The organism is Spirosoma jeollabukense (genome assembly GCF_054777855.1).
Window position 1 is genome coordinate 173,014 of sequence record NZ_BAAHAD010000012.1, and the last position, 43,949, is coordinate 216,962.

At 48.2% G+C, this 43,949-nt stretch carries 56 protein-coding genes; 11 read left to right on the forward strand and 45 right to left on the reverse strand.

What is annotated here, in order from left to right:
- Window positions 1-32 precede the first annotated feature (32 nt).
- The 7 genes from ACYVEA_RS29205 to ACYVEA_RS29235 all read right to left on the reverse strand — a co-directional run bounded on the left by ACYVEA_RS29205 (window position 33) and on the right by ACYVEA_RS29235 (window position 6,700).
- Window positions 33-371, reverse strand: coding sequence for a hypothetical protein (locus tag ACYVEA_RS29205; protein WP_297369644.1), 339 nt, complete (start codon window positions 369-371; stop codon window positions 33-35).
- A gap of 210 nt (window positions 372-581) precedes the next feature.
- Window positions 582-1,082 carry a hypothetical protein gene (locus tag ACYVEA_RS29210; RefSeq protein ID WP_461116926.1) on the reverse strand — a complete coding sequence of 167 codons (501 nt, stop codon included), beginning with the start codon at window positions 1,080-1,082 and terminating at the stop codon, window positions 582-584.
- A 193-nt stretch (window positions 1,083-1,275) separates the two neighbouring features.
- A complete protein-coding gene (locus ACYVEA_RS29215; RefSeq protein ID WP_461116927.1) occupies window positions 1,276-2,163 on the reverse strand; it encodes a hypothetical protein in 888 nt (295 codons plus the stop codon).
- A gap of 205 nt (window positions 2,164-2,368) precedes the next feature.
- The gene (locus tag ACYVEA_RS29220; protein ID WP_461116928.1) at window positions 2,369-3,403 is read right to left on the reverse strand and encodes an ArdC family protein; all 1,035 of its coding nucleotides are present in this window, start codon (window positions 3,401-3,403) and stop codon (window positions 2,369-2,371) included.
- A gap of 253 nt (window positions 3,404-3,656) precedes the next feature.
- Entirely contained in the window at window positions 3,657-4,943 is a 1,287-nt protein-coding gene (locus ACYVEA_RS29225; protein ID WP_461116929.1) for a hypothetical protein, read from the reverse strand.
- A gap of 9 nt (window positions 4,944-4,952) precedes the next feature.
- Window positions 4,953-5,741, reverse strand: a complete 789-nt coding sequence (locus tag ACYVEA_RS29230; RefSeq protein WP_461073603.1) for a ParA family protein — start codon at window positions 5,739-5,741, stop codon at window positions 4,953-4,955.
- A gap of 134 nt (window positions 5,742-5,875) precedes the next feature.
- Window positions 5,876-6,700 carry a recombination directionality factor gene (locus ACYVEA_RS29235; RefSeq protein ID WP_461116930.1) on the reverse strand — a complete coding sequence of 275 codons (825 nt, stop codon included), beginning with the start codon at window positions 6,698-6,700 and terminating at the stop codon, window positions 5,876-5,878.
- Window positions 6,701-7,044: 344 nt separating this feature from the next.
- Between ACYVEA_RS29235 and ACYVEA_RS29240 the strand changes: the two genes are divergently transcribed.
- A complete protein-coding gene (locus ACYVEA_RS29240) occupies window positions 7,045-8,031 on the forward strand; it encodes a hypothetical protein (RefSeq protein WP_461116931.1) in 987 nt (328 codons plus the stop codon).
- A 494-nt stretch (window positions 8,032-8,525) separates the two neighbouring features.
- On the opposite strand, the gene ACYVEA_RS29245 is transcribed toward ACYVEA_RS29240, so the two are convergent.
- From ACYVEA_RS29245 to ACYVEA_RS29325, 17 genes are all read right to left on the reverse strand, one after another.
- Entirely contained in the window at window positions 8,526-8,867 is a 342-nt protein-coding gene (locus ACYVEA_RS29245; RefSeq protein WP_461116932.1) for a hypothetical protein, read from the reverse strand.
- A gap of 227 nt (window positions 8,868-9,094) precedes the next feature.
- Entirely contained in the window at window positions 9,095-9,328 is a 234-nt protein-coding gene (locus ACYVEA_RS29250) for a hypothetical protein (RefSeq protein WP_461116933.1), read from the reverse strand.
- 75 nt (window positions 9,329-9,403) lie between these two features.
- Window positions 9,404-9,706, reverse strand: a complete 303-nt coding sequence (locus ACYVEA_RS29255) for a hypothetical protein (RefSeq protein WP_100990294.1) — start codon at window positions 9,704-9,706, stop codon at window positions 9,404-9,406.
- A gap of 154 nt (window positions 9,707-9,860) precedes the next feature.
- Window positions 9,861-10,682 (reverse strand): hypothetical protein, encoded by an 822-nt coding sequence (locus ACYVEA_RS29260; protein WP_461116934.1) that lies wholly within the window; start codon window positions 10,680-10,682, stop codon window positions 9,861-9,863.
- A 320-nt stretch (window positions 10,683-11,002) separates the two neighbouring features.
- Window positions 11,003-11,329, reverse strand: coding sequence for a hypothetical protein (locus tag ACYVEA_RS29265; protein ID WP_461116935.1), 327 nt, complete (start codon window positions 11,327-11,329; stop codon window positions 11,003-11,005).
- Window positions 11,326-11,469, reverse strand: a complete 144-nt coding sequence (locus ACYVEA_RS29270; protein WP_461116936.1) for a hypothetical protein — start codon at window positions 11,467-11,469, stop codon at window positions 11,326-11,328. Before ACYVEA_RS29270 ends, ACYVEA_RS29265 begins: the two co-directional genes overlap by 4 nt.
- Window positions 11,470-11,664: 195 nt before the next feature.
- On the reverse strand, window positions 11,665-12,537 hold the full coding sequence (locus ACYVEA_RS29275) for a PRTRC system ThiF family protein (RefSeq protein ID WP_461116937.1): 873 nt from the start codon (window positions 12,535-12,537) through the stop codon (window positions 11,665-11,667).
- Entirely contained in the window at window positions 12,524-13,258 is a 735-nt protein-coding gene (locus ACYVEA_RS29280) for a PRTRC system protein B (RefSeq protein WP_461116938.1), read from the reverse strand. The genes ACYVEA_RS29275 and ACYVEA_RS29280 overlap by 14 nt, the downstream gene beginning before the upstream one ends.
- Window positions 13,179-14,357 carry a hypothetical protein gene (locus ACYVEA_RS29285; RefSeq protein WP_461116939.1) on the reverse strand — a complete coding sequence of 393 codons (1,179 nt, stop codon included), beginning with the start codon at window positions 14,355-14,357 and terminating at the stop codon, window positions 13,179-13,181. The genes ACYVEA_RS29280 and ACYVEA_RS29285 overlap by 80 nt, the downstream gene beginning before the upstream one ends.
- 62 nt (window positions 14,358-14,419) lie before the next feature.
- Entirely contained in the window at window positions 14,420-14,641 is a 222-nt protein-coding gene (locus ACYVEA_RS29290) for a PRTRC system protein C (protein ID WP_100990059.1), read from the reverse strand.
- Between the two features lie 9 nt (window positions 14,642-14,650).
- A complete protein-coding gene (locus ACYVEA_RS29295) occupies window positions 14,651-15,172 on the reverse strand; it encodes a prtrc system protein e (protein WP_461073621.1) in 522 nt (173 codons plus the stop codon).
- 331 nt (window positions 15,173-15,503) lie between these two features.
- Window positions 15,504-15,902 carry a hypothetical protein gene (locus ACYVEA_RS29300; protein ID WP_461116940.1) on the reverse strand — a complete coding sequence of 133 codons (399 nt, stop codon included), beginning with the start codon at window positions 15,900-15,902 and terminating at the stop codon, window positions 15,504-15,506.
- 186 nt (window positions 15,903-16,088) lie between these two features.
- Complete coding sequence (locus tag ACYVEA_RS29305; RefSeq protein ID WP_461116941.1) at window positions 16,089-16,628, reverse strand: hypothetical protein; 540 nt, start codon at window positions 16,626-16,628, stop codon at window positions 16,089-16,091.
- Window positions 16,629-16,636: 8 nt separating this feature from the next.
- Window positions 16,637-16,891 (reverse strand): hypothetical protein, encoded by a 255-nt coding sequence (locus ACYVEA_RS29310; RefSeq protein ID WP_461116942.1) that lies wholly within the window; start codon window positions 16,889-16,891, stop codon window positions 16,637-16,639.
- A gap of 195 nt (window positions 16,892-17,086) precedes the next feature.
- Window positions 17,087-18,322: a phosphoadenosine phosphosulfate reductase domain-containing protein gene (locus ACYVEA_RS29315; RefSeq protein WP_461116943.1), complete on the reverse strand. Its 1,236-nt coding sequence runs from the start codon at window positions 18,320-18,322 to the stop codon at window positions 17,087-17,089.
- Window positions 18,319-18,705, reverse strand: coding sequence for a LytTR family transcriptional regulator DNA-binding domain-containing protein (locus tag ACYVEA_RS29320; RefSeq protein ID WP_461116944.1), 387 nt, complete (start codon window positions 18,703-18,705; stop codon window positions 18,319-18,321). The genes ACYVEA_RS29315 and ACYVEA_RS29320 overlap by 4 nt, the downstream gene beginning before the upstream one ends.
- A 108-nt stretch (window positions 18,706-18,813) precedes the next feature.
- Window positions 18,814-19,002 (reverse strand): hypothetical protein, encoded by a 189-nt coding sequence (locus ACYVEA_RS29325; RefSeq protein WP_461116945.1) that lies wholly within the window; start codon window positions 19,000-19,002, stop codon window positions 18,814-18,816.
- Window positions 19,003-19,216: 214 nt separating this feature from the next.
- On the opposite strand from ACYVEA_RS29325, the gene ACYVEA_RS29330 reads away from it, so the two are divergent.
- Window positions 19,217-19,681 carry a hypothetical protein gene (locus ACYVEA_RS29330; RefSeq protein WP_461116946.1) on the forward strand — a complete coding sequence of 155 codons (465 nt, stop codon included), beginning with the start codon at window positions 19,217-19,219 and terminating at the stop codon, window positions 19,679-19,681.
- 23 nt (window positions 19,682-19,704) lie between these two features.
- Here the strand turns inward: ACYVEA_RS29330 and ACYVEA_RS29335 are convergent, their stop codons facing one another.
- From ACYVEA_RS29335 to dinB, 5 genes are all read right to left on the reverse strand, one after another.
- Window positions 19,705-20,145: a DUF4326 domain-containing protein gene (locus tag ACYVEA_RS29335; RefSeq protein ID WP_461116947.1), complete on the reverse strand. Its 441-nt coding sequence runs from the start codon at window positions 20,143-20,145 to the stop codon at window positions 19,705-19,707.
- Window positions 20,146-20,205: 60 nt separating this feature from the next.
- The gene (locus ACYVEA_RS29340) at window positions 20,206-20,832 is read right to left on the reverse strand and encodes a PD-(D/E)XK nuclease-like domain-containing protein (protein WP_461116948.1); all 627 of its coding nucleotides are present in this window, start codon (window positions 20,830-20,832) and stop codon (window positions 20,206-20,208) included.
- Window positions 20,833-21,053: 221 nt separating this feature from the next.
- On the reverse strand, window positions 21,054-21,800 hold the full coding sequence (locus tag ACYVEA_RS29345; RefSeq protein WP_461116949.1) for a hypothetical protein: 747 nt from the start codon (window positions 21,798-21,800) through the stop codon (window positions 21,054-21,056).
- 7 nt (window positions 21,801-21,807) lie between these two features.
- Entirely contained in the window at window positions 21,808-22,479 is a 672-nt protein-coding gene (locus ACYVEA_RS29350) for a hypothetical protein (protein ID WP_461116950.1), read from the reverse strand.
- 136 nt (window positions 22,480-22,615) lie between these two features.
- Complete coding sequence (gene dinB, locus ACYVEA_RS29355; protein WP_461116951.1) at window positions 22,616-23,701, reverse strand: DNA polymerase IV; 1,086 nt, start codon at window positions 23,699-23,701, stop codon at window positions 22,616-22,618.
- Window positions 23,702-23,838: 137 nt separating this feature from the next.
- On the opposite strand from dinB, the gene ACYVEA_RS29360 reads away from it, so the two are divergent.
- The gene (locus ACYVEA_RS29360) at window positions 23,839-23,988 is read left to right on the forward strand and encodes a hypothetical protein (protein ID WP_461116952.1); all 150 of its coding nucleotides are present in this window, start codon (window positions 23,839-23,841) and stop codon (window positions 23,986-23,988) included.
- Between the two features lie 75 nt (window positions 23,989-24,063).
- Here the strand turns inward: ACYVEA_RS29360 and ACYVEA_RS29365 are convergent, their stop codons facing one another.
- Window positions 24,064-24,324, reverse strand: coding sequence for a hypothetical protein (locus tag ACYVEA_RS29365; protein WP_461116953.1), 261 nt, complete (start codon window positions 24,322-24,324; stop codon window positions 24,064-24,066).
- 109 nt (window positions 24,325-24,433) lie between these two features.
- On the opposite strand from ACYVEA_RS29365, the gene ACYVEA_RS29370 reads away from it, so the two are divergent.
- Both ACYVEA_RS29370 and ACYVEA_RS29375 read left to right on the forward strand, forming a co-directional pair.
- Complete coding sequence (locus ACYVEA_RS29370) at window positions 24,434-24,913, forward strand: LexA family protein (protein WP_461073651.1); 480 nt, start codon at window positions 24,434-24,436, stop codon at window positions 24,911-24,913.
- 11 nt (window positions 24,914-24,924) lie between these two features.
- Window positions 24,925-26,193 (forward strand): Y-family DNA polymerase, encoded by a 1,269-nt coding sequence (locus ACYVEA_RS29375; protein ID WP_461073652.1) that lies wholly within the window; start codon window positions 24,925-24,927, stop codon window positions 26,191-26,193.
- Window positions 26,194-26,276: 83 nt separating this feature from the next.
- Here the strand turns inward: ACYVEA_RS29375 and ACYVEA_RS29380 are convergent, their stop codons facing one another.
- Entirely contained in the window at window positions 26,277-26,756 is a 480-nt protein-coding gene (locus ACYVEA_RS29380; RefSeq protein ID WP_461116954.1) for a hypothetical protein, read from the reverse strand.
- A gap of 141 nt (window positions 26,757-26,897) precedes the next feature.
- Here ACYVEA_RS29380 and ACYVEA_RS29385 point away from each other — a divergent pair, with 141 nt between their 5' ends.
- Entirely contained in the window at window positions 26,898-27,095 is a 198-nt protein-coding gene (locus tag ACYVEA_RS29385; protein ID WP_461073654.1) for a hypothetical protein, read from the forward strand.
- A 166-nt stretch (window positions 27,096-27,261) separates the two neighbouring features.
- On the opposite strand, the gene ACYVEA_RS29390 is transcribed toward ACYVEA_RS29385, so the two are convergent.
- The 12 genes from ACYVEA_RS29390 to ACYVEA_RS29445 form a co-directional block, all read right to left on the reverse strand.
- Window positions 27,262-27,975 carry a DUF5131 family protein gene (locus ACYVEA_RS29390; RefSeq protein WP_461116955.1) on the reverse strand — a complete coding sequence of 238 codons (714 nt, stop codon included), beginning with the start codon at window positions 27,973-27,975 and terminating at the stop codon, window positions 27,262-27,264.
- Window positions 27,976-28,039: 64 nt separating this feature from the next.
- Complete coding sequence (locus ACYVEA_RS29395; RefSeq protein WP_461116956.1) at window positions 28,040-29,122, reverse strand: three-Cys-motif partner protein TcmP; 1,083 nt, start codon at window positions 29,120-29,122, stop codon at window positions 28,040-28,042.
- Between the two features lie 547 nt (window positions 29,123-29,669).
- The gene (locus ACYVEA_RS29400) at window positions 29,670-30,356 is read right to left on the reverse strand and encodes a hypothetical protein (RefSeq protein ID WP_461116957.1); all 687 of its coding nucleotides are present in this window, start codon (window positions 30,354-30,356) and stop codon (window positions 29,670-29,672) included.
- Window positions 30,357-30,520: 164 nt separating this feature from the next.
- Window positions 30,521-30,889, reverse strand: coding sequence for a hypothetical protein (locus ACYVEA_RS29405; protein WP_461073658.1), 369 nt, complete (start codon window positions 30,887-30,889; stop codon window positions 30,521-30,523).
- A 535-nt stretch (window positions 30,890-31,424) separates the two neighbouring features.
- A complete protein-coding gene (locus tag ACYVEA_RS29410) occupies window positions 31,425-32,540 on the reverse strand; it encodes an ABC transporter permease (protein ID WP_461073659.1) in 1,116 nt (371 codons plus the stop codon).
- Window positions 32,541-32,597: 57 nt separating this feature from the next.
- Window positions 32,598-33,707: an ABC transporter permease gene (locus ACYVEA_RS29415; protein ID WP_461073660.1), complete on the reverse strand. Its 1,110-nt coding sequence runs from the start codon at window positions 33,705-33,707 to the stop codon at window positions 32,598-32,600.
- Between the two features lie 29 nt (window positions 33,708-33,736).
- A complete protein-coding gene (locus ACYVEA_RS29420) occupies window positions 33,737-34,471 on the reverse strand; it encodes an ABC transporter ATP-binding protein (protein ID WP_461073661.1) in 735 nt (244 codons plus the stop codon).
- On the reverse strand, window positions 34,464-35,372 hold the full coding sequence (locus tag ACYVEA_RS29425; RefSeq protein ID WP_461116958.1) for an ABC transporter ATP-binding protein: 909 nt from the start codon (window positions 35,370-35,372) through the stop codon (window positions 34,464-34,466). Before ACYVEA_RS29425 ends, ACYVEA_RS29420 begins: the two co-directional genes overlap by 8 nt.
- An 11-nt stretch (window positions 35,373-35,383) precedes the next feature.
- A complete protein-coding gene (locus ACYVEA_RS29430) occupies window positions 35,384-36,325 on the reverse strand; it encodes an HlyD family secretion protein (RefSeq protein ID WP_461073663.1) in 942 nt (313 codons plus the stop codon).
- A 3-nt stretch (window positions 36,326-36,328) separates the two neighbouring features.
- Window positions 36,329-37,606: a TolC family protein gene (locus ACYVEA_RS29435; RefSeq protein WP_461116959.1), complete on the reverse strand. Its 1,278-nt coding sequence runs from the start codon at window positions 37,604-37,606 to the stop codon at window positions 36,329-36,331.
- Window positions 37,607-37,657: 51 nt separating this feature from the next.
- The gene (locus ACYVEA_RS29440; protein ID WP_461073665.1) at window positions 37,658-38,269 is read right to left on the reverse strand and encodes a TetR/AcrR family transcriptional regulator; all 612 of its coding nucleotides are present in this window, start codon (window positions 38,267-38,269) and stop codon (window positions 37,658-37,660) included.
- A 530-nt stretch (window positions 38,270-38,799) separates the two neighbouring features.
- Window positions 38,800-39,150 carry a winged helix-turn-helix transcriptional regulator gene (locus ACYVEA_RS29445; protein ID WP_461073666.1) on the reverse strand — a complete coding sequence of 117 codons (351 nt, stop codon included), beginning with the start codon at window positions 39,148-39,150 and terminating at the stop codon, window positions 38,800-38,802.
- A 125-nt stretch (window positions 39,151-39,275) separates the two neighbouring features.
- Between ACYVEA_RS29445 and ACYVEA_RS29450 the strand changes: the two genes are divergently transcribed.
- Complete coding sequence (locus ACYVEA_RS29450) at window positions 39,276-40,046, forward strand: type 1 glutamine amidotransferase domain-containing protein (protein ID WP_461073667.1); 771 nt, start codon at window positions 39,276-39,278, stop codon at window positions 40,044-40,046.
- Here ACYVEA_RS29450 and ACYVEA_RS29455 read toward each other — a convergent pair.
- A complete protein-coding gene (locus ACYVEA_RS29455) occupies window positions 40,024-40,227 on the reverse strand; it encodes a hypothetical protein (RefSeq protein ID WP_461073668.1) in 204 nt (67 codons plus the stop codon). The genes ACYVEA_RS29450 and ACYVEA_RS29455 overlap by 23 nt on opposite strands.
- Here ACYVEA_RS29455 and ACYVEA_RS29460 point away from each other — a divergent pair.
- From ACYVEA_RS29460 to ACYVEA_RS29470, 3 genes are all read left to right on the forward strand, one after another.
- Window positions 40,226-40,840 (forward strand): NADPH-dependent F420 reductase, encoded by a 615-nt coding sequence (locus ACYVEA_RS29460; protein WP_461073669.1) that lies wholly within the window; start codon window positions 40,226-40,228, stop codon window positions 40,838-40,840. The two genes, ACYVEA_RS29455 and ACYVEA_RS29460, sit on opposite strands and share 2 nt — an antisense overlap.
- Window positions 40,841-40,908: 68 nt before the next feature.
- The gene (locus tag ACYVEA_RS29465) at window positions 40,909-41,682 is read left to right on the forward strand and encodes a DUF481 domain-containing protein (RefSeq protein ID WP_461073670.1); all 774 of its coding nucleotides are present in this window, start codon (window positions 40,909-40,911) and stop codon (window positions 41,680-41,682) included.
- Window positions 41,683-41,761: 79 nt separating this feature from the next.
- Complete coding sequence (locus tag ACYVEA_RS29470; RefSeq protein ID WP_461073671.1) at window positions 41,762-42,376, forward strand: TMEM175 family protein; 615 nt, start codon at window positions 41,762-41,764, stop codon at window positions 42,374-42,376.
- A gap of 150 nt (window positions 42,377-42,526) precedes the next feature.
- Here ACYVEA_RS29470 and ACYVEA_RS29475 read toward each other — a convergent pair whose 3' ends face one another.
- Complete coding sequence (locus ACYVEA_RS29475) at window positions 42,527-42,721, reverse strand: ester cyclase (RefSeq protein ID WP_461073751.1); 195 nt, start codon at window positions 42,719-42,721, stop codon at window positions 42,527-42,529.
- Window positions 42,722-43,292: 571 nt separating this feature from the next.
- On the opposite strand from ACYVEA_RS29475, the gene ACYVEA_RS29480 reads away from it, so the two are divergent.
- Window positions 43,293-43,757, forward strand: coding sequence for a MarR family transcriptional regulator (locus tag ACYVEA_RS29480; RefSeq protein ID WP_461073672.1), 465 nt, complete (start codon window positions 43,293-43,295; stop codon window positions 43,755-43,757).
- Window positions 43,758-43,949: the final 192 nt, after the last annotated feature.

Genomic DNA, 43,949 nt, shown 5'->3' on the forward strand with positions numbered 1-43,949 from the left:
TTGCCCTGATCTACCCCTTTACAACCATTCCTCTACAACCGAAGGTAAAACCCGGTTTCCCGTTCAATTACCCCTATTACATCCTCCCCATAAACCCGGTCCATCCGAACAGTTCTTGCCGAATCGCTATGTGATTTAATAAAGTCAAGCGTATAGAGATCCAATCCGGGTCGGTAAAACATATTTATGGCTACACACTTAGCCCCTGACCCCATTGACCAGGCTAATAGATACTGCTGATTACTGAATCGGATGTGGGTTGCCCCCATCATAATAAATCCCATTTTTGTAATCAGTGAATGCATCTCCATAATTTCAGGACTTGCTACTCTCAGATTTGCCGTTACATCAGTGGCTTGCGCAGTATGCATCGTTTTAAGCTCGTTTGCCGAATTAATCTTATATAAAAATACACCTTTGCGGCCACGTCTTTCCAGGTAATAACGAATTGATGAACGGCTGACGGCTGACTTTTCCCCTGTTATACTGAGCCAGCTTACGGCTCTGATTAAGTGAAGTGTTTAATCTGCCCATTGGGCGCATGTTGGCCCAATAGGGCGGTTTTAGTCTTCTGGCATTCGTTACGAAACCAGGTAAAAAATAGCCGTCATGGGGTTAATTATTAACCAGACATTTCCATTACAGGTACCCGGCCAGTACTGATGGACCCATCCCTTATAAAAGCCCTCCTGTTGCTTCAGGGTAATGGTATAGTCGTATTCTTTGGTTGGCCAATCAATCGAGTGTTCAGCCTGAAGCTTGATAGCCCGTTTTAAGGTATCCAGATGAAAACTCCGCAGTTCAGGGGGCAATATGGATTCCAGTTCTAAAGTCTTAAAGTTTAATTCTGTCAGCAGATTTGGTTGACTAGCCAGTACGTCATAAACACCCCCAAACTGATGGCTTTTTTGCTCGAAACCCGCTTTAAGCATGGGTAAATTTGCTTCCTTATAGCCACGGTATAAGTTTACCCATAAATGAGGATGCCGTTGCTCAACGAAAGCCTGACGGTATAATAGAAATTGAAGAAAGTTATGATGCGCCTGGGTTGCGTTCGCAACGGGGGGGTGACCTGAATTCATAGTCGAGGGTGATTTATTGACGCACAAAAAGTAGTTAACTATCTGATTTACTGATAGTAATATAACTATTTTTTGCCGATTTGCCAATAGGGCTGGTTGGTGTCTCGCCTCTTTTTCTCCCCCGTTATTTATGTACACAAACAAAAAAGAGGGCAATGGCCCCCTTTTAGTGTTTATCCATATGATTACATTGTTAGGTATGACTGGGTTCAGCCTGCGTGGTGGAAGTCGCTGACAAGTCCTCAGCAGATGATTCAACCGAATGGGGATGGGTGTAGGAATCATTGAGCAGGTCGTCCCTGCCATCGGGTTCGGTGCCTACTGGGTTGGGGTTGCGAGTTACCTCAGTCGATTCCAAAGTTGATTCCTGCTCATAAAATACGCTGGTGAGCTTGGTTGTTTTTTTCGATTGGGGCCGTATAACTAGCCAGTAGTACCCGCCAGCTCCAGCAAAAACTAACAGAATAAGTGAAGGTAACCAGGAGGAGCTGCTGGTAGGAGCGGGTTGTTCTTTTATAGAAGCAACCTTTGGCGTCTTGTCCGTGCTTTGCTGGATTTTCGAGCGTTGGTTGGCCAGCGCGGATTCAATCGTTAAGCTATCTTCTATGGCTTTGCGGGGAAAGATCTCATCCGTCAGAATATAAAGCTTACTGGCGTACAGACGAGCCTCCTGGGGCCTACCGTTTATCTGGAGAAGGCCGAAGCGAACAAAACGAACCTGGGTATAAAAGTCCATTTTTGACACTACTTCGCTGAGTGAGGCGATGGGAAGATCCATGAGTCCCCGCATGGTTATCGAATCTTGTCGGGTGAGCTGAATCTGATCCGAAAACCGTAATACAGACGGTGAACTGATCATGGTCCGCCGGGCCGAGTCCGATAAATCAAAAGAGGCCGATGAGGCACCGATGGGCATCCGTAACTTGAGCTTTTGGGCATCCAGTTCACGCTGAACCAGATCGGGCGTCGTTGCTTGGACAGCGGGGGTGAGGCTTGGAATCGAGGGTGCGGCCGGGTGTGCTGGCTGCCAGGCCATCAGTGGGCTAGCCAACCCAATAAACAGGAATAAGTTTCTGGTCATGAGTTAAACGCAAGCTTTTAGTTGTTTTTTTTCGGTCATTACGCTTCACACAAAGTTAAACGAATATAGCAGACGGCCTAAGGAGCTCTTGGGTAGCGGTTTGGGATTTAGCAAACTATTTTTTTTTCGGTCACTCATTTTTTTAATCATATTACCAATGAAAAGGTGAAGTAAAAACCAGCCCGCTGACCGGCGGGCAGTCTCTTTACTCGTCGTCATCGGGCAACGAGTGTTGATTAAGAATGTAGTCGGCTGCGGCCTGCGCTTTAGAAGCGGCCTTCACGATGATCGTTCGATCACTGGACAACAGCTTGCTGTAATAGTCAATGTAAGCCGCAGCATTTTCCAGCAAATCGTCGCGCTGACTAAAATCAACGCCCAAAGCATTCAATAAAAATGACGTACCCAACTCAGCAATCAGTTCTTCAAATGCGTAAGCCAATGGATTCGGCTCGCGGTTTGCCACATAAGCGGCAATAGACTCCCGGTTTAACCGCTTGGGGTGACCCGAAGCGTGAACAAGCTCATGGAACATCGTTTTGTAATAATTTTCGGGTGTCCTGAACTCGCTGATGGTTGGTATGATAATGGAATCTTTGCGGGGTAGATAACAAGGAGTACCGGGGCACGTATGTGAAATCTGAATACCGTCCTGGCTCATCCGGTCGACAATCTCCTGCAATTCATTGATTTGCAGTTGTCGGTTGGTTTCAACCAGCGCGTCCAAATCTGGCAGTTTGACATCAATCCCGTCTGTCTGGTCAATATTCCAGACGTAGTAAAATCGAAATAACGGCGCTACGCTTCTTCCCGCTGCTAATAAGGCTGCTTTCTTGTCTTCGCTAGGGAATTTCCAGAACGTAACAATATGCCCTTTTTCGCCCTTTCTGACTCGTCCGCCCAGTTGGTTAATTTGCTTTAGGGTTAAGTAATAGGGTTTCTCGTACGGAAGCAGAGCCAGCAGCAACATATTGATGGATGTATAAGGCCGTTTCGAGCAGTAATTTTGCGGAAAACCATACCCATTCTTCTTGTACTGAGCTTTCCAAGGGATGACTCCTTTTTCTAATTGAGTAATTATTGTTTGGGTAATTTTATCATACAAAAAAGCCATTCCAGGCCGGGCCATCTTACCGCCCATTGTATCGTCCGTGGCGGTGGGTGAAGTAGGTGGGACATAATTTTGAGTACGTTTTCCTACGTTGGATTTTTTGGCAGTTTTTTTTGATAGCGTTGTCATGAAATAAGGGGTTTTTTGCTGTTTGTTTGTAGCCTAAATTTACCCCCTAAAGCCCTATAATAGTCTGATAATGAACGGCTGATGGACATTCTGTGTGTTACCTTTTTCCCTGTTATAAAAAATGAATTGGGTGAGGTTTTTCTTAGTCTTGCCCGTATAATTTTCGTGTTGCTCACTTGGTAGCGCACGGGTGGATATAAAAAAAGCAGACACCGTAAGATGTCTGCCAGGATAATCGGTATGTTCCGACTTATTACCTTTTCGCCCCGATCAAGTCCCAGAATTCCTGAATCGTCAGGGTGTCGGAATACTGCTCATCAATCGCCCGATCATCCCCCCGAAGCGTTTGCCAGCTTTCGGATAGACCTTCACGAATAAGAAAAGAACCCCGTAGGGTAATCATAATTTCACCAGGTAAGGCCTGAACGATTTTTTCACTCAACGCTTCACTAAGAGCCTGGCGCGAACCCACTGGTGCGACATCCATCACCGCATCGCCCGTTTTCTCCTCGCCCACCTCAACTGATTCTTCCTCTCCTAAATCGCTGCCCGTTGCCGTTTTGGTTTCCTCTGCTATCCAAGTTGGATTGTTCATCGCCTGACGCGTATGCTCCAGGGCCGCATCGGAAAAATCGTCGTTGGCATCAGGATTATTTCCAACCGCATTTTTAGCGGGTGCCCGGTCCTTAGGGGCCTTTTTGTTAAGTGGAACCCCTCCTTTCTCGGCCGTTTTTTTAATGCGGCTGGCCGTAATCGGCTTGCCGTCTTGCTGGCTCTCGGCTACGGTCTTCTTCCAAATAGTAGTTCGTTGATCTTCCGGCAGCTGAGCCAGCGCAGCCGCGTGAGATTCGGTATTGGGCAAGGGAATGGACGTGTTTTTCCCGTTTGATAGTTCACCTTCTCCTTGTTCACCCGTTTCTTTACCCTCTTCGGGTGCTGACCACACGTAGCTTGTGGGGCCCGAAGCTTGCCCAGCCGTTTCCGCGTCTGCTGGTTCGGCTAAATTTGTACCATCACCGGACTCTTCCGTATAGTCGACGTCCTCGGGTTGTTTCGCCGTTGAGGGTGAGGGCTTTGACCGACGTACTTTCCCGGTAGGAACGGCTTGGTAGCCTTCCGTCGACGAAGCATCCGTTGCTTCAACCGGATCGGATTTAATTTCTTCCGCAATCTGATTAACAACTTTAGCCGCTTCAATAAGTTGATAGCCTCGATTTCGGTTAAGACTGAACCGTTCCAGCATGTACTGTTCGATGGTCAGGTGAGTAGCCCGGTACAGTTTATTTTCCTGAATTTCAATCAATGCCCGGCCGACATCCAGAAAGGTATTCATGCCCCGGTCAATCGTTGCCTCCAATCGGGCCAGTTGAGCGGCTTCGGCCGTTGTTAATGGGGTGAGGGTTTTAACGGAGCTGGAACCAAACCGGCGCGTTGGCAGGGGTACATCATTGACCATCACCTCCGGTTCCGGTTCAGGCGTTAACGCGCTGCTTAGAATGCCACCTACCTGTTGCGAAAAATCTTTTGTTTTCTTAGCCATAATTGACACTTAGTTGGCGGTAGTAAGAATGGCTAGCAGCTCATCCACTAACTGATTAAAATCTTCAGCTCCGTTACTGCCCGGATCATACTCAAATATGGATTTATGCTCGGCTGCGCTTTCCATCAGGCCAATGCTCTGCCGGATGGCGGCGGTAAAGACGGGCAATTTACTTTCCACTAAAGCTTTCTTGATTTCAGAACCAAACTTTGTACGTTCCCCAAACCGATTTTTAAGAATGCCTGCCAGTTCAAGCGACCGGTTAAAATCTTTCTTCATGCGGGTCGCCTGCTTGATAATCTGGGCCAGTCCCTGGAAGGCAAAATTTTCACCCTGCAGCGGAACAATGTAGTAGTGGGCAGCACATAAGGCATTCCGGGTAAGTATACCCAGGTTAGGCGGGCAATCAATCACGACGAAATCATAAAATGCGTCCGGTGCTTTTTCGACCTCTTCTTCGATCAAATTCCGTAGGGCGAAAAATTCCGCGTCGTTACTTAAAATGGCATCGGAACGCTGCAGATCCAGGCTAGCGGGCAGAAAGCCAAAGGGATGCCCATTTGTCTTAGTCATCTCGATTACGTCTTCCCACTGCGCATCCCCCGTCAGTAAATCACCGACATGCTTGGATTTAGCCGGCAAGCCTACGGCCATGGTCAGGTTATGCTGAGGGTCCAAATCTACCATCAGCACGGAGTGACCGCGCCGGTTGATACCGGCCGCCAGGTTAAAGGTTATCGTTGTTTTGCCCGTGCCGCCTTTGTTGTTGAATACGGCCAGAATAATTGGTTTTGACATGGTATTAAGTAACGGGGAAGAAATGCGTCAACAAAAAAACTAAGGAATATCTACATTCAGCGAAAATGGACCAACTTGTTTCAACCGGCCGCTTCTACCGGCCGGTACAACCGGGCGTAGTAGATCAAAAAATTTTATACGTGTCCAGCCGGTAAAGACACGACAGTTGGTTCATATACCTGGTCAGGCGGGCCTATCTCAAGTGGATTAAGTAAACTGGCTTGTGGTAAAGTTACCGGTTCCTTGGGGCGGTTCTGGGCAAATTGCCGGGCATGATCAAGGGAGAAGTCGGGCAGTAAGTTCAGGTAGGTGAACTGTTTGGCTTTATCGCTTGATTTACCACGTTTAATGCTGAGGACAAAGGGTACCATACACAAACTTCCCAGTAATTGCTTCCAGGTGTCTACCATTCTAGTAACCTGGGGAATGGTGGATTGTGCGCCATGCGTCATGATCTGCCAATACCCAACCAGGGGAAAGTCCCGAATCATAAAACGCAAAGATAAGGTTGGCTTCCAAACGATGTGCTTGGCCTTATCGGGCGCAAGTCCTTTTTGTAGGTGTTCTTCGGTCCGTAAGGCAATATCCGGAACCTGTTGCAACGTAACCAGTTTGGTATAGCCTGGACTTCCGTCTTTAGGTCGGAAATAAAACGTTTGGCCGTCCGAATAGGCGTATAAATCACCCTTCCGATCCCGGATTTCCAGCCGTACATTACAGCTGGCTTCCTCTGCATCGTTGTAAAAACAAATTGGCAACTGGCGTGGCTCCGGTCCGTACAGTTGCGTGAATAAATCCTGAGCCCGGCCACGGGGCACAAAGTAATCCGTGGCGGTTGGGTATACCTTCCCCCCTTCCGTGTGCGCGAGTTTTCCCAGGCCAATTCGCCCTATTTCAGGAATAGCTTCCTGCGGAATGCCGCCAGTAGCCACGGGTTGCATTGACGTTATAATCCGCATAGTTCAATGAAGGTAAACAGTATAAACCATTTCAATATGGCTTAAATATAAAGCAATATATGTTTTTTTTTCGGTCATTGCAACATAAAATTAAGAAATTTCTCTTCAATTTTTGATTTAATGTGCTGAGTATCATTATGTAAGCTTCGTTGCTATCTACGATCATAATGATCCATTAAGAGCATAATTGTCCGCCACCGAGGTCAATTAACCGATGTATGTTGGGGACTTGCTACGAAAATTTCACACGTCTAACGTTCGTTCAGCATAGGATGAAATTGCCTTCGGATTTGTTCTTTAGGTAGCGGGTCGGAAACGCCGACCCAACACGAAAGATAACGTACATGAGTAGATTGTATACACCAGCCGAAACACTCCGCCGGCTACGGAACCGAATAGGCCATCCATGCACGGATGACTACGAAATACGTCGGGTATTTTATGAGTTGTTTTCAGATCCAAAACTTAAATTTGCCTACACCCCCTACATTTTTCAACATCCCCTACTCCATCGGGCCACTAAACATATCAACGAAAATTGGTTTAGTGACTCTGACGGCAGCCCACTCATCGACCGAATGCACTGTCCGGCTCCTCCCTCCGACCGGGATTATACGTTTCCTCGGAGCCGCTGCAACCTGGATAACGAGTCGATGTTTTATGGGGCTTCGGAAATGGGTGTACCCATTTTTGAGGTTCAGGCAAAAAAAGGCCATTACGTTGTGATTTCGAGCTGGGCTCATAAGTTGGCTACCCTGGCGGCCAATAATCGACCCTCTCAACCGATTGAGGTAGAAACAATCATACTGGGGGCTGAACATATTAGACGCTCACTTGATGTGAATTCGGACGAGGACAAGGACTTGTATGACCTGCTGATTAACCACGAGCCTTATTTTTCTCCATCTACCGATCAGGAAGTTCGCGACGTGGATGCTTATATCGGGCAGGTGTTTGCCGAAAAAGGTAGCAATGAAGTTTATCGATTTACCAGTACGCTGTCAAACATCCTCTTCAATGACTTTCGAGTCAATAAAGTCGCGCCCATAAACGGGTTAATCTATCCCAGTGTCGAAAGTCAGGTAAGTGGTCATAATATCGTATTGAACGCCGACTTTGCCCATAACACGTTTAAGTTATGGGGAGCAGATATGTACTATGTACAGGAACATGACGTACATCAATCATTATTTGTTCTTCGTAAGATAAAGTCGATTAAGTATGATCCTGCTGGTAAGCATGAATGGGTGGGGGTAAGTCCTGCTGATGCAAAAAAACTGTACCGGTTGTCGCCCGCGACAAAACGGGTCTACGCTGAGCCAATGAGTTAGTTATCATTTTAGTGGTACTAAGTCATAAGTAGTTACCTCGCTTACCAGGCTATCGGGCTGTTCGTGCTGACAGCAGCCACAAACCAGGCAGAAGGAAGCTAGCTTTGAATGAACAAACCGCTCTGGACAAGTGCAGTTCCAGAAGTGAGAATTGGTCAGTAACGGTGATTCAGGGGCTACCGGACGTAATTTCCCGGAGATGATTGGGGGTCGAAAAACAGTGGAGGTAAGCCTAATTCCTTCTTTTTTGATAGTCGGAAGATACGTTCTGACTAGGATGAAAATCGATCAATGAAGGCTATAAAGGAGTAATTTATATCAGTTCCTTCCCCCGTTATACCCCGGCTTTTTAGCCGGATTAAGTGGATAAGTGCTGTAAAACGATACTAGGTGAAGTAGTAGGTTTGGCGCTGGTCATTGGGCTAAAGGCTTTGCCTGATGTGGCCGGTGATGAGCGCTAAACTTACTTTACTTGAAACGAGGCTGGGTAGCCTTTAACGTCCTTCGTAGCGGTCATGGAGCTTCAGAAATCCCTTGAAATGCGCAGCAAAATCGGGTTGATCGCTGTAAACCCAGTCCCCACTAGCCATAAGGTGTTTTTTCTCATGACCAACTGGCCGTAGATGGGGGGCGTATTCATCGCCTAACGCACTTGGTTCAAGGTAAACGGCGGGGCATCGCTCCGAGACAAATGCATTCCCGGTGATGCCTTCACCGACAATGACGACGCTATCGACGTGACCCAGCAAATGGCGCTCATTGGGTCCATAATGACGATAGATTTGAGCACGGATGCCGTTTTGTTTTTGAAGAGCGGGGGTAAGAACAGGCTGCATAGCGGAGTTGTGGCTGATTTTCTATACCCTAAAGATCGTCAGAACAGGTCATTGCCTGGGGGTTAAGGGAAACTCGTTATTACCTGCGCAATGTTCCCTTTCCCCTGTTATAATGGGCGTAGCCTTCTCCCCGACTATCACCACGGATGATTAGTCATGCCCTTTATCCTTTGAGTAGGTGAAGTGAAGCAAGCATGACCGGCTTCAAACGGTCATCAACTGAATACCTATCCTAAAAACCCTTTACTGTTACTCCACAGATAAACCCATTCAAAGACGTCATTTTCTTGCGGATCATTCACCTCAATAGTAAACTTATCCAGTACCAGTTCTCCCAGGCCCGTTAAGTTTACGTCCTTATCCTGGTTAGGATTGTAATTGCCCGATAAGGTTTGGTCAATTTGATACAGTTCATTCAGGAACTGGTAAACGGCTTGCTGGGTCAGGGACTTCGTTTCCATAACAGGGCGTAAGGGTTTAGTACTGAATCGGCACTGGTTTATAACTTTCTTTTAGGCACTACCCGTCAGTAGGTATTACCTGAATAAGTGAGCAGGTAAGTTTTTAGGTGGTACCAGCTTTTTTCTATTCTTACGCCAGCGGGTGAAAAAAGCCGTATTATTTTTAAAAAACCAGAGCTGAATTTGAATAAACTCACGGGCAAACTTCCTCGACACCTTATTATCCGATAGTAACTTTTTGTAAATCGGCTCATTCGCCTTAACCCGCTCGGCATTGGTGTTAATCCGGTGATGAATTAATAGACGGTACTTTTCTCGCACTTGAAGGGGCTGTTTATAACTACCAAAGTTTAAGCCTTCAAACGGTATTTTGCTCATAATAATCAGGTGTTTACCTTCCTAAAAATACGATTCATCGTGGGGGCAGCTGATTACAATAGGGGGTAGCTGCGGCTGATAGTCAAGTTTTATTCCCCTGTTTTAGTATTGCCTGAATTCGTGAAGTGAGGTAGCCAAGTCTCTATCGGGTTAGTCAATACTTAGAGACAACACAATGACCATGAGAAAATCGGTATTCTCGCAACTGTTCGATACTCCAGTGACCATACTTCTCCAGTGCCTTCTTGAGGTACTGTGGTAGAGCGAGTTTCCCTTTTACGCCATGGTTGACTTTGGACTGAGCGAATTTAGCCAGCTTAGCTGCTTCGCGCTCTACCCACTGTTGCCAGCGATCCGGGTGGGTTCTGTACAAATAAACGATCTCGACTTCGTTCTGAAAGGGACAGAACATACAATTACTTGGGTAGGGTACCGGATATCCGTACCCGGCAATGATGCGTTGGCAGGCGGCCCGGTCGTGGCCCAGTTCCAGGAGCGGATAGCGATGCTCAACGCACAGTTTCCGCCATTTGGGGATATAGGCGGGACCGGTGTCGCCCTCTTGAAACAGAACGTATTCATCCGGTTTGGCTGGCGTTTTGGGGCCTGGATGAGCGACCCGGCTTTCCTCCCCGGCGGCAAAACCGATCCAGCTGACCAGCTTACCGAAGTAATGGCGGTACTGGTAAAAAACGGAAGGGTCATTGCCACGGTATCCGTAATGATCTCGTAGCCACTGCGCCAGAAAGCGATAGCTGACTTTAATCTTCAGATTATCGGTGCAGGATTTAGCAAAGGTGACGCCCATAATGTTGTTATTGCGCTCCATCTGATCCGTAAGGCTCTGCCAGGTGGCCCCGTGAAAGCCCATGTCCGGCGTCACGAACGTAAAATCAATCCCGACCGTTGGACACCATTGTTTTAGCCACGAAACGTATTCTTCTGTTTCCTGATATTCATTGCCGGTGTCAGTCATTAAAGCACAGAAATTAGATTTACCCAAAAACGTTTTCCGAAAACCTATATCATGCTGGCATAACATTAGTAACGCTACGGAGTCCTGACCACCCCCGACAAAGAGGATACGAGTCGGTAAATCAGTGTTAAATAGTACAGACATCATTACGTGTTTAGGGTTATATATGACTAGCGTAAACGGTTTGCCGGGCTTGTTAACACTCAGTAAGTGCCTTACTGAAAGCGACTGTTAGCGCGGCTGTCATACGGATAGGCATCAGCACTGGCTTGGAGAAGGTGCAACATTCGACTGGTCATCATACAAGCGAACGGATAGGCTTATACGTCAAGAAAAACTGACATCTGTTGCGCCGTTTGATCCGTGTCCGTCGCCGTCCTGAGGACCATGAATACGTAGGGATCGGGTTTATCAAATGCCAGGGTGCCCTTCACGGGCATAAGCTCTAACTCAACAAGGCCCGAAATTGATACCCGCCAGCCCTGCCTAGCACCTTGCTCCTGGTCACTGACTTTACCCTTATCTCCACCCTGCCGTAAATACTGACCCAGTGGGTTACTCCCCACTTTCATCGGGCTACAACGCGGAAATTGACAGTTGATGTAGTTGATTCGATTGGTGAGCGGACCGCCGCTGCGGCCGTTCAATGAACACGTTCGGCTCGTCGGTCAACCGCAGCGGCGGTCCGCTGATTACAATAGGCTGGCATGACATCCAAAATCGCCTTTTGGAGTTTATTGGCGGGACTGCCCGCGTGGGAGGTACGAATATAAAATTGAGTATCCATAACCGTAGGAGAGTTACCGTGGCGGAGGCGTATGTTGGCTTACTTAAAAATACGGCTTTTATAGGACTCAATTCCTCATAAGGCTGCTTTAATAGGCTATCAATCAGCCTACGGATAAGCCTTTTCCCCTGTTATAGTCATTGAACGTACTGCTTGAGAAGGTGAAGTAAAGTAAACAGAGTAAAGCCATCCCGGTTAGGCGATGGGCAAAGGAGCGGTGCGGCCCGTTTCCAGATTAAGGAAACAGCCCCGGTGGGGTGTCATCGCTTTGCGGAACAGGGTCCAAAGTAGAGAACAGCCATGATTGGCTAGTGTTGAATTAATAAATAACTCCTGCTTTTGCAACGCTTCGGCCAGTGAACAGCTGGGCGTATTATCGGACTGGTCAGCTTCGAAAAGTAACTGGTCAAATTCGTCCGTAATAAAGGGAAGCTGGCCAACAGCCATATATTCCTGCGTAGGGGGTTGTTCAATTTCGCCAACAGTCGATAAAATGACCTGACCGATTTGTTGACTGTTCCCGTAATCAAGCCAGTAATAGGGTCTGTCGCGGTCGAACGCGCCCCGGTCAGGCGCGACCCGGTCCTGTTTGGCCTGTACGCTTAGTCCCTGTAATATCAGCGCAATTTCCCGCCGTGCCGATACAGTATCTACGCACGTAATGAACAGATTGGCCGATGCGTACTGGCGCGAAGTTCCCCGAAGGCGGCTGATACAGTAGGGGGTTGGAACCGCTTTCCAGTTGGTGCCAAAAAAACCGTTGACCCGGTTAATTAAGGCAACTGCTTTGTTAAGTTTCAATTCAGAATGGGCAAATAACTGTCTACCCAGGTTCGCATGGCTGACGGTATCACCGTCCCATAACCGAACATGCAAACCGGGGTGGCCTAATTCGGTAAAGGCGTGGTTCATTCTGGCCAGCAAGGTCAACACCTGCGAGCCGGTCCCCCCGGCCCCGATTAAATTAACCGTCAGCGGATTGGTCGGATTCAGCAGGTATGAAGCGGTAAAATGAACACTTGGTCGCGCCTGATCGGGCGAATCCACGCGGGGTCTAGTTGTTTCCATCTGTATAACCTGTAAGTTGTTTTAACGTGAAGGGGCTGGTAACGAGTACCTCAAGGGGAAAAGCTGTATTCTGATCAATCAATCGTTGCCATAGTTGAATGATGTTACCCTGAACAGGCTGATGTTCATCGAACAGGTGGGAGAAGTACGAATTGAAAAAGCTTTCTTCCCATGCCGCCATAAATTCGTTAAGCGTGGACGACTGACGAATACCGACGCTGACAGTTCCCATGCAGACCCCTCCCTGCTTGTTGGTATTGAAAAACGGAGCATAATATAGGGGGGTATCTATGGTCGGTTTCTCGGCACTCAGCAGGGCAAACAGAAATAAATAATTCTTGGAAGCCAACCATACCAACGCGGGTAGAGGGGCTATCCCGTTCGGTATAGTTAACGACTCGATGAAATATAAGTTACGCTGTTGCGGGGGGGTGTACCACATTACCCGGCCCTGATCGGCATCCAGATAAAGTACGTTTTCGGGCAACAGCCCGTTGAGTCGTAAAAAACCTTTTTTCTTTTCTTTTTCCACCGTCAGGATTTTGGCTAACTGCCTTGACTCTTGTTCGGTTAAGGGATGGAAATTAATGGGATGACCAGAAACCGGGTCAACGTCGAAGGCTTGCACATGCCCATGATGACTATTGCTCGCCTGTCGATAGACCAGCAGTCCCTGCGTCGGCAGATACGACTTCCCATACTTTGCGGTTATGTTGTTCATCAGCAAGGTTTTTTAGTAGGTCGGCTAGCTCATCAAGGCCGGTATAGAATACCTCCTCAAAGGCTAAACAAAGCGGTGGTTTGGCGCAAGGCCGTTCAAACAAATGATACGCCAGTGGTTCTTCAACGTACCCGCCCCCGTTAAAATCGCAGTCCAACGATTCCAGTATGTTCTCATGGACCCAATCCCCACATTGCCATAAAAAACCAATTCGCTGGTCGGGGTCAATTGAATAATCATCGTCGGAATTGGCCAATCCCCGCTCATAGCTTCGGTAGTAGGCGCGGTCAGGGTACTGACGATATAAATTCAAAAATGAGCCGCTAATCCGGTGTAAGGCTTCTTCCCATTCATCGGTAGGTCGGAAGGATTGATGCCGCGTTTCAAACGCATCCAGATGCCGCTGGTTCCAACCTATGTACCGTTGTAGGATTGATCCGCCCAGTCGGGTATTGGTTAACAGCGTCTCAAATTCAGCCAGCTGGTTTTCCTCATCGTCCTCCCGCATGGATTCTGCCATCATATCACATTGATAATAGACAAAGCTACTCTGGTCGGAAAAGAAGGCCACACCTGCCACCGTATGCAGATACGATACCAACGAACATAACAGGGCCGAAGCCGACAACCTGCTTTTTTCCTTGAGCGTCTGGTAAAGGGGTTCCAGCGGTATATAATACGAGCTAAAGCCCGTTTCATAGACCTTGTAAACGGCAAGGGTTGATCGGAGGGTATCATCGTCCTCGATGATGGCCAGCGATGCATTGGAGTCTGCCGCTTGCAGGGCAGCTTCGGCCTGTGAAAAGGCAAGGAAAACATTATGCGGATAAACGCTGGTATTTTCCATTGCCGTTACGTCAAAACCAAACCCATAGGCTTGAGACAAAAACAACAGGGATTGAAAGAACTCAGCTTCGATAATCGCCTGATCGTGAAGTTCGGCCAGTTCCTCAACAACTGGCTCGAAACGGTATCTTAAAAAACCATTGGTAGCTGACTCAGCGGTAAAGAGCGTCGTTTCTGAACGACGCTGTGAGCCGCGTCGGGGAGTGAGTTGAGGGTGAGCAGAAACGCGGCTATTGCCGAGGAGCGTTGCCATTGATTGGAATAGGGATAGTCCGTTGAAATAACTCTGGCGGGTTTGCCCATGATCGCTACTGATTAACCTTTCGTACCCATAACGCTATCAAAACGGTACTCGATGCGGTCGTTTCTGACTTGCCCCTCACTTACTTTTGCGGTCGTTAACAGGGGATAACTGTTGGCATAAAAATTCAGTACGGCTTGAGGGCTTAAGGACCGTTCAGGGTCAGCCAGTTCAACAGGCTGGCCTTTGTCCTGAATAATAAATACCCGTTTATAGGTTGTGGCGATCAGGTTCATACGAGTTGTTTATGCATTAATTGATTCAAATAGGGTAGGGGCACTGAACTTCTGAACTAATTCTTCCCGCTTTTTGGTGAGGGCTTCCTGCTGGTTGGGGAATAGGGTCGGGTCGGGCAGTTTGGCACACGCTTCGCGGTATTTTCCGGCTTCTTCCAATTCAGCCACTTTGACCATAATGCCATCATAGTTTTTTTTCTGTTCCTCAGCTTCTTTTCGCTGTTTGGTGTCAGCCGCTTTTGCCATTGCCGACTGCTCACTGGCCAGCGCAACACTTTTGAGATGGTCCTCCATACTGACCAGCAATTGAGAAGTCTGCTGATACGGCTCTGTAATCTTTCTGAAAAAAGCTTCATCAATGGCTTCTGGAAGTCCATTGAACAACAGGGGTTTTATTAGCTGTTGGGCTTTGTCTCCGCATTGCTCGTTGGTCAGCAGAACGCTAACAATGAGTTTTTCACCTACGGTTTGACAGACGATTTTAAAATCGCCCTGTAAGCCAAGCTGGTGGACTTTTTGAAAAAACTCCATACGCTGTTCAGGAAATAAATTGTGTTGTTTACTGGTCTAAAGATAGCCATTCAACCGGGTATGGGGTGGGGTAACGAGTGTTGCTTATAGGGATGGGGAAAGCCCTTTTCCCTGTTATGTGTAGCTAGTTGCAGGTTAGCCTGCCTGGGTCCAGGAATCGACCCCATCGCTGTCAACACAGATGAGTAGGTGAAGTAAAGTAGCGATAGCCGACTCGCCCGCTGTGTGCGCTGCGATCGGTATACGACCACCGAAGGGAAGGCGCTTCGGTGGTTATGGCTGAAAAACCCGTATGCGCCGGATCGATCAGAAAATTGTCGTCCCGTAGGATCTATTCCAGCCCTGAACCGCCGTTCCGGGAACCTCCGTTCTGGAAACCTCCGTTCCGGGTCAGGTCGTAAATAGAAACCGAGTAAAACGAATGTGACAGGCTACCCATTAAGCCAAACGAAACACGCACACCATCCACCGTTCCGGTAGAGTCAGAATAAAATATTGTAAACTCATTGAGCTTCACCGGCTGGCCTTCTACCCGTTGGTAGTGAATCAACCGGCACAGGGCGTTATTCATATCGTTGGTTAGGCTACGCCCACCCTGATCCAAGTCAATTAGAAAAAGCGTCTTGGCTTTAAGGTCGATTTGAAACTGCACGTCTGATTGCGGGTAGCCTAATATCTGGTATTTGGGGAGCGTGTGTTTGGGTAGCTGACCGTTATGACCATTTTCCATATCAGTAGACGTTTGCTGGTTTACGACTCAAAAATAGCGTTCGATACGGAAATAGACTGGCTTAGGACCCAAACCGTAGTGCAACATAAGCGCGCCTTCTCCCCTGTTATGGCCTGGTCTTAGGCGTAATAAAAAAGGTGAAGTGACTCTTTTATCAGCGAACGCAAACCTATATACGTATTGCTGTCAGGTAACTAATCTGGCGTACTCAACCGCTAAATCGTCCATTAGCTGAGGAAGTCGTTTACCCAAATCCGGGTAATCAGGCCGTTGAAATACATCGTTGAAAAATTCTTCACACCCCTCCAGGGCTACCCCGGTCAGGCCCTTATTAATTAACCGTTGTTTAGCCTGCGCAAACAACGTTTCCATCCGCTGGCTATACAAACCATACAGGATGGAATGAAACAGGTTTTTTGCGTCCGTCAGGGCGGCATGCTCGCGCCGGTAATGCTGGCGGGTGGCTGGGCTGGCCATTGCATAATGGGTTCCATTTTGCTTGAACCATTCTTCTGTCTGCTTTCGGGGCTCCAGCAGTATATGGACGTACTCATCATACAGACATGGCCACAGTTCCAGCACCTCACTGAGCGTCCGCTTCTGCCAGTCCTCATCACTGCCAATGCGTTCGATCAGACTGCCCACATCCGGCAACGGCGTAACGCGCAGCGGTTGTAGAGCGACGTCTACCGGAGAGCTAAAGAGGTTCAGTTGCCTACTTGCCATGTGGGCGTCTATTTTAAGCTATAAAATTTCACCCGCTTATCGGCGTGTTGCTCGATGAGCCGCTGCTCAGTGGCTTTTCGATCGCGTTTATCGCACCAAAGCTGCACGTACGAAGTTCGGTCTACCTCGATGGGTATGCGGTACTCTAAACGCCCCCCGGCCAGTTTGATCCGGCGAATGTGGAGAATTGGGGGCCGCTTGCTTTTGCGGACGGGCGGCACCTGAATCTGGCGAAGGCGGGGAGCAGTTGAGGCGTGTTCCATGTACTAAAGATACGCCCCTCAGCCCTGGGTATGGTCGCTAATCGATAAGGCTTGCAAAGCTGTGTTGCCTTTCACCCCCCGTTATCTTGGATGAGAAGGTGAAGTGATACAGGCAGGGTGAATAGGTTCGTTGATGACGCCTGTGGCGCGTTTCACCCTTTCCGGTTCCAAAGACGTCCCAGTCTCAGGCTATTTTCAAGGACATCGTTCAGGTTTTTGGGCTGTGTCTTGTTTTTGTCGTCTGTTCCGGGTCCGTCTAGCCATACCCAAGTCAACAGCCACTGGTTTTTTTGTTTCGCGAAGCGATTTCTGAAGTAATAATTCTGCGTAGCGCAGTTGAATGGATTCCGCAGTTGTGTAGGGCATGTCGGCCCATCCATACAGCTGCGCGATGTGCCGTCGCACCATCGCCAGTACCTTTGCATCGTCCAATCCGATCATCTCGGTTGGCCAGCCTTTGGTAAAGCGGATTCGCTTCGGCAGCCTTTGTTGTAAGGCGGTCCTCTCCTGCGCTCGATACCTGGCTTGTTGGTGGCCCATTTGCTGTTCAGCCGATAGCAACTCTGGGGCCAGGCTTGCCAGCCAGGTAGCACCCTGAAAGGAGAAGCCCGATGCATTCTCCAGATCGATCAGCTGACGGTAGGCTGCATGATTATGCTGGGCCTTAAGCGCCCCGCGTAAGTCGGCCTGACTAGACATAATGCAAAAGGTACACGAAACCCGGCTGCAACCGTAGTGTCGATAGGCTTGGTGAATGGGCAAGCCCCCAGTCTTGTGCGCGTCCCAAACCTGAGCCAGCGTCCAGTCAACCAAGGGATTCCAGGTAATACCGCTTGTATTCTTTTTCTTACGCAACAGGGCAGACTGGGGCTGCTGGACGGGCGTACGCTGGCGGTCCTTGCTTTCGGCCCGGCGAACGCCGGTTACCGAAATGATTACCTGATTAGGAAACAGTTCGGTTAGTCGCTGGCAGATAATGGCTGTTTTTAACTCGCTCGTGCAGAACCGCATGGATGGGGTCGACCAGGGCAGGATTAGCGACACGCAGGAGAGGTTTTTGTACCGTTCCACATTAGACTGCCAGCGTTGTTGCCAACGCTCGATCATGCCTCCCTGCCGGCGTTGTACGGTAATTAACGGAATGCCTAATTGATGGGCCACCTGTTGACAAATACGGGCAGAGTCCTCCCATTCAATCTGTCCCAGGTCTGCATGAACCAGGACGCGCGGCCCCCGGTGACCGATCCGGTTCAGGTAAGCCATGACTGCCCAGGCACAGGCCGATGAATCTTTTCCGCCACTAATGCCAATGGCAACCGGGGCCTGCTGCGCGAGTAGGCGATTGACTTCGTCATCAATGGCAAGGCCAAAACCCTCGTCCGTTGACAGGACGGACATTTCAGGTGAAGCAAAAAGAGAAAGCTGGCTCATATAAGAATTTGGTTTGCCTTCTTTGCTATCCGGCCTGACCTACTGGATATCTGGGATTGATTCCGTTGCAGCATACTTTGTAACACGGGTAACAGCGTGTATACCCGGCTTTGGGCAATGGGTAGACGCACGCCACCCACTAACTCAACGTCAAACAAAGGCCGTTTCTGAGAGCGGGTTTGCTGGTGCACACTGAGCAGGTAGTCCGGATTGATAACGTATTGCTTATGAATCCGCAAAAAGCTGGGATAGTACTGGGCCACTAGGGCAAGCGGGCCCCGTCGAAGATCCCGGTATCCCGATAAAAGATGGGTCCATGTGTAATTCTGCTCGCCTGACAAATAGCATACCTGCCGAGCCAATGAGAAGGGTCGATGATTCATGACCGGGAAGAATTAATGAACAGGTTAAGAGCCACCGCACCAAAGAGCGCTTAGGAACAATACGTCTCTTAGTAAGCTTGTCTGACAGCTCTCTCTAAAGTCCGCCAATCAACTTGGCTTTTTGAATTCAAGAATCAGTTCTTCATCCTGCCAGAGTTCGGTACTATTCATGTACGCTTCTCTTGACCATTCGGCGAAATGTCTGGCGTCTGACTGGAATTTGAACGTAGCAAATGGTTCGGTTTGACCCTTAATGCGAACTTCACATCTAAAGGGATTTTCTTTTTGCTTGGCCATAGCATCCGGGGACAGTTCCCTGTTTCTTCTTTCCTAAAGATACGACCCTTCAGGGCGAGCAATGACCAGAATGTATGTGCTGTACGTGTCTTCCGGGCCGCCCTTTCCCCTGTTATACCGGCGTTCACGCCGTCTTTTTTACAAGTCAACTTTTCTTCATTAGTTTAATCAGGCAATCGCCTTTGTCGATCTATCCTGATCAGATTTTACGCTCATGACTCTTTTCTTCTGCTGCCTTGGTCTCATTGCACTGGTGTCAATCCTTACGGTGCTGGCCTTAATTTTACTAAGTAGGTTACGCCGTGAACAGCAGCGTCGGGCGCAGTTGCACCAGCAGGTATGCCGTCAACAATATCGGCTTCAGGTTGATCAGGATGTGATCCGGCAGTTGTATCTCCAGAGTGGGGTTTCACATGAGCAGGTGCAGCGGTGGATCGATGGCCTAACCGAAAGCGAGTTTTACGCCACCTTCTTGTGGGAAGATTTGGTTGAGGAGTCAGGTGAAGTTATTGCCTTGTATGGCCAGGGCAATCTCCCCTTACGTCGGCTGGATCGCAGCCGGATGGCCAGTCAGCAAGGTATCGACTTGTTAAGTCATTCCTTTACTCGTCGGCAAGGCATTTACTACCAGATGCGCCGGCATATCCTGCCCACTGACAAAGGCCCTTGGTTTAGCTAGTTCATCCATCAATCGACACGGCATCATTCCAACTCAAGTCCAAGGGGAGGTAAACTTTCATCATTCGAATAAAGCAGAAGTGTATCAGCATGACAGGGGATAGGCTTCCCTTCTTTCGATAAAAGGGCGCAAAAGCAGGCTAAATTTTTTCCTTTCAGTAATCCTAGGTTACCACGCATCCAAACAAACCGCTGGCGAATGGCTTCGCTAACAAAAGACTCATCGCTCGGTATACCATTGGGATCAGCCAGTAGTTGAGCGAACCGGTCAACGACCAGCTGCTGGGCTAGTTGGTGAATTTGTTCCGCGTCAATGATTCCTGCTTTAGCGCCTTGCCGCTCGGCTAGCTTATAAACGTCAGTTAGTCGGAACGGATTACCAAACCGGCCGGGCCGGCAGACACTGATTGTGTTTGGTGGTAACCGGTATCCTTTCGTTCGTTTACGCTGTACACGGATGGGCATTTACGGTTGTCTGTTTAGGCGTTTTTTGAATTGAAATTTTGCTGGCTTCAGCCACTATTTTTACTCGATTTGCCACGATGTTGGCTGATAAGGCTGCTGTTTCCAAGACCGTAGTAATGACTGGTATTTACGGCGACCATAATTAATAAATGAATCGTCGATTACGTGTTCCAGCTTAAACAATTGATGGGGCTTTTGTTTTTGAACTCCCAAGATCAGGTACCTGGTTACGGCTTGTCCGACCTGTTGGCAACCGTCCAGATAGAAAGCGGCCTGGCGGTCGTAATCGTACGTTTGACAAGCGGTTAAAAAATCGGTGTAGGTTGTGGCTGATGTCGTTTTAACGTCAACGATCAGGCTTTCTACCGGAGCGCGTAAGTCAATGCGTGCTTTGCAGAGAAGTTTTGTCCGTTCATCCTCCCAAAAGTGCGCCTGCTCACAGATACCCTTTTTGAGCAGTTCAGAAAAATCAGTGTCGTTTCGCATCACCTCTAGCATCCGTTTTATAGCCGTAGCCCCCTTACCAGCGGGTTCGACCTCAGGAGTCAGTAATAAGTGATCATGGAAAAGAGTCCCGAATGCCAGTGCCTGGCTAAAGATTGGGATCGGCTTACGTCCGAACAGAAGTTTGTTTTTAAACTCGGTCAAGTCCGAGTTAGCAATTCGGGGAATGGCTCGGTAATTCATAATCGGCTGTCGTTGTAAATACCCACCAGATAAGCTTTTTACAACAACAAGATACACTACGTTGATGAGACAGTAGACTTAACAGAGAAGTAATTAAACCCTTGTTTAACAGTTTTTTACCCCGTTATTAATAGCGATTGGGCCTATGCCGAATTAGTGAAGTTAGTCCCTAAAATACCTGTACCCGACATACCACTACACTTAAACCTGTGCGAAAAAAATCATTTCAATTCGCGTTCTTTTGTCAGTTCTAGTGTCACGAGTTGGGGACAGAGTCGAGTGGATAAACTGAACAGGCTCATCTCGAAATGATAAATTTCGCATTCCGGAAAAGATTTTTTCAACGTGTGGAGCAGATTAAGATAAGTCCCGTACGTTTCGTCTTTCGTTAATTCAAGCCAACCCCGATCCTCGACTAATTTCTGTCTTGGAAAGACATTCACGAAGTTTTCTCTTTTCGGCCACTGACGAAAGTGTTGGTTCTGGCTAGGTATATACGGGAAAAATACGGGTTGCTCGGGCTTCATCTGCAGTTGAACCGCATTTAAACAGGCAGCTACCCGCGCATCATAAATTGCATACTGCGTACAGTCTTTCAGCGTCAGTATTTTTGAATAGCTGGCTATGCCCTGCAAAGGCATCTGCTTAACATCAAGTTGAATCAGTTGCCAATGCGCGTCAAAGGTTGCTGGCCGGTTCGAACGCACGCCGCCCCAGTCGGCGACGATCCACCGCGCTAATGCTTTTTTGTCGACTTCATTACTGGTGTTCCAGGTCTGGGTTAAATACTTCTTTAGCGCAATGCATTCGCTGGCACTACCTGACTGCATTTCCCATTCATGCCAGGGAAAATCAGGTAAGGCTTCCTTCGTTTTTAAACGAACAGGCCAGTTATAATGGCTCTCAAGTTTAACAAGATGGTCCGCAAAAAAGCGAATAAAGGAATCGACGTGAACCGATGGACTCATTAATAAGTCAGAAAGTGGCGGCTAATTCAAGTTCGTTGTTTCGTATAAATATGGGCTCTAGAAAGGAATAAACGGCCCCGGCGATTTCATATTTCTTCTGTACTCTCTGGATGTGGTTCCAGCTGAAAGTAATATCTGTTATGGCCCTGACGGGTTCTTTATACAGATCATTAGCTGGCAGAAAGCTACCTTTGGTGTAGGTCTGCCCATGATGGGTTAGAAAATCGGTATTCTTTTTATACTTGCCTTGGTTAACGTAGTTCTTTTCGTTGGTGACACATAAAAAGCAACCTATATCAATACCTCCGTTAGTTACCAGCCAGGTTAATCTCTTCAGATCATTAACAATTTTGGCCCTTACCTGAGTTTGACCAGACTTGCTTTTCTTTTCATTGGGATACTTAAATTCAATCCCTACCCGGATTGATTGATCTCCGTGACGATATAGAATGAACAAGTCTAAAAATTGGCCATCTGAGAAATCATGAAACAGATTTGTCTCAAAGTCAATTAGTTCGATACGGTCCTGGCAGGTCTTCTGCAACAGCCAGGCAAAATTAAAAACGACTGACTTTTCCGAGGATATCAGCTTCTCGCCCGTATTCATCCACTGATCAATGGTTAGCCAGATCTGGCTGATTATATCTTCAACTTCCTGTAGTAGTGATGTTTGTTTCATTTTAACGACTCGTTTACCGACCTACCGTATTGCTCTGTGAATCGACGATCGTAACCTTTGCCGCAACGATCCCTTCTCCCTTACTTGGCTTTTTTGTTCTGGTAAATTCCTGTTGCATCTGTAACGAAATGTAGTGCTACAAATCTAACTTTAATTGACCGCTGGGTAAGGCCTGATTCGTTTGAAAGCTGGACAGACTGATGCCTACCAGTCGTACCCCTTTTGTTAGGTCCTGGATTCCCGATAGCAAGTCCATACTCAATTGTTGAAGCTGGGCTAAATTAGTGACGGCCGTGAGCACTGTCCGACTTCGGGTAATCTGTTGAAAATCCGCGTACTTAACTTTTAACGTGACCGTTCTGCCTAACATACCCGTGCGTTCACAATAAGCCCACACTCGTATGAGCAGCGGGCTTAACTGATCCGCTATAGCTGCATAATCGGTCAAATCCTGCTCAAACGTTGTTTCAGCGCCCATTGACTTCCGTTCCCGGTTGGGCGTAACCGGCCGCTGATCAACAGCGCGGGCTATTGAGTAAAAGTAAGCCCCTGCTTTGCCAAAATGCTCGTTTAAGAATCCTTCACTCTGCGCCCGTAGATCCATCCCGGTAAAGATGCCCAGTTGATTCATTTTGTCGGCCATTACGCGGCCGATACCATGAAACTGACCCACCCGTAGTTTTTCGACGAACGCCAGGCCCTGATGTGGTTTGATGACAAATAGTCCATCCGGTTTCCGATAGTCCGAGGCTAATTTAGCTAAGAACTTATTATAGGAAACCCCCGCTGATGCCGTTAACTGGGTTTGCGCTCTAATCTGCTCCTTGATGGTTTGCGCCAATTGTGTCGCCGTGCACCCATCGGGTAGGCTAGCCGTTACATCCAGGTAAGCTTCATCGAGCGAGAGCGGTTCAATCAAATCGGTATACTGAGCAAACACGTTCCGAATCTGAGCCGATACCGCTTTATACACCTCAAATCGAGGCTTAACAAATAGTAGGTCAGGGCATTTCCGGATCGCGATCGACGAGGCCATTGCCGAACGTACGCCATAGGTTCGGGCCTCATAGCTGGCTGCCGCGACAACACCCCGCTGACGGGAGCCGCCAACGGCCACAGGCTTTCCGCGTAAGTCAGGATTGTCGCGCTGCTCAACGGATGCGTAAAAGGCGTCCATATCGACGTGGATAATTTTTCGAAATTGGGCCTGTTCCTGCGCCATGAATGAATACCAGGTGTCGTTTACTTAGAAAATCTATCGTTTACTGATCTGCTGGTAATGTCCAAAATTTTGGACATTACCAGCAGATCATGGCCCTATGAATGAACGTATTTAACCCATGGTTCATGATTGTAGAGATGACTCTCGTAGGCGAACAGGTTCGCGTAATGGCCTGGTCTGAGCCGTTACTACCTGTTCAGCCGGCCGATACCAACGCCCGGTCATCCGGTACAAAGCGGCCTCGAATTCCCGTAGTTGCCGATCCAGTTCGGGCTGATCAGGGTTGAGCAATTTCTTTTTGGTCATTGAACACTTTATCGACAAACGGCCGTAACCAGCCCCCCGCCCGGCGGATACGGTGATTATGAATTAGTTGCTATCGGGTAGACATCCAAATTGATTTGCTCAAGATAGGGCTCTAAAGCAATGCTGCTTTGGAATGACCGGCAGGCTGTGATCTGATTGAGATCCTGACTATAGCGGATCTCAACGTAGAAAGTTTCCAGAGCATAGAGGCATAAATACGATATGCCGACTCGTCTGGTCACTAAAAAAGTGCCGTTTTGGAAGGCACTTGCCAGCTGCTTTTCATGGGAAAGCAGGTTGAACGGATAGAGGGTCATAACCAAGTTTTGAGTTCTAATTTACGTAAAAACTTGAAAATATTAGGATTTATAATATACTAATAATATAATAGCCCCTGAAATTATATTTTACTTGTATTAGACGCCTATGAAAACAAGGGTCCGAACCCGTTTTACAATTAGAAAGGCTGGTATAAAAAGTCGGTTGAGGATACCGTTGTTTCTCTCACGCGTCCACTGTGGGTTTCCCTCGCCGGCGACCGATTATTTGGAAAATGTCCTGGACCTGAATGAGTTGTGTATCGTTCATCCCGACGATACTTATTTTGTCCGAGTGGAAGGAAACAGTATGGTCAATCCGCGTGCCCGACTCAATTCCAGGATTGATGACGGGGATATTCTGGTGGTTGATTGTTTGATGGAGCCTGTCGATGGCCAGGTGATTGTGGCGTTTGTCAATGACGGATACGTTGTCAGGCGCATGAAGCGGGTCGGGGAGATGTTGCTCCTGAAAGCAGATAACCCAAGCTACGACCCAATTTATATGCACCCGGGGGACCCAGGGGAGGACTCCTTTGTGTTTGGAGCCGTTACCTGGGTGTTTTTTAAACCATCAATACTGCCCTAACCTTTTCGAGTATGTACGCTCATTTTGATGCCTTATCGTTTTACGCCAGTTGTCACATTTCGTTCCAGCACGCGCTCCGCAAACAGCCCGTTATTGTTTTATCCAACAACGATGGTAACGTAGTGGCGCAAAATGGGATTGCCAAACAATTAGGGATTACCCGGGGAACTCCTTTTTTCAAGATTAAGGAGTTGGTTCGTCAGCAGGGTATCCACGTTTTCTCAAGTACGTACCCGTTGTACGGGGATATGTCGAGACGAATTTTTGCCATCGTTGGCCGCTTCATCGAACGCGTGGAAGTATATTCCATTGATGAGGGCTTCTTCGATCTGGCGGGTTATGAGACGATTTATCCCGACTTACGGGAGCTTGCGCAGACGATCCGGTCCACGACGCACCGCAGTAGCCGCATACCCATAAATATCGGCATTGCGCCCACTAAAACACTTTGCAAGGTAGCCACGTGGTTTGCCAAAAAAAAGCCTGAACATAAGGGGATATGCGTGCTGGATACCCCCGCCAAGATCAGTGAGGCATTGGATGAGTTTGGCATAGGAGACTTATGGGGCATTGGGGATCGCTACGAACGGTTGCTTTTAGAGAATGGTATCCAGACTGCAGCTCAGCTGCGTAATTTACCGGATGACTGGATCAGGCAGTTTCTGACGGTTACCGGGCTTCGACTGGTGTATGAACTGCGGGGCCAGCCTTGTAAAGCACTGGAGATTGAACCCGCTCGAAAGAAATCTATTTGCACGGCACCCAGCTTTGGTACGCCGGTGAGCGGCCTGGAGCCGCTTCGTGAGGCGGTTACTACTTATCTCTCCAGAGCGGCCCTTAAACTGCGAAAACAGGCATCGGCTGCTGGATACATTACCGTATTTCTACACACGAATTATTTCCGTACCAATGACCGGCAGTACTCCAACAGTCGCACAGTCAAGTTACCTCATCACAGCTGCAGCGATGCTGAACTGATCCGATACGGGCTGGCCGCTTTGGAGTCCATTTACCGGGAGGGGTACAATTTTCAAAAAGTGGGTATTATGCTGACGGATCTGGTGGATTGGGACCATCGGCAGTTTAGCGTCTTTGACGTTGAACCTGATGAGCGCTGGAAGCGGGTGTATTCAGCCGTTGACCGCATCAACCATCGGCATGGCCGTGGGCGGGTCAGGCTGGCCAGCCAGGGTTTTACGGAATCAGCCTGGCTTATGAAGCAAAATTTTCGGTCACCCTGCTACACTACCCGGTGGAAGGATATTCTCGTTGTCAAATAAGGTAGGAGGACTACTATTTGGCTATTGCTTAATGATCGTATTCTTCTTTTCAATTGAAAAGAGAATGCTTTGCTGAATTTTAGTTATTGACGCTGTAAATCTTTAAATGCGCTCCAGATATAGAACAACTTAGGAATTGGTTCGTGTAACCGTAATTGATACCCACTCATCCCATCTTCAAGCAAGAATGGTTCGATGGTAAAGGTATACTTAACGGTTTTGTACATAATTCCTTCTTCCAATAAGAGCTTACCCAGTTCAATTGTGTATCCCTTTGCCGCCTGTATCACCGTAAACGAGTCAGCTATCGAACTTCCTGCGGGAACCAGGTAAAGCATATCAATTTTTTGTCCCTCTTCAACGTCGACCCCAACTTTCATTCGCACGCTCAGCAGGTTGACATTTAACGTTAATTGCTCGACGGATTTTTTGGGTAATACCAGTTTGCCGGTTCGCGATATATACCCGGCAATACCAGCTGGCCCGTTTCCAGGTGAATTACCTTGGGCTAGTTTAAAGTCTTTAGGCGTGTGAACGGTGTGGGCGTACGTGGTCGGTATCATGAGGCTCTACTGGATGGCCTTAGGCCAATGGAAGCCTGAAATAAAATCATTCTGTCTACATACGGTTAGGGAACGATAATTATTTTTTTTTCGGCCATAGTATTGTAATATTGTACGCAACGATACTTTACTAGATGAGCTATGACAGTAGAGCAAATCCAACAGGCTATTGCCGCTTTATCCGCGGAGGAATATAACCAGTTATCTACCTGGTTAACCGAACATGACTTCAGTCGATGGGATGATCAGATTGTAACCGATATTAATGCGGGTCGGCTTGACGGGCTGATTGATGAAGTTAAACAGGAACAACAGTCAGGCTTAACGTCTCCTTTGTAAACTTGTTTCAACAATGTTAAGCAACTCAGCTGCGGGCAGGGTTTGGCGTTGCCATCATCGTTTATGCAAGACAGCGGCCTTTATTAACGAGACAGCCCTTGTCGTTAAAACAAGGGCTGTTAAAAATCTTTGGTATAGTTATTTGTTCAGTACTGATGCGATGCCGTTAAGCCATTACTGGCATTTCATCGTATGTACGTCCGTTTAAGAGTCGTCCAGATTCCTTTTTATTTCGTCCACCCCACTGTTTAAAAAAGAAGGCGACGCCTTGCTGTTCGCACTGCAAACGGATTTCTTCAACCCAGCTTTCGTGCATTGGTCTTGGATTTCGACCGGATTCCCCACCGACGATTACCCAGTCAATTCCAGTTAGATTTAAGTTTGGCAGTGGTCCAAGCAATGGTTCTAAGGATAAAAACTTTGTTTTAGCTCCTGATTGCCGTAAATGATCAATACGATCTATTACGCGGCTATCTTCGACTGATACCCCCATCCAAATATTTTCGGACCAAGTTAGTTCTGCAGAATAAGCCTCTAATAGTTCAGCACGTTTAGTTAAAACCTGGAACGTATGCTGAGGACAGCGATTCATGGTATCGAAAACTTTTTGTATAAATGGCAGAGGTACGTTTTTATGAAACAGGTCGCTCATCGAATTGACAAAAACAACCTTTGGCTTTTTCCATTCAAACGGCTTTATGAGTTCTGAGTCATGCGTTCGTATAATTTTAAAGCCTTCCGAATACTTTTCCAGTCGCATGGCCTGCAATCGTTTGGTCATAACTTCGGCATAACAGAACTTACAGCCAGCCGACAGCTTGTCGCATCCGGTTGTCGGATTCCAGGTCATTTCCGTCCATTCAATGCTAGATTGTGCCATGTATAGAGTGTTAATTCGCCTATCAATATAGTGATAATATACTTATAATCAAATAATTAACTGGTTAGTTAAAATCAATTATTGTCCCTGGTGCGAAAAATTTCCCTCTCCTTGGATTGCCATCTGCCTTTATTTTTTGAACGGATATAACTTTCATTTCTTCTAATTGACGTAAGGCTCTTTTCATATGACTAGCCAGGTAGATAGTATTCGATTCAACATATCTTTCAATCCTATCAATATTGAGGTCTTTACCTCCTTTACCTTTTTCTTTTATCAGCTTAACCAGTGAATCAAGTGGATTAACGGGAAATAGTATAGCCTGACTAGGATCATCCCTGTAGTCAAATTTAAATCCCCCGGTTTCATCAACTTTCCACATGGCCTCCTTCATCTTTACGTAGCCAGTAAGATTGTTGCTGGCGAAAAACAAATCATAAATGGGGACCCCTTTCGCATTAATCATAGAAAAAGATCCTACATATTTTGCTATTTCTTTTAACTGACTTTCGTACAAACCTTTTAAGAAGTCTAAGCGGTTTACGCCAGCAGGAACTTCTATTTTTTCTAAGCCAAATAAATCCTTCATGTGTTGCTCAACTTTTGCAACTTCGACAAAACGATTTATTGAGTTTCTAGCGAAATAGACAAATACTTCTGTTTTTTCATAAGTTAGCAATCTCTTTAACAGAGAATAGGGTACACCCGAAAAGCCAAAAGGATCAATGAAAGCAAATATTGGCGCATTCTTCGTTCCCGATTTATCTAAACTATCTAATCGACTATTGATAACGTCCTGAAAATTTGCACGCGCTACGTCTATGGTAAAGTTTTCTGGCAGGTCAAGGGTAGCAATAGCAGATTCTAAATTCTTGGCTCGTTGTTCATCCTGCTCTATAAACTCAAAGCCTACCTGTGAATGAACTAAATGCTTTTGTTGAGCTGCGGCAACCTCCAAGGCGATTAGGGGTGAACCCTTTTCTCCACCTATGTATTCGCCTGGCCCCGAAAAGCCATCAACATAAATGATTTTCCCGTTGTATCTGGCTAGTATAGGAAACCATGCACCAAGATAATATTCAAGTATTTTGTGTTTTGCAATCGTGTGTGGGGCGCATTCCCACACAACTTTGTCTGGATTGGGCATGTAGAATATTTAGGTGTGTATAGTTTAAAATACCTTAAAGACTGATAATCTACTCTTATTCTCTTTTGTCTTCCACAGCCCTATTACTTGCGTTTTGGAAGCCAGATCAAGAAAATTAACAATACAGAGTCTGAGACCAAATTGCTGAGAGAGTGTGACTTGAACCTGCGAGGCGTTTGCGTATGTGCGTTTCGTAATCTGGTGCCCACCGTTATTGGGTTTCTTCCCAGGTATGTCCATTCAATTTACTGGCTATCTCAATAGCTCCCGAGGGGATACCACCCAGAAGGCTTTTCAAATTGACAATCCGGGTACCTTGCATTCCGTATTTTGATTTTTTCAAATACTCGGTCTTAAAGAATTGCTCGATGCAAAAAAACGTATGTCCAGTCGATATGGATACTTTTTGCTCTTGCAGGCTTTCATTCATACAATCAGTAATCATCTGTAGCTGTAACTCGGTTGGCGGTTCAGTCGCGCTTATGATCTCTAACAGGGAGTTTGAAACTAGGTTGGCCTGAATGGTATTGATTAATCGTCCGACGTATTACATCCCTTTGACCGAATTTAGATTTGCGTATAGGCCTACGTAACTATGTTTGCTATAACCACGGTTAGAGGGAGCGAAATAGACGTTGTATTTAACGTTCAACTTTAAGGACCAGCCGCAGGGAACAATTCTTAGTAAGCTGTGGGATGCATCCAGAAGATTTGATTGTACGCAGTAGCCTTCATAGTCATTAATCAGATCATGTAACTCAAAATCGTACTCGGCTAACACACTTCTGATCGCGTCAACAATGGCTTGAAAGGTTGTACTTATCAACTTTACGCTTGCGTGGTGACTTTCAGTTATTACGCGTTCAACCTCTATGCGTTGCTTCTCGGCTAAATTACGAGGGCCTAAGGCTAGTAAAATCTGTTTTTGCTCGTTGTTAAAACTCGATAAATGAGCCGTAAGCTGGTTAACCGAAAATTTGTCGTGGAGCTTTGTTTCAATGATAATCTTGAAACTTTCTTGAGCCATAACTCCGTCCGGTATAGAACCTTTTCCGGCGACCTGTTGCGTAAATGAAATTCCGGTCTGTAAATCGGCATCGTTCAAAAGCTCATTTAAAAACTGGGTGAACTTGTAAGGCGCTAACTGGTAGAGTCTCGAAAATAAAAGGAGCGTGTTGTTGGTGGCAACGTTCTCAGGCTGGGAGTACCGTTGAAAATAATGAATGCTACTCATCGATTGGTGTGATGATTATTGACGCGAAAATAAGTCTGCGGAGTGGATCTAAAAAAAGGGACCAAATTCGTCACATACTCCACTGAAGCAAAAAATGAGCCTTTTTACGAGACAAAGGTTTTAATATCTGTCAACTCTAGTTAGTCGCATACGTACTAACAAAATTAGATTCGATTGGTCAACAGGACCGCGTAGTTCAACCTGATTTCCTGCACTGCCATTTGGTTTGATTCAATTAGTTGTCTTAAAGACGGGTGTGCTCCCCAGAGAATGGCTACTAAAGTCGGGTCTTTCTCGGCAGCTAAGGATTCTATGCGTTTTAAGCACAGTTGGCAGAGATAACTCATGAAAGCTTGCCGTCCGGCGGTACATTCAATTAGAAAATCGAATAATTGTTCCATATCAGGATTCTGCTGCTTCAGTCGCCTTAATTGCATCAGATCGTCTTCCATTTGCCTAACCGAAGCCGTTAAGCTCGTTACCCATTGATTGTAATCTATGAGTAACTGGTTTAGTAGCAGATCTTTTTCCATAGACTACAAGATGAGTTTTAAAAGTTAAGGTATGTGTCACAATCCATCGACGCTGATGAATAACTAGTTTTTTTCAATGGGCTGAGTTGTAATAGGAATCAAAAAGGTTACCACGCACATTTCATAAATAGTGTCCAACTGTTCGTTAAAAGGACCACCAAACGCACTGTCGGCATACATCCACAACAAATCATACAGTAACGGATGAGGTGTTCAACTCGCTCCCAAAACAACACAACCGCTTGCCAATCATGCAGACCCGCAGAGTATACGCTTCTAACTCAAAGTGGTAAACTGTATACCATTCTGGTGCTCTCCTGGGTATATAGTTTACCCGTATTCCATTTGGTTTAACTTCCTTACTGTACGGTAGGACATGCCTCTTTTTCGTTAAGAACGCCAGTATCCGTTCAACCAGAATCTATATCAATGAAGTTGTTGGATCTTACCGGTGAAACAGATACGAGTTTAACATGGACTTGTTGAACCAAACAGAAACAACAGAAAAAATCGTCCGCAATGACGAATTGCTCATTTACATTGTTTTTCGGTACCGCCAGGACGCCAGCCCGATCAGGGAAATGGCCATGAGCAGTAACGCCAGAAACTGCGTTTGCATATCCCGCAGAGTGCTGCCTTTCAGCATGACATTGCGGCCAACTTCAATGATGTATCGGAGTGGGTTGAACAGGTTGACATACTGCGCCCACTGGGGCATATCGTCTGTGGACGAAAACAGGCCACTCAGCAGGATGAACAGCACCAGACAGAAAAACACGGCGAACATGGCCTGCTGCTGCGTTTCTGAAATGGCCGAAATCAGCAGACCAAGCCCTACGCAAAGCAGTAAAAAGAGAAAGGCAAATCCGTAGAGGAGCAGCAGGCTTCCGGCTACAGGTACATGAAACAGGAACACCCCCACGCCCAGACCTAGTGTAAACTGTACCATACCGATGATAACGAAGGGCGTCAGTTTTCCCAAAATAAATTCATGCTTTTTGATGGGTGTTACATTTAACTGCTCCTGGGTGCCGATTTCTTTTTCCCGAACGATGTTGAGAGCCGCAATCATGCCCCCGATCAGCAACATCAACTCAAATAAAATCCCCGGCACCATAAACGTCTTGTATTCCAGACGAGGGTTATACCAGTATTGATTTTCAATGGCCAACTGAGCAGTCTGGTCGCCTGAAATCACCCCCGTTTCCAGACGAATCGCCTGGTTGAAATCCCGGATGATGGCCTGCGCATAGCCCGAGCCAATACCCGCTTTGGTGCCGTCGATGGCACTCACCAGCAATTGTACGGACGACTGCCCTTCCTTGCCCAGATCACGCTCAAAATACGGTGGAATGACCAGAACCAGGTCAGCCTGTCCCCCAAGTAAGGCACGGTAGGCCGATTTATACGCTGGCAGGTATCCCTGAAACTGGAAGTTATCGATGTATCGAAACTTGCTCACCAGCCGCTGGGCATAGGTCGTATGGTCCTGGTCTACGATGGCAATGCGGAGGTTTTTTACCTCGAAATTGGCTGCATAGGCTAATAGAATCAACTGCAGAACTGGAGCTGCCAGCATCATCCGGAGCAATACGGCGTTGCGGAAAAGCTGTTTGAACTCCTTCTCGATCATATACAGGGTGCGATTCATATGGTTTAGTGCTTGGTTGTCAGAACACGGTCATTGGTAGCGAATTCCGTTGCTCAACTAGTCCAGTCGTGGTTTTAAATTCCGAAGACTCACCGCCATCAGCACGGTGGCCATGCCTAGCAGAATCAGCGTCGGCTGCCAGAGGTCGGTCAGGCCAACGCCTTTGATCATGATGCCTTTGACAATGGCAATGAAGTAAGTAGCCGGAATGATGTTCGACACGAGTTGAAGAAAGGGGGGCATGCTTTCGATGGGGAAAATAAAACCCGATAAAAAAATGGTTGGCATCAGCATCAACAATAAGGAGACGAACATGGCCACAAGTTGCGTATCGGCGAGGGTTGAAATGAGCAATCCCAGAGAAAGCGCCAGAAAAATAAATAAAAGCGTTTCGCTCAGCAGCAACAGCAGACTGCCATGCAGTGGAATACCAAGCAGAAAAACACCAAGTGCAATGATAACGCAGCCGTTTATGAACGACAGCAGCAGATAGGGCAGCACTTTACCGAACAGAATCTGAAGCTGTGACAGGGGCGATACCATGAGAACTTCCATAGTGCCGGTCTCTTTCTCGCGGGCGATGGTCACCGAGGTCATCAACGCCGAAACCAACAGCAGCACCAACGCCATAACGCCCGGAACGAACACGAAGGCCCCTTTCAGTTCGGGGTTGAACACCATACGCGGGGCTACGTTAATTTGCAACGGCTGGACCGCCCCAACGGGGTTTTGCTCGTTCTGGTATCCCTGAATAATACTGGTTGCGTAATTCGTCAGGCTAATAGCGGTGTTCTGCTCCGAGGCATCGGCCAGTAGCTGCACCTGCGCCTTCCGGCCATGCGCATAGTCGTTGGTAAAACTGGCCGGAAAAACAACAACCAGCTTCACCTTTCCCTGCCGAAACGTCGCTTCAATATCCTGAAAGCGGCTCAGGTTTTTCATCAGTTGAAAATAGCCCGACGATAGTAACCGATCGGTGATTTGCCGACTATGCTGACCATGATCGAAGTCCAGCACGGCAATATTGGCGTTTTTGATCTCATTGGTCAGCGCAAAGCCAAACAGAAGCACCATCGCCAGCGGCATCCCGAACAGAATTAGCAGGGTCCGTTGGTCGCGCAGGATGTGGAAGAATTCCTTTTTGACGAAAGCAAGGAAGCGGTTCATGGGCGTAAGGAGTGGTAAAAGCCAATAAGTTATTTCGTTGATGTACCACGTGCCAGAATTTGAAAGACGCCATCCATGGAGTCTACACCAAACGAGCGTTTCAACTCAGTAGGTGTGTCCAGGGCCTTTATTTGACCATCCACCATGATCGACACGCGGTTGCAGTACTCGGCCTCGTCCATATAATGGGTGGTCACGAAAATGGTCGTGCCGCCGTGAGCCGCTTCATAGATCATGTCCCAGAACTGTCGGCGGGTAATAGGGTCGACACCTCCCGTTGGCTCGTCCAGAAAGATCACTTTTGGGTTATGAATCAACGCCACCGAAAAGGCCAGTCGCTGTTTCCAGCCTAAAGGCAGCGATACCACGAGCGAATCGGCCACACTTCCCAGATTCAGCTGCTGAATAATCCTGTCCGACTTGGCGCGTAGGTCGGCACGATTCAAACCGTAGACCCCCCCGTAAAAGCGGATGTTCTCGCGCACGGTCAGGTCTTCATAGAGGGAAAATTTCTGACTCATGTAGCCAATCACCTGCTTGATCTGTTCCGATTGCCGATACACATCGAAGCCCGCAATCCGGGCCTCACCGGAGGTTGGCGTCAGCAGGCCGCAAAGCATCCGCATAGCCGTTGTTTTTCCGGCTCCGTTGGCCCCCAGGAATCCGAAGATTTCACCCTGAGCCACCTCGAAAGTGATTTGGTTGGTGGCAATAAAGTCACCAAATTTTTTGGTAAGCCTGTTGGTTACGACGGCGTTATTCATGTTGCATAAGGGCCATAAAACTATCTTCTATACCCGCCTGAATCGGTTTGACAACCACTTGTTCATGTCGGTGCTGGTCGAGGTAGTGGTGAATATCTTCTGGTTTGGTTTGCTCGTGGGTGGTCAGATGCAGAAATTCGCCAAACGCGTAGCAGGTCTCCGTAAAGGGGGCTTGCCGCAGGTCCTGGATCAACCGGAATGTATCGGTAGCCCGCACGGCAAAGAGCGGTTTGGCAAAGAGCCGGGCTACCCCAGCGGGGGTATCGACTGCCAGAATCCGGCCTGTTTGCATGAGCGCGATGCGGTCGCACTGGCCCGCTTCGTCCATGTAGGGCGTGGATACCAGAATGGTTAGCCCCCGTTGTTTCAATAATTGGAGCATATCCCAAAACTCCTTCCTCGACACCGCATCAACACCCGTGGTTGGCTCGTCGAGAAACAAGACCTCCGGCTTATGAATCAGGGCACAACATAAGGCCAGTTTCTGTTTCATACCCCCCGACAGGGCACCGGCACGACGGTCTTTAAAGGGCTCCAGCTGACTATAAATATCTTTGATAAGATCGTAGTTTGTGGCGATGCTGGTGCCGAAAACGGTGGCAAAAAAGCTTAGATTTTCCTCTACGCTTAGGTCCGGGTACAGCGAAAACCGGCCCGGCATATAGCCAATATGCAGCCTCAATGACCGGAATGCCTGCAATACATCGCGCCCGGCTACCGTAGCCTGACCCTGATCTGGTCGTAGCAGGGTGACCAGAATTTTAAATAATGTCGTCTTCCCGGCTCCGTCCGGTCCGATGAGGCCAAATAACTCGCCCGGCCTGACATTGAACGAAACGTCCTGCACCGCCTGGGTGGTCCCGTACGCTTTCGATATATGGTTGATGCGGATAGCGTCCATAGTTGTATCGGTTACTGGAATCGCACTTCGCCCGGCATTCCGATTTTCAACGCGCCGTCATTGCTAACCCGTACTTTAAGAGCATACACCAGATTCACCCGTTCATCTTTGGTCTGAATGACCTTGGGTGTAAATTCAGCCTTGCTGGAAATCCAGGTCACTGTGCCATCATATCGTTTGAGTTTGCCATTGGGCGCGTCGACAAAGACGCTGACTTTCTGGCCTGGCTTCACACTGACCAACTGGTCACCCCCCACATAAGCCCGTAGCGTGATGTCGGATAAGGCAGCTACTTTATAAAGCGGTTTCCCATAACTGACCACCTCGCCCGGTTCGGCATACTTGACCGTGATGGTCCCGCCCACCGGGTTCACAATGGATGATTTCTGAATCTGATCGTCAATTTGTTTTACCTGTTCGGATAAGGGGGCGGTTTCGGCCAGGGTTCCGCCCCGCTGCGTCCCCAATGCCGACGCCTGAGCGGCCCGCTGTTGCCGAATCAGGGCAATCTGGCGGTCAATGACCTCCATCTGAGCCACAATGTCATCAAGTTGCCGGGTAGGGGCAGCTCCGGCAGCAATCAGATTCTGAGCCCGCACTTTCTCGCGCTGAAGGGTTTTTAACTGCTGTTGCTGAACGGCAATTTGCTGTTCATAAGCCGACAACTGAGCCGACACATTGGGGGTCCGGCTCCGAACTGCCCGTTCACTAGCCAGCAACTGTGCTTTGCGGAGTTTCAGTTGTTTGATGTCAATCTGACCAATCACCTGACCCGCCCGAAGTTTCTGACCTTCCTGAGCAGTAAACGTTTGCAGTGCGCCGGTTGCCTGGGCGGATACGGTGGTTTCGACAGCCTCAAAGTTGCCATAAGCATCGGCGGTATCGTCGTCGTTCTGGCAAGCCAATAGTAGCACAAGGAGGCTACAAAGCAGAGGGAGTTGCGCTGTTTTCATGGATCAGTTTCCGGTTAAGGTTCGATAGTGAATGATAGCCTGCATGAGTTGAAGCTCATGCAGTTTCTGGTTCAGTAATGCCTGGTTTTCGTTTGTCAATTCGGTGGTATAATCGCGGGCGGCCAGTACGCCATTGTCGAGTTGTACGGCAGCCGCTTGCCGCACTCGGGTGCGGAGAGCCACGATCTCGGCATCCTGCCCAAGCTGATCCCGGAGCCGCTCGATCTCGGTTTGTTGCTGCCGGAGTTGTACGGACAGATTTTTGGTGAACGTTTCCTGCTGAACGGCTACCGATTGCTGGTTAAGTGCCAATATCTGTCGTTCGTTACGGATGGTATAGGCGGCCGACAGATTCCAGTTCAGCCGCAGGCCACCTATAAAAAAGCCCCGCAGGTCATTGTTCAGGAAGTTCAGGGCCGGCCGGCCGGCACCGCCCTGAGCAAACAGGTTTAGGCGAGGTTTCAGGCGGTTGTCGACCAGAAGACGTTGCGCTTCGTAGAGCGAATGTTGACTTTTATACAATTGAAATTCGGGTCTGTTCAGTGGTATATCCGACAGATCTGAAGGCTGCGAATCAAGTAGCAGTCGGGTACTATCGGAGATCGGCAGATCGGTCAGCAAGCGCAGGGACTCGCGAAGCCCGCGACGGGTGGCGTTAAGATCGGCCAGGCGTTGTTCAGAACGAAGTCGTTCGGCCAGTAAAGCGTCGACATTCATCTGGGCAACCGTACCAAAGCGCACGCTGGCGGTTAGTTTATCGATGCGGTTGCGAAGCTCGGCCAACAGGACCTGAGTCAGGCGCAGTTGTTCGTCGGTGAGCAGGGCTGATAAAAAGAAAGCGTTCACCTGATCGTTCAGCCGACGTAATTCCACCTTTACCTGTTGCTGAGCCGTGGCAGTGGTGGCCCGTTGCAAATCGGTTTGCAGGCGGGTCAGCTTCCCGTCATAAAGTGCGTAGCTGGCATCGAGCGTCAGTTTATACTGGTCTTTACTTAGTACCGGCACCGACACATTGGGCAACTCGATAGGGATCGTTGTTACTTCCGACTGCCACGACGCCTGCCCGTTGATGGACAATTGGGGCAACCGCCGATTGGTGGCCAGTGAGGCAATGGCCAGATCGCCCGTTTGTTGCAGGATACCCTGCTGTTTCAAAAGTGGGTAAGCGCTACGGGCGGCTGTGTAACATTGCTCCAGTCTTACCTCCGCCATCGGGCTACCCGACTGTGCCAGCAGTGGCGACCAAACCAGCCAGATGGCGCTTGTTAGATACGTTTTCATAGATTCCAAACATCTGTTCTAAACGGTTGTTTAATTAATGGGTAAAAAAATTTAAAATTGTCGCAGGTAGCTCATGATCATCTCGGGAACAATCTGCTTCCGGCTCTCGATAAACTGCCGGAAATTGGTCTCATCGAGACTCCCTACATACGAAATGATCGGTTGGGCGATGACTGGAAAAACGATACTGCTCAAAATCGTCACAATGACCTGTAAAGGATCTATGGAACGGATATGACCCTTCTGAGCTTCTTCCAGTAACTGCTTACGGAAGTACGAATTTTCAATAATACCTTTGACGTTCATCTCTTTAAAGAAAGAACTACCACCCTGCCGCTGTTCGGTGATGACAAACATGGGTAACAGGGGGTTTTCAAGTATAAAATCGGTGTATCGATCAACGATTTTCCAGATTTTTACCTCCAGCGGTGTTTCTTCATTGAGCATCAACACCATCCGACTCATAAATTCCCGGAATGTATCCAGATATATGCTTTTGAACAACAGATCTTTGCTACGAAAATAATAATTGACCATAGCCAGATTGACGCCCGCTTCGTCGGCAATCTGACGAATTTTAGCCCCTTCATACCCCTGCTCCAGAAATACTTTCCGGGCGGCATTTTTTATTTTCAGTTGCGCGTCCTGTTCTTCCTCTGCCATAGCTCAATCGACGGAACAAAGGTAAAAGATAAACAGGCAATTAAACAAGTGTTTAGTTTTTATTTTTTGTGAGAAGACAATCGACTTAGGGGGAGTAATTTGGGTGTTCATATGACCTAAACCTAAATGGCCAGAAAAATACTTATAAATGTTATTAGAATAGTATACCTGGGTCGAACACAGTCGTTGCTGAAATTGTGCAGATTTCTAGGAGCGATTTTTATCCAAGAACGATTTTTCTCTTAAAGCCTGGCAATCAGCAACGAATACATGTTCTTGGAAGACGGGTGCATACGGGCATTGACTCACGACTGCAATGGCGATGGGGTAACTATTTCGTCCTACGCCAAAAATGGGTTTGTGTTTGAGGTATTGTCGCTTTTTAAATGGCCCATTTTTTGAAGCATATTTATGAAGACTCTTTCGTCTCAAGTAAGAGCGAATTGTGAGACGGTGATTTTTTAATAGCCGTCCAACACCATCCGTCGCATATGCCTTGACATGTTGAATCTGTACCATTACCTGATGCTCTATTTCGCCTCCTGAATCCCGGCTTCTTTCATCAACGTACGGCCAAACTGCCGGATCGTTTCAATCACCGGAATCACCAGCCGACCCTTGTCGGTGATACGGTATTCCACATGAGGAGGCACGACCGGGTATACTTTGCGGGTAATAAAACCATGCTTCTCAAGTTCCCGGAGCTGGGTCGTCAGCATTTTGTGGCTGATGTGAGGCAGGTATTTCTTTAGTTCGCTATACCGCATCACCTGCTTGTTCAGCCGCCACAAAATGGGCATTTTCCAGGTCCCTCCGATGAAGTTCATGGCAAACTCAACCGGGTTATAGTACAACTTACCGTCGTGAAGAAAGTCAGGCATAATTATAAGTAACTGATTTACAGACACTCTCTAAAAGGAGAGTATCATACTTCGGTGTACATACCTTTACAAAGGTATATACCGCCCGCTATATTTGCTCAGGCTTACCATAACTACTTCAGGCCATGAGTTTAAAAGATCCCAATCTTGTCAATCCTGAACGCCCCAAACGCGTCGCTATCGTCGTGGCTAACCCGGCCCTATCCACGACTACCGGCTGGCCGGTCGGCTTCTGGTGGAGTGAGCTGGCTCACCCTTACTTCGAGTTCTCGGAAAAAGGCTACCAGGTCGAGATTTTCAGTCCCAACGGGGGTAAATGCGAAGGGGATGCCATGAGCGACCCCAGCGACCCCAGCGGGTATTCATCGTCCGATTTGATCTCGCAGGGCTTCATTCATACCGAACACTTGCGCGCGCTGGTCGATAACACCAGGCCAGTCCCCGACCTGAATGTGGATGATTTCGATGCGCTGGTCGTAGCGGGCGGACAGGCTCCCATGTTCACCTTTGACATGGCAACTGAGCTGCAAAACAAGTTCGTGGCGTTTTATGAAGCGGGGAAAGTGACCTCGGCTTTGTGCCACGGCACCGCGATTCTACGCTATGCCAAACTATCGAACGGCGAGTATCTGGCGAAGGGGAAGACCGTTACGGGCTTTGCCAACGTCGAGGAAGACTTTGCCGACAACGCCGTTTGGGAGTCTGGTTCGCTTCCCCGCGACAAGCACGTGATGCCCTGGCGGATTGAGGATGAACTCAAAAAACTCGGAGCCAACTACGTGCAGGCAGGTCTATGGCGCGGGTTCGCCATTCGGGATGGCAACCTGATTACCGGCCAGCAGAACTTCTCCGGCGCCGAAACCGCCAGGGTAATTATTGCCGCATTGGGCGAATAACCGGTTCCTCAAAACTCGGTGCTGACGCAGGAGCAGGCAAAAGTGAGCTGATTGCTTCTGCCTGCTCCACGTCCATTTCCTTTTTGAAGCCATCACAACCCAACAAAGAACCAACCGGCTGGTATCCCTTCGCCGGGCCGGCCACTAGGAACAGGCGCATCATAAACTCGATAAGGCCCATGAATATTGCCATTATTGGAGCCGGGAACATCGGCCGTACCCTGGCCGAAGGCTTTGCCAAAAAAGGTCATCAAATTTTTTTGGGTGTCCGAAACCCCAACAGCGTTAAGGCCGACGCACGGTTGGCAACGTATCCATCCATCACCGCGCATGCCATAGCGGAGGCAGCGCAGGCGGCTGATTTATTAATCGTCTGTACACCGGCCAAAGCAGTGGTCGAGGTTGCCCGGCAGATTGGATCAGCCAACGGGAAATACCTTGTCGATGCCACCAATGGCCCGATCGGAACGCCCGACTATCCCAATGCCGTAGCCGCGCTGAAAGCCATTACGGACAGTGCTGATGTGGTCAAGTGCTTTAACACAACGGGTTTCGAGAACCTTGGCAGCCCCAGCTACAACGGCGAAGGGATTGATCTGTTTATGGCCGGAAACAGCCACAAAGCCAAAGAGACGGTCCGAGGGCTGGCCCGCGAACTGGGCTTTGCCGAATGCTACGACCTCGGCGATGACACCAAAATTGGGATGGTGGAGCAATTGGCCTTCGTGTGGATGGCGCTGGCTTTTGGCACAGGACTCGGTCGAAATGTAGCCCTCAAGATTGTAAACCGGTAATTCATCTCGTGGCCAGGAGAGGCTTGGGAGTCAACCCGACGAGGTATTCGGTTCAATAGCTTTACTGTATGACCAGACTAGTCTTTCTTTTCTGTCTCCTGGTCACGCCCGCGCTGGCCCAACTGAATGAGAGCGATACGGCCCGACTTCAGATACGCGCGTCGCTGACGGGTAATTTCCAGCAGGGCAATGTGGAGGTGATTACCGTGCGCAGTAAGCTGGATGTCGTGGCCTCGCCGGTTCTATCGTGGGTAGTCAAGTCGCAGAATTCCAGTCTGTATCAATCATTCTATTCAGTCAAAGCCGATAGGGACCTTTTCAGCCGGAATTTTCTCTATTACCAGCCCGAACGACGGCTTTATCCGTTTGCCATCGCCTACATCTCGACCAACTACCGCCGAAAAATCGACCTGCGTTTTTTTGCGGGAGCTGGCGCCACACGGCAACTCGTCAACACGCCCCGGCACGTAGTGAAACTGTCGGCCGGAGCCGTGTATGAAAACACCCGCTTCGCGGCCAGCACCTATTCCGAAACGCGCTACGACGGCTCGCCAACCATTGGTCTCTGGCGCGGTACAACCTGGCTGGGCGGCTGGCATTATTGGCTCGATAACCACCTGCGGCTCTATTACGATGCCTACTACCAGCCCGCTTTTTCAGATGCCCACAATTACCGGTGGCAGTACGACATTGGTGTTGATTTCCCCAGCTGGCGGGGGCTGGCTTTCAACGCACTTTATACTTATACGCATGAACATGTGGTGATTGCGAAAATTCAGCCCGACGATAAAATTCTGACCGTTGGCTTGTCCTATACGTTCCGAAAAAGGCACGGCCGATGAGAAGTCCGATGATGGTGTCTGGTTGATCCGGGTAGCTGAGCCAGTCCGAACCTATTGATTCCCCCCGTAAAATCTGATTATGATGTACTTCACAAAAGTGCGGGTCGAGGCCTTCAGCGATGGCGTTTTTGCCATTATCGTCACCCTCCTGGTGCTGGAAATCAAGGTGCCGCCTATCCACCAGCCCGAGTCCGTGAGCGAACTGAGCGCGGCCCTGTATGCGTTGGTGCCGAAGCTGGTCAGTTGGATCATTAGTTTCTTGATGGTGTGCGTCATCTGGGTAAATCACCACCGGCTTTTCAACCAGATCGCCAACATCACACAGGGGATTTTCTGGCTTAACGCGCTGCTCCTGCTTTGGTGTTCGTTCATCCCGTTTCCAACGGCGCTGCTGGGCGATTATCTCCATAATCCGGTTTCGATCCTTGTATTCGGAGTCGTGATGGCTCTCATGTCGGCTACCTTCACGAGCATTCGCTGGCAGGCGCAACGCAAGGCCGATGTTCTGCAAGGTAGCATCAATCGGGCTGCCTTTAAACAGGTAACCCGGCAGTCGCTGCTTTTCGGACCGCTGCTTTACAGTACGGGTGCAGTTTTTGGGTTTATTAGTCCGTGGCTGGCGCTGGCTATTTATACTCTTATCCCATTTTATTTCATTTTTTTCAACACAAGCCAAGTCCCTTCAACCCACTAAGGGGCATCATCGGCTCCGGGGGGGGTGGGACACAGGAGCGGAACCAGGCCTTCAACGTGCTAAAAATCTAATTGGGGGCTGGTTTGTAGGGTGCTCTGCCGGTAATAGGCAGGAAATTGATCGGTGCAATAAGCTAAAGGCCTCGAACTTCTATTCCGGATTCGAAGCCTTTAGCTTATTGCACCACGGAGCCGTTAGTGTAGCCCAGCGCTCGGCGATTTTGCCGTCGGCCAGCCGCCAGAGAACGAAGTCATTGAACAGGAGTCGCTGGCCGGTTCGGTCATTGGTGCCGCGCCAGACATTCCGCACCATCACGTTGTCGCCCTCGACCAGAATATCCTTAATCGTAGGCTACGAATAGTAGTTAAGAGTTATTAAAAAAAATCGACAGATTAACCCCCGAATTAATGAGCGAATACATGAACACTTCGTCGTCTAAGACGGGAACCTATTTATGAGCGTTTCCTCGCATTATTTGAGAGGAGCTAGCTGATCGTTACTTACCTAGTGGGGCTTTTGGGTAAGGTTACCTCACCTGATAAACTACGGTTCAGGAGCGGATGATCTAAAAATGTATATAAGGTCGTGACTGAAACTTCATTGAGTATTTGAGTAGGTCCCAGAGTCAACCGCAATCCATTACCCACCCAATTATTGCCAGTTAATGGACTGCTTTATAAGAAAAAACGATACGTATCCATGTCTGAACGCTGATCAGAATTTTAGCACCGGCTGTCTTTTCGGCTAAGTCAGCCGGTGAATTTATCCCTCTGCACGGTCTTCAATTAACTTATTAAAAAACTTATTATTTCTGTGTCGCTCCTTCGTGTACCTTAATTTTTTCGAGCAGATGCTTGATAGTTCATTTTAACTATTTATCTTTACAGTCAAGATACTTTTTTATAAAGATAAATCCATGCTGGATAATGAGCTGAGCCAAACCGTCAGTGAACTAGGGAAAAAGCTTTCGGATGTGACCATTACGATGCACCAAGCCATTGCGCGTAGAGTAGGATTGAACGCTACGGATCATAAGTACCTGACCATTTTGGTGAATGAGCAACCCATGACGGCTGGTGAGTTGGCCAAGTGTTCTGGTCTGACAACCGGCGCCACTACTACCATGATCGACCGTTTCGAAAAGCTAGGCCTGGTTAAACGAGAATTCGTTCAAAACGACCGGCGAAAAGTATTTATCGTACCCGACAGGGCCATGATCGATAAACAATTAGGCCCCGTCTATAAACGGCTGAAAGATAAAATCTTCACTTTAGTGATGAACCTGACCGATGCCGAGAAAAAAGTGATTCAGACTTACATGAGCGATGCGATCCGTGTGATGGAAGAAATAACAGTGGAATTAGCGAACGATGAACCCTAAAATCGCAATCGCTTTCCCCATTTCAGTAAACTCCAGACCAACCGTGGCCAAGCCAAACGAAGGCGAAAATAGGAGTTGGTACCGTTAATTCGGTCAAAAAAGAAAAGTCACTAATCTGATGAACGAATGAAAAATTCAAGATCTGTTAAGCCAAGAAGTCATGAAAATGATCACTCCTGACTATTTAAACCG

What these genes read in the sequence shown, in the direction of transcription:
- ACYVEA_RS29205 (WP_297369644.1), bottom strand. Translation starts at nt 371, where the DNA reads ATGCATACTGCGCAAGCCACTGATGTAACGGCAAATCTGAGAGTAGCA.
- ACYVEA_RS29210 (WP_461116926.1), bottom strand. Translation starts at nt 1,082, where the DNA reads ATGAATTCAGGTCACCCCCCCGTTGCGAACGCAACCCAGGCGCATCAT.
- ACYVEA_RS29215 (WP_461116927.1), bottom strand. Translation starts at nt 2,163, where the DNA reads ATGACCAGAAACTTATTCCTGTTTATTGGGTTGGCTAGCCCACTGATG.
- ACYVEA_RS29220 (WP_461116928.1), bottom strand. Translation starts at nt 3,403, where the DNA reads ATGACAACGCTATCAAAAAAAACTGCCAAAAAATCCAACGTAGGAAAA.
- ACYVEA_RS29225 (WP_461116929.1), bottom strand. Translation starts at nt 4,943, where the DNA reads ATGGCTAAGAAAACAAAAGATTTTTCGCAACAGGTAGGTGGCATTCTA.
- ACYVEA_RS29230 (WP_461073603.1), bottom strand. Translation starts at nt 5,741, where the DNA reads ATGTCAAAACCAATTATTCTGGCCGTATTCAACAACAAAGGCGGCACG.
- ACYVEA_RS29235 (WP_461116930.1), bottom strand. Translation starts at nt 6,700, where the DNA reads ATGCGGATTATAACGTCAATGCAACCCGTGGCTACTGGCGGCATTCCG.
- ACYVEA_RS29240 (WP_461116931.1), top strand. Translation starts at nt 7,045, where the DNA reads ATGAGTAGATTGTATACACCAGCCGAAACACTCCGCCGGCTACGGAAC.
- ACYVEA_RS29245 (WP_461116932.1), bottom strand. Translation starts at nt 8,867, where the DNA reads ATGCAGCCTGTTCTTACCCCCGCTCTTCAAAAACAAAACGGCATCCGT.
- ACYVEA_RS29250 (WP_461116933.1), bottom strand. Translation starts at nt 9,328, where the DNA reads ATGGAAACGAAGTCCCTGACCCAGCAAGCCGTTTACCAGTTCCTGAAT.
- ACYVEA_RS29255 (WP_100990294.1), bottom strand. Translation starts at nt 9,706, where the DNA reads ATGAGCAAAATACCGTTTGAAGGCTTAAACTTTGGTAGTTATAAACAG.
- ACYVEA_RS29260 (WP_461116934.1), bottom strand. Translation starts at nt 10,682, where the DNA reads ATGACTGACACCGGCAATGAATATCAGGAAACAGAAGAATACGTTTCG.
- ACYVEA_RS29270 (WP_461116936.1), bottom strand. Translation starts at nt 11,469, where the DNA reads ATGGATACTCAATTTTATATTCGTACCTCCCACGCGGGCAGTCCCGCC.
- ACYVEA_RS29275 (WP_461116937.1), bottom strand. Translation starts at nt 12,537, where the DNA reads ATGGAAACAACTAGACCCCGCGTGGATTCGCCCGATCAGGCGCGACCA.
- ACYVEA_RS29280 (WP_461116938.1), bottom strand. Translation starts at nt 13,258, where the DNA reads ATGAACAACATAACCGCAAAGTATGGGAAGTCGTATCTGCCGACGCAG.
- ACYVEA_RS29285 (WP_461116939.1), bottom strand. Translation starts at nt 14,357, where the DNA reads ATGGCAACGCTCCTCGGCAATAGCCGCGTTTCTGCTCACCCTCAACTC.
- ACYVEA_RS29290 (WP_100990059.1), bottom strand. Translation starts at nt 14,641, where the DNA reads ATGAACCTGATCGCCACAACCTATAAACGGGTATTTATTATTCAGGAC.
- ACYVEA_RS29295 (WP_461073621.1), bottom strand. Translation starts at nt 15,172, where the DNA reads ATGGAGTTTTTTCAAAAAGTCCACCAGCTTGGCTTACAGGGCGATTTT.
- ACYVEA_RS29300 (WP_461116940.1), bottom strand. Translation starts at nt 15,902, where the DNA reads ATGGAAAATGGTCATAACGGTCAGCTACCCAAACACACGCTCCCCAAA.
- ACYVEA_RS29305 (WP_461116941.1), bottom strand. Translation starts at nt 16,628, where the DNA reads ATGGCAAGTAGGCAACTGAACCTCTTTAGCTCTCCGGTAGACGTCGCT.
- ACYVEA_RS29310 (WP_461116942.1), bottom strand. Translation starts at nt 16,891, where the DNA reads ATGGAACACGCCTCAACTGCTCCCCGCCTTCGCCAGATTCAGGTGCCG.
- ACYVEA_RS29315 (WP_461116943.1), bottom strand. Translation starts at nt 18,322, where the DNA reads ATGAGCCAGCTTTCTCTTTTTGCTTCACCTGAAATGTCCGTCCTGTCA.
- ACYVEA_RS29320 (WP_461116944.1), bottom strand. Translation starts at nt 18,705, where the DNA reads ATGAATCATCGACCCTTCTCATTGGCTCGGCAGGTATGCTATTTGTCA.
- ACYVEA_RS29325 (WP_461116945.1), bottom strand. Translation starts at nt 19,002, where the DNA reads ATGGCCAAGCAAAAAGAAAATCCCTTTAGATGTGAAGTTCGCATTAAG.
- ACYVEA_RS29330 (WP_461116946.1), top strand. Translation starts at nt 19,217, where the DNA reads ATGACTCTTTTCTTCTGCTGCCTTGGTCTCATTGCACTGGTGTCAATC.
- ACYVEA_RS29335 (WP_461116947.1), bottom strand. Translation starts at nt 20,145, where the DNA reads ATGCCCATCCGTGTACAGCGTAAACGAACGAAAGGATACCGGTTACCA.
- ACYVEA_RS29340 (WP_461116948.1), bottom strand. Translation starts at nt 20,832, where the DNA reads ATGAATTACCGAGCCATTCCCCGAATTGCTAACTCGGACTTGACCGAG.
- ACYVEA_RS29345 (WP_461116949.1), bottom strand. Translation starts at nt 21,800, where the DNA reads ATGAGTCCATCGGTTCACGTCGATTCCTTTATTCGCTTTTTTGCGGAC.
- ACYVEA_RS29350 (WP_461116950.1), bottom strand. Translation starts at nt 22,479, where the DNA reads ATGAAACAAACATCACTACTACAGGAAGTTGAAGATATAATCAGCCAG.
- dinB (WP_461116951.1), bottom strand. Translation starts at nt 23,701, where the DNA reads ATGGCGCAGGAACAGGCCCAATTTCGAAAAATTATCCACGTCGATATG.
- ACYVEA_RS29360 (WP_461116952.1), top strand. Translation starts at nt 23,839, where the DNA reads ATGACTCTCGTAGGCGAACAGGTTCGCGTAATGGCCTGGTCTGAGCCG.
- ACYVEA_RS29365 (WP_461116953.1), bottom strand. Translation starts at nt 24,324, where the DNA reads ATGACCCTCTATCCGTTCAACCTGCTTTCCCATGAAAAGCAGCTGGCA.
- ACYVEA_RS29370 (WP_461073651.1), top strand. Translation starts at nt 24,434, where the DNA reads ATGAAAACAAGGGTCCGAACCCGTTTTACAATTAGAAAGGCTGGTATA.
- ACYVEA_RS29375 (WP_461073652.1), top strand. Translation starts at nt 24,925, where the DNA reads ATGTACGCTCATTTTGATGCCTTATCGTTTTACGCCAGTTGTCACATT.
- ACYVEA_RS29380 (WP_461116954.1), bottom strand. Translation starts at nt 26,756, where the DNA reads ATGATACCGACCACGTACGCCCACACCGTTCACACGCCTAAAGACTTT.
- ACYVEA_RS29385 (WP_461073654.1), top strand. Translation starts at nt 26,898, where the DNA reads ATGACAGTAGAGCAAATCCAACAGGCTATTGCCGCTTTATCCGCGGAG.
- ACYVEA_RS29390 (WP_461116955.1), bottom strand. Translation starts at nt 27,975, where the DNA reads ATGGCACAATCTAGCATTGAATGGACGGAAATGACCTGGAATCCGACA.
- ACYVEA_RS29395 (WP_461116956.1), bottom strand. Translation starts at nt 29,122, where the DNA reads ATGCCCAATCCAGACAAAGTTGTGTGGGAATGCGCCCCACACACGATT.
- ACYVEA_RS29400 (WP_461116957.1), bottom strand. Translation starts at nt 30,356, where the DNA reads ATGAGTAGCATTCATTATTTTCAACGGTACTCCCAGCCTGAGAACGTT.
- ACYVEA_RS29405 (WP_461073658.1), bottom strand. Translation starts at nt 30,889, where the DNA reads ATGGAAAAAGATCTGCTACTAAACCAGTTACTCATAGATTACAATCAA.
- ACYVEA_RS29410 (WP_461073659.1), bottom strand. Translation starts at nt 32,540, where the DNA reads ATGAATCGCACCCTGTATATGATCGAGAAGGAGTTCAAACAGCTTTTC.
- ACYVEA_RS29415 (WP_461073660.1), bottom strand. Translation starts at nt 33,707, where the DNA reads ATGAACCGCTTCCTTGCTTTCGTCAAAAAGGAATTCTTCCACATCCTG.
- ACYVEA_RS29420 (WP_461073661.1), bottom strand. Translation starts at nt 34,471, where the DNA reads ATGAATAACGCCGTCGTAACCAACAGGCTTACCAAAAAATTTGGTGAC.
- ACYVEA_RS29425 (WP_461116958.1), bottom strand. Translation starts at nt 35,372, where the DNA reads ATGGACGCTATCCGCATCAACCATATATCGAAAGCGTACGGGACCACC.
- ACYVEA_RS29430 (WP_461073663.1), bottom strand. Translation starts at nt 36,325, where the DNA reads ATGAAAACAGCGCAACTCCCTCTGCTTTGTAGCCTCCTTGTGCTACTA.
- ACYVEA_RS29435 (WP_461116959.1), bottom strand. Translation starts at nt 37,606, where the DNA reads ATGAAAACGTATCTAACAAGCGCCATCTGGCTGGTTTGGTCGCCACTG.
- ACYVEA_RS29440 (WP_461073665.1), bottom strand. Translation starts at nt 38,269, where the DNA reads ATGGCAGAGGAAGAACAGGACGCGCAACTGAAAATAAAAAATGCCGCC.
- ACYVEA_RS29445 (WP_461073666.1), bottom strand. Translation starts at nt 39,150, where the DNA reads ATGCCTGACTTTCTTCACGACGGTAAGTTGTACTATAACCCGGTTGAG.
- ACYVEA_RS29450 (WP_461073667.1), top strand. Translation starts at nt 39,276, where the DNA reads ATGAGTTTAAAAGATCCCAATCTTGTCAATCCTGAACGCCCCAAACGC.
- ACYVEA_RS29460 (WP_461073669.1), top strand. Translation starts at nt 40,226, where the DNA reads ATGAATATTGCCATTATTGGAGCCGGGAACATCGGCCGTACCCTGGCC.
- ACYVEA_RS29455 (WP_461073668.1), bottom strand. Translation starts at nt 40,227, where the DNA reads ATGGGCCTTATCGAGTTTATGATGCGCCTGTTCCTAGTGGCCGGCCCG.
- ACYVEA_RS29465 (WP_461073670.1), top strand. Translation starts at nt 40,909, where the DNA reads ATGACCAGACTAGTCTTTCTTTTCTGTCTCCTGGTCACGCCCGCGCTG.
- ACYVEA_RS29470 (WP_461073671.1), top strand. Translation starts at nt 41,762, where the DNA reads ATGATGTACTTCACAAAAGTGCGGGTCGAGGCCTTCAGCGATGGCGTT.
- ACYVEA_RS29480 (WP_461073672.1), top strand. Translation starts at nt 43,293, where the DNA reads ATGCTGGATAATGAGCTGAGCCAAACCGTCAGTGAACTAGGGAAAAAG.